Annotated in this window: 49 protein-coding genes, 1 pseudogene and 1 riboswitch (2 of these 51 running past the window's edge); of the genes and pseudogenes, 41 read left to right on the top strand and 9 right to left on the bottom strand. The window is 38.4% G+C overall.

Annotation, left to right across the window (positions count from 1 at the left end; all coding sequences use genetic code 11):
* Nucleotides 1–115, bottom strand: partial view of a bifunctional hydroxymethylpyrimidine kinase/phosphomethylpyrimidine kinase gene (gene thiD, locus ACFQU5_RS07790; protein ID WP_390286416.1) — the start only. Its footprint begins 719 nt before the window's first position; the window shows 115 of its 834 coding nt (coding positions 1–115); it begins with the start codon at nucleotides 113–115; its stop codon lies off the left edge, out of view.
* Between the two features lie 249 nt (nucleotides 116–364).
* Between thiD and ACFQU5_RS07785 the strand changes: the two genes are divergently transcribed.
* The 5 genes from ACFQU5_RS07785 (at nucleotide 365) to ACFQU5_RS07765 (ending at nucleotide 3,696) form a co-directional block, all read left to right on the top strand.
* Nucleotides 365–1,045 carry a uracil-DNA glycosylase gene (locus ACFQU5_RS07785; protein ID WP_390286414.1) on the top strand — a complete coding sequence of 227 codons (681 nt, stop codon included), beginning with the start codon at nucleotides 365–367 and terminating at the stop codon, nucleotides 1,043–1,045.
* A gap of 239 nt (nucleotides 1,046–1,284) precedes the next feature.
* Nucleotides 1,285–1,461 carry a uracil-DNA glycosylase gene (locus ACFQU5_RS07780; RefSeq protein ID WP_301136163.1) on the top strand — a complete coding sequence of 59 codons (177 nt, stop codon included), beginning with the start codon at nucleotides 1,285–1,287 and terminating at the stop codon, nucleotides 1,459–1,461.
* A gap of 3 nt (nucleotides 1,462–1,464) precedes the next feature.
* The gene (locus tag ACFQU5_RS07775; RefSeq protein ID WP_390286412.1) at nucleotides 1,465–1,782 is read left to right on the top strand and encodes a YwdI family protein; all 318 of its coding nucleotides are present in this window, start codon (nucleotides 1,465–1,467) and stop codon (nucleotides 1,780–1,782) included.
* 99 nt (nucleotides 1,783–1,881) lie between these two features.
* A complete protein-coding gene (locus tag ACFQU5_RS07770; RefSeq protein ID WP_390286410.1) occupies nucleotides 1,882–2,265 on the top strand; it encodes a DUF423 domain-containing protein in 384 nt (127 codons plus the stop codon).
* Between the two features lie 246 nt (nucleotides 2,266–2,511).
* On the top strand, nucleotides 2,512–3,696 hold the full coding sequence (locus ACFQU5_RS07765; RefSeq protein ID WP_390286408.1) for a M20 family metallopeptidase: 1,185 nt from the start codon (nucleotides 2,512–2,514) through the stop codon (nucleotides 3,694–3,696).
* Nucleotides 3,697–3,805: 109 nt separating this feature from the next.
* Here ACFQU5_RS07765 and ACFQU5_RS07760 read toward each other — a convergent pair whose 3' ends face one another.
* Entirely contained in the window at nucleotides 3,806–4,318 is a 513-nt protein-coding gene (locus ACFQU5_RS07760) for a spore coat protein GerQ (protein WP_390286406.1), read from the bottom strand.
* A gap of 349 nt (nucleotides 4,319–4,667) precedes the next feature.
* On the opposite strand from ACFQU5_RS07760, the gene ACFQU5_RS07755 reads away from it, so the two are divergent.
* The gene (locus tag ACFQU5_RS07755) at nucleotides 4,668–4,850 is read left to right on the top strand and encodes a hypothetical protein (protein WP_390286405.1); all 183 of its coding nucleotides are present in this window, start codon (nucleotides 4,668–4,670) and stop codon (nucleotides 4,848–4,850) included.
* Nucleotides 4,851–5,030: 180 nt separating this feature from the next.
* Here ACFQU5_RS07755 and hemQ read toward each other — a convergent pair whose 3' ends face one another.
* Entirely contained in the window at nucleotides 5,031–5,783 is a 753-nt protein-coding gene (gene hemQ / locus ACFQU5_RS07750; RefSeq protein WP_390286404.1) for a hydrogen peroxide-dependent heme synthase, read from the bottom strand.
* Nucleotides 5,784–6,060: 277 nt separating this feature from the next.
* On the opposite strand from hemQ, the gene lipL reads away from it, so the two are divergent.
* The gene (lipL, locus tag ACFQU5_RS07745; RefSeq protein ID WP_390286402.1) at nucleotides 6,061–6,894 is read left to right on the top strand and encodes an octanoyl-[GcvH]:protein N-octanoyltransferase; all 834 of its coding nucleotides are present in this window, start codon (nucleotides 6,061–6,063) and stop codon (nucleotides 6,892–6,894) included.
* A 31-nt stretch (nucleotides 6,895–6,925) separates the two neighbouring features.
* Here lipL and ACFQU5_RS07740 read toward each other — a convergent pair whose 3' ends face one another.
* A complete protein-coding gene (locus ACFQU5_RS07740; RefSeq protein WP_390286400.1) occupies nucleotides 6,926–7,588 on the bottom strand; it encodes an RsfA family transcriptional regulator in 663 nt (220 codons plus the stop codon).
* Between the two features lie 314 nt (nucleotides 7,589–7,902).
* Here ACFQU5_RS07740 and ACFQU5_RS07735 point away from each other — a divergent pair, with 314 nt between their 5' ends.
* From ACFQU5_RS07735 to ACFQU5_RS07725, 3 genes are all read left to right on the top strand, one after another.
* Nucleotides 7,903–8,127 carry a YuzB family protein gene (locus ACFQU5_RS07735; RefSeq protein ID WP_390286398.1) on the top strand — a complete coding sequence of 75 codons (225 nt, stop codon included), beginning with the start codon at nucleotides 7,903–7,905 and terminating at the stop codon, nucleotides 8,125–8,127.
* 226 nt (nucleotides 8,128–8,353) lie between these two features.
* Complete coding sequence (locus tag ACFQU5_RS07730) at nucleotides 8,354–9,604, top strand: HD domain-containing protein (RefSeq protein ID WP_390286396.1); 1,251 nt, start codon at nucleotides 8,354–8,356, stop codon at nucleotides 9,602–9,604.
* A 264-nt stretch (nucleotides 9,605–9,868) separates the two neighbouring features.
* Nucleotides 9,869–14,902: a Cna B-type domain-containing protein gene (locus ACFQU5_RS07725; protein ID WP_390286394.1), complete on the top strand. Its 5,034-nt coding sequence runs from the start codon at nucleotides 9,869–9,871 to the stop codon at nucleotides 14,900–14,902.
* Nucleotides 14,903–14,929: 27 nt separating this feature from the next.
* Here ACFQU5_RS07725 and ACFQU5_RS07720 read toward each other — a convergent pair whose 3' ends face one another.
* Both ACFQU5_RS07720 and ACFQU5_RS07715 read right to left on the bottom strand, forming a co-directional pair.
* Nucleotides 14,930–15,580, bottom strand: a complete 651-nt coding sequence (locus ACFQU5_RS07720) for a class A sortase (protein WP_390286392.1) — start codon at nucleotides 15,578–15,580, stop codon at nucleotides 14,930–14,932.
* A gap of 47 nt (nucleotides 15,581–15,627) precedes the next feature.
* Complete coding sequence (locus ACFQU5_RS07715) at nucleotides 15,628–15,813, bottom strand: 2-hydroxymuconate tautomerase (protein WP_390286390.1); 186 nt, start codon at nucleotides 15,811–15,813, stop codon at nucleotides 15,628–15,630.
* 71 nt (nucleotides 15,814–15,884) lie between these two features.
* Here ACFQU5_RS07715 and ACFQU5_RS07710 point away from each other — a divergent pair, with 71 nt between their 5' ends.
* The gene (locus ACFQU5_RS07710; protein ID WP_390286388.1) at nucleotides 15,885–16,406 is read left to right on the top strand and encodes a YwhD family protein; all 522 of its coding nucleotides are present in this window, start codon (nucleotides 15,885–15,887) and stop codon (nucleotides 16,404–16,406) included.
* A 450-nt stretch (nucleotides 16,407–16,856) separates the two neighbouring features.
* On the opposite strand, the gene ACFQU5_RS07705 is transcribed toward ACFQU5_RS07710, so the two are convergent.
* On the bottom strand, nucleotides 16,857–18,914 hold the full coding sequence (locus ACFQU5_RS07705; RefSeq protein WP_390286386.1) for a transglycosylase domain-containing protein: 2,058 nt from the start codon (nucleotides 18,912–18,914) through the stop codon (nucleotides 16,857–16,859).
* A 496-nt stretch (nucleotides 18,915–19,410) separates the two neighbouring features.
* Here ACFQU5_RS07705 and speB point away from each other — a divergent pair, with 496 nt between their 5' ends.
* The 9 genes and pseudogenes from speB to ACFQU5_RS07660 all read left to right on the top strand — a co-directional run bounded on the left by speB (nucleotide 19,411) and on the right by ACFQU5_RS07660 (nucleotide 28,765).
* Nucleotides 19,411–20,283: an agmatinase gene (gene speB, locus ACFQU5_RS07700; RefSeq protein ID WP_390286383.1), complete on the top strand. Its 873-nt coding sequence runs from the start codon at nucleotides 19,411–19,413 to the stop codon at nucleotides 20,281–20,283.
* A gap of 217 nt (nucleotides 20,284–20,500) precedes the next feature.
* Nucleotides 20,501–21,520 (top strand): GTPase, encoded by a 1,020-nt coding sequence (locus ACFQU5_RS07695; protein ID WP_390286381.1) that lies wholly within the window; start codon nucleotides 20,501–20,503, stop codon nucleotides 21,518–21,520.
* Nucleotides 21,521–21,653: 133 nt separating this feature from the next.
* On the top strand, nucleotides 21,654–22,091 hold the full coding sequence (locus ACFQU5_RS07690; RefSeq protein WP_390286379.1) for a YwiB family protein: 438 nt from the start codon (nucleotides 21,654–21,656) through the stop codon (nucleotides 22,089–22,091).
* The gene (gene argS / locus ACFQU5_RS07685) at nucleotides 22,091–23,758 is read left to right on the top strand and encodes an arginine--tRNA ligase (RefSeq protein ID WP_390286377.1); all 1,668 of its coding nucleotides are present in this window, start codon (nucleotides 22,091–22,093) and stop codon (nucleotides 23,756–23,758) included. The genes ACFQU5_RS07690 and argS overlap by 1 nt, the downstream gene beginning before the upstream one ends.
* A 271-nt stretch (nucleotides 23,759–24,029) precedes the next feature.
* Nucleotides 24,030–24,425, top strand: a pseudogene (locus ACFQU5_RS07680) (S-layer homology domain-containing protein); the annotation flags it as partial.
* Nucleotides 24,426–24,431: 6 nt separating this feature from the next.
* On the top strand, nucleotides 24,432–25,043 hold the full coding sequence (locus ACFQU5_RS07675) for a CAP domain-containing protein (protein ID WP_390286558.1): 612 nt from the start codon (nucleotides 24,432–24,434) through the stop codon (nucleotides 25,041–25,043).
* A 281-nt stretch (nucleotides 25,044–25,324) separates the two neighbouring features.
* A riboswitch (cobalamin riboswitch) is annotated at nucleotides 25,325–25,518 on the top strand.
* A gap of 233 nt (nucleotides 25,519–25,751) precedes the next feature.
* Nucleotides 25,752–26,735: a FecCD family ABC transporter permease gene (locus ACFQU5_RS07670; RefSeq protein WP_390286556.1), complete on the top strand. Its 984-nt coding sequence runs from the start codon at nucleotides 25,752–25,754 to the stop codon at nucleotides 26,733–26,735.
* Nucleotides 26,736–26,739: 4 nt separating this feature from the next.
* Nucleotides 26,740–28,203: an adenosylcobinamide amidohydrolase gene (locus ACFQU5_RS07665; protein WP_390286375.1), complete on the top strand. Its 1,464-nt coding sequence runs from the start codon at nucleotides 26,740–26,742 to the stop codon at nucleotides 28,201–28,203.
* A gap of 1 nt (nucleotide 28,204) precedes the next feature.
* The gene (locus tag ACFQU5_RS07660) at nucleotides 28,205–28,765 is read left to right on the top strand and encodes a cob(I)yrinic acid a,c-diamide adenosyltransferase (RefSeq protein ID WP_390286373.1); all 561 of its coding nucleotides are present in this window, start codon (nucleotides 28,205–28,207) and stop codon (nucleotides 28,763–28,765) included.
* Between the two features lie 40 nt (nucleotides 28,766–28,805).
* Here ACFQU5_RS07660 and ACFQU5_RS07655 read toward each other — a convergent pair whose 3' ends face one another.
* Complete coding sequence (locus tag ACFQU5_RS07655; RefSeq protein ID WP_390286371.1) at nucleotides 28,806–29,345, bottom strand: HXXEE domain-containing protein; 540 nt, start codon at nucleotides 29,343–29,345, stop codon at nucleotides 28,806–28,808.
* 285 nt (nucleotides 29,346–29,630) lie between these two features.
* Between ACFQU5_RS07655 and ACFQU5_RS07650 the strand changes: the two genes are divergently transcribed.
* The 9 genes from ACFQU5_RS07650 (at nucleotide 29,631) to pyrG (ending at nucleotide 44,379) form a co-directional block, all read left to right on the top strand.
* A complete protein-coding gene (locus tag ACFQU5_RS07650) occupies nucleotides 29,631–31,775 on the top strand; it encodes a (Fe-S)-binding protein (RefSeq protein ID WP_390286369.1) in 2,145 nt (714 codons plus the stop codon).
* Nucleotides 31,776–32,105: 330 nt separating this feature from the next.
* On the top strand, nucleotides 32,106–33,299 hold the full coding sequence (locus tag ACFQU5_RS07645; RefSeq protein ID WP_390286367.1) for an acetyl-CoA C-acetyltransferase: 1,194 nt from the start codon (nucleotides 32,106–32,108) through the stop codon (nucleotides 33,297–33,299).
* Between the two features lie 71 nt (nucleotides 33,300–33,370).
* Nucleotides 33,371–34,225 carry a 3-hydroxybutyryl-CoA dehydrogenase gene (locus ACFQU5_RS07640; protein WP_390286365.1) on the top strand — a complete coding sequence of 285 codons (855 nt, stop codon included), beginning with the start codon at nucleotides 33,371–33,373 and terminating at the stop codon, nucleotides 34,223–34,225.
* A 15-nt stretch (nucleotides 34,226–34,240) separates the two neighbouring features.
* Nucleotides 34,241–35,371 carry an acyl-CoA dehydrogenase gene (locus ACFQU5_RS07635; RefSeq protein WP_390286363.1) on the top strand — a complete coding sequence of 377 codons (1,131 nt, stop codon included), beginning with the start codon at nucleotides 34,241–34,243 and terminating at the stop codon, nucleotides 35,369–35,371.
* Between the two features lie 63 nt (nucleotides 35,372–35,434).
* A complete protein-coding gene (locus ACFQU5_RS07630) occupies nucleotides 35,435–36,574 on the top strand; it encodes an acyl-CoA dehydrogenase (protein ID WP_390286361.1) in 1,140 nt (379 codons plus the stop codon).
* Nucleotides 36,575–36,577: 3 nt separating this feature from the next.
* Nucleotides 36,578–37,216 (top strand): TetR/AcrR family transcriptional regulator, encoded by a 639-nt coding sequence (locus ACFQU5_RS07625; protein WP_390286359.1) that lies wholly within the window; start codon nucleotides 36,578–36,580, stop codon nucleotides 37,214–37,216.
* A 149-nt stretch (nucleotides 37,217–37,365) separates the two neighbouring features.
* Nucleotides 37,366–40,641: a fused isobutyryl-CoA mutase/GTPase IcmF gene (gene icmF, locus ACFQU5_RS07620; RefSeq protein WP_390286357.1), complete on the top strand. Its 3,276-nt coding sequence runs from the start codon at nucleotides 37,366–37,368 to the stop codon at nucleotides 40,639–40,641.
* 781 nt (nucleotides 40,642–41,422) lie between these two features.
* The gene (rpoE, locus tag ACFQU5_RS07615) at nucleotides 41,423–42,004 is read left to right on the top strand and encodes a DNA-directed RNA polymerase subunit delta (protein WP_390286355.1); all 582 of its coding nucleotides are present in this window, start codon (nucleotides 41,423–41,425) and stop codon (nucleotides 42,002–42,004) included.
* A 776-nt stretch (nucleotides 42,005–42,780) separates the two neighbouring features.
* Nucleotides 42,781–44,379, top strand: a complete 1,599-nt coding sequence (gene pyrG / locus ACFQU5_RS07610) for a CTP synthase (protein WP_390286353.1) — start codon at nucleotides 42,781–42,783, stop codon at nucleotides 44,377–44,379.
* 195 nt (nucleotides 44,380–44,574) lie between these two features.
* Here pyrG and ACFQU5_RS07605 read toward each other — a convergent pair whose 3' ends face one another.
* Complete coding sequence (locus tag ACFQU5_RS07605; protein WP_390286351.1) at nucleotides 44,575–45,108, bottom strand: DUF2529 family protein; 534 nt, start codon at nucleotides 45,106–45,108, stop codon at nucleotides 44,575–44,577.
* Between the two features lie 184 nt (nucleotides 45,109–45,292).
* On the opposite strand from ACFQU5_RS07605, the gene ACFQU5_RS07600 reads away from it, so the two are divergent.
* From ACFQU5_RS07600 to ACFQU5_RS07545, 12 genes are all read left to right on the top strand, one after another.
* On the top strand, nucleotides 45,293–45,661 hold the full coding sequence (locus ACFQU5_RS07600; protein WP_390286349.1) for a response regulator: 369 nt from the start codon (nucleotides 45,293–45,295) through the stop codon (nucleotides 45,659–45,661).
* 589 nt (nucleotides 45,662–46,250) lie between these two features.
* The gene (locus tag ACFQU5_RS07595; RefSeq protein ID WP_390286347.1) at nucleotides 46,251–47,105 is read left to right on the top strand and encodes a class II fructose-bisphosphate aldolase; all 855 of its coding nucleotides are present in this window, start codon (nucleotides 46,251–46,253) and stop codon (nucleotides 47,103–47,105) included.
* Nucleotides 47,106–47,497: 392 nt separating this feature from the next.
* Nucleotides 47,498–48,148 (top strand): fructose-6-phosphate aldolase, encoded by a 651-nt coding sequence (gene fsa / locus ACFQU5_RS07590; protein WP_390286345.1) that lies wholly within the window; start codon nucleotides 47,498–47,500, stop codon nucleotides 48,146–48,148.
* A gap of 454 nt (nucleotides 48,149–48,602) precedes the next feature.
* Nucleotides 48,603–49,883, top strand: a complete 1,281-nt coding sequence (locus ACFQU5_RS07585) for a UDP-N-acetylglucosamine 1-carboxyvinyltransferase (RefSeq protein WP_390286343.1) — start codon at nucleotides 48,603–48,605, stop codon at nucleotides 49,881–49,883.
* 105 nt (nucleotides 49,884–49,988) lie between these two features.
* Nucleotides 49,989–50,951: a class II fructose-bisphosphatase gene (gene glpX, locus ACFQU5_RS07580; protein ID WP_390286341.1), complete on the top strand. Its 963-nt coding sequence runs from the start codon at nucleotides 49,989–49,991 to the stop codon at nucleotides 50,949–50,951.
* 286 nt (nucleotides 50,952–51,237) lie between these two features.
* On the top strand, nucleotides 51,238–52,521 hold the full coding sequence (gene rho / locus ACFQU5_RS07575) for a transcription termination factor Rho (protein ID WP_390286339.1): 1,284 nt from the start codon (nucleotides 51,238–51,240) through the stop codon (nucleotides 52,519–52,521).
* A 187-nt stretch (nucleotides 52,522–52,708) separates the two neighbouring features.
* Complete coding sequence (rpmE, locus tag ACFQU5_RS07570; protein WP_301136205.1) at nucleotides 52,709–52,909, top strand: 50S ribosomal protein L31; 201 nt, start codon at nucleotides 52,709–52,711, stop codon at nucleotides 52,907–52,909.
* A gap of 409 nt (nucleotides 52,910–53,318) precedes the next feature.
* On the top strand, nucleotides 53,319–53,891 hold the full coding sequence (locus tag ACFQU5_RS07565) for a thymidine kinase (RefSeq protein ID WP_390286336.1): 573 nt from the start codon (nucleotides 53,319–53,321) through the stop codon (nucleotides 53,889–53,891).
* Between the two features lie 163 nt (nucleotides 53,892–54,054).
* Nucleotides 54,055–55,131: a peptide chain release factor 1 gene (gene prfA, locus ACFQU5_RS07560; protein WP_390286334.1), complete on the top strand. Its 1,077-nt coding sequence runs from the start codon at nucleotides 54,055–54,057 to the stop codon at nucleotides 55,129–55,131.
* On the top strand, nucleotides 55,121–55,981 hold the full coding sequence (gene prmC, locus ACFQU5_RS07555) for a peptide chain release factor N(5)-glutamine methyltransferase (RefSeq protein ID WP_390286332.1): 861 nt from the start codon (nucleotides 55,121–55,123) through the stop codon (nucleotides 55,979–55,981). Before prfA ends, prmC begins: the two co-directional genes overlap by 11 nt.
* Before the next feature lie 45 nt (nucleotides 55,982–56,026).
* Entirely contained in the window at nucleotides 56,027–56,647 is a 621-nt protein-coding gene (locus tag ACFQU5_RS07550) for a stage II sporulation protein R (RefSeq protein ID WP_390286330.1), read from the top strand.
* Nucleotides 56,648–56,744: 97 nt separating this feature from the next.
* A protein-coding gene (locus ACFQU5_RS07545) for an L-threonylcarbamoyladenylate synthase (RefSeq protein WP_390286328.1) crosses the window boundary here: on the top strand, nucleotides 56,745–57,671 show its 5' portion. It continues 108 nt past the right edge of the window; only the first 927 of its 1,035 coding nucleotides appear in the window; the start codon lies at nucleotides 56,745–56,747; its stop codon lies beyond the right edge, outside the window.

Genomic DNA, 57,671 nt, shown 5'->3' with positions numbered 1-57,671 from the left:
TAACTGCCGCCATACCGTATGTATCATGTTCTTCAAATGCTTTTAAATCTGCTTCCAGTCCTGCGCCGCCTGAAGCGTCAGAACCTGCGATTGTTAATGTTTTTTTCAATGCCATAATTGTTTACTCCTTCAACTGTGTAATGAAATGAATGGTTTAAATTATAGTATAATTCTGACTTTATAAAAATAGCCAGTTTTCATAAAAAATATAATGTCAGTTAACAACTATTACAATATGAATGAGCAAATGAATGAGTTTTCAAATTTATATCACGTTATTTTCACAAATTTGGAGGATTTCGAAAAGATTCTCCTATTGAAACGGGTAACTAGATAAAGTAGTTTTAATGTGAGGTGTGTATTAATGAAAATATTTAAAAATGATTGGGAAGCGATACTAGCTCCGGAATTTGAAAAAACTTATTTTTTAGAGTTGAAAAAGTTTGTTGCAGAACAATATAGCCTATCAACAGTTTATCCACCTAAAGAAGAAGTCATGAGTGCGTTTTACACAGTAGCTTATAAAGATGTAAAAGTTGTTATTTTAGGACAAGATCCATATCACGGACCTGGTCAAGCTCATGGAATGTGTTTTTCTGTAAAAAAAGGTGTGCCACTTCCGCCAAGCTTACGAAATATTTTCAAAGAACTCGAACAGGATGTGGGGTGTCCAACACCAAGTGACGGCTATTTAATGGAATGGGCAAGGCAAGGAGTGTTCCTATTAAATACTGTGTTGACTGTTCGGCAAGGTGAGGCGAATTCACATAAAGGGCAGGGATGGGAACAATTTACGGATGCAGTCATAGAAAAACTGGCCAAGCGCCCTGAACCCATAATCTTTGTGCTATGGGGGAAACCTGCACAAACAAAGCGAACAATTATAGAAAAAAATGGGCAGCATCATTTTATTTTACAAGCACCGCATCCAAGCCCATTAAGTGCCCACAGAGGATTTTTTGGCAGCAAACCATTCTCCAAAATTAATGATAAGTTAATAGAATGGGAGCAAGAACCGATCGATTGGTGTTTGGCTGACAAGTAATAAAAGCGATCTCGAAATGAAGTGAGTCCTTACTACGTAAAAATGAACTCGCTCGTAAATCAGCGAACCTCGCTCGTGAACAGTAGAAAGCCGCTCAAAAGAAAGAGAACTGCTCATAAAGCAGAGAACTCGCTGGTTACAAGATGAAGCAAGGTTTGTAGACTATAAAGCTTTGATTCACATAGCTTTTCACAGAATTTGAAATCTGTTAAATTGAAATAGAAAGTAGGGAAGTCATCTTGAAGGTGAATTGTTTTAAATGCCAATATTTCCGTGTGACATGGGATCAGCGTAATCCTAGGTCTTGCACAGCTTATAATTTTAAAACAAAGCAGCTTCCTTCTGTAGTCGTTAAACAATCTTCAGGTCTGGATTGTATGCAGTTTTTACCTAAACAAACACTGGGGGAGCGGTAGAACATGATTTCTTATCAAGCACTGTTGCTGGAAATTGAACAACTTGTAGCAAGTACTAAAAATCAGACGGATGAACAGCATATGCGAGAGCAATTAAGTGCGATTCGAGCATTATGCAATCTGGCATTATCAAATGGAAAGACCAATGCATTACCACAGGTTCAAAGTACCACGTCCATGATGACTATTCAACCGAATCAAAGTTTTCAATCAAGCACAATAACAGCGGAGTCACATAAGATGATCCGAAATTCAAACTCCATTAATGGTGGAAAACTAGAAGAAAATGATGCGAATGGGGAATCAATTTTTGATTTTTAGGACTCGGCAATCACATCGTTATTAGTAGATTGGTTACGCCTAAACCCCTAAGGAAAGCTAGGCACAGTTAAGAGGATTACATAGAGAAGAGGTATAACAATGAAAGGTTCAATTATTTCTGGCGCAATTCACGGATTTTTGGTCGTTGCTTTAGGTGCATTTGGCGCACACGCACTTGATAACGTATTGGATGAGTATGGGATAGGAATTTGGGAGAAAGCAGTACAGTACCAAATGTTTCATGCGATTGGAATCGTAGCGATCGGTATTTTAATGAGCCCAAAACTATTCGGCTCCATAAAACAGTTGAGAATCGCAGCAATCTGCATGAATTTAGGGATTGTATTCTTTTCAGGAAGTCTTTATATTTTAGCTCTATCAGGTATAGGTATTTTAGGAGCGATTACACCAATAGGTGGAGTACTGTTCTTAATTGGTTGGGTGCTTCTGCTTGTTGCGACACTAAAACATAAAAATTCATAGAGTCGAAAATGAGAATTACAGGAGATACCTTGTAATTCTTTTTTTGTTTTCGACAGGATAGTAATAGGATTTTCAAAGCACTAAATATAGTTGCTGCTAAATTATGTCAAATGAATTTTTGAAATAAACTAATAGATTTTCATATTTAAACATTCAAAAACATGATAAAGTTTTTATATCTATAGTAAATTTAGAGAAAATTCAACATATATTGTTGAAACTACAAGAATAGGAAGGGGAAATTATATGGAACAATTATTCAAAGTATTGGAAAGCCATTATGAAGAAATGGTTTCGATTAGGCGTTACCTGCATGAAAATCCTGAACTATCATTCCAAGAAATCCATACACCACTTTACATAGCGAATTATCATCGGAAGCTAGGTCTTGAAGTGCGTGATGGGGTTGGAGGTCGAGGAGTAGTAGCGACATTAAAAGGCGGGAAGCCAGGCAAAACGGTAGCGTTGCGGGCTGACTTTGATGCTCTCGCTATTCAAGAACAAAATGATATACCATACAAATCAAAAGTGGATGGCGTGATGCACGCATGTGGTCATGATGGCCATACAGCAACCCTTCTAGTTTTAGCAAAAGCATTCGTGGCGATGAAAGATGAACTTCAAGGGAACATTGTATTTATTCATCAATTTGCGGAAGAACTTGCTCCTGGAGGCGCGAAGCCTATGATAGAAGATGGATGCCTAGACGGAGTGGATGTTATCTTTGGTACTCACCTTTGGGCACCAACACCACTTGGAGACGTACTGGTTCGGAATGGTGCGATTATGGCTGCAGCAGATCGCCTGGAAATCACGATCCAAGGCAAAGGAGGCCACGGTGCTGAACCTCATAATTCAATCGACTCAATTGTAGTTGCATCCCAATTCATCACGCAGCTGCAAACCGTCGTATCCAGAAGAATTGATCCTTTGAAATCAGCGGTTGTATCAATTGGACATTTTGAAGCGATTAATCCTTTCAATGTAATCGCAGAAAAGGTTGAATTAAAAGGGACAGTCCGTACTTTTGATGAAGAGGTACGCACGCAGGTTGAACATGAAATAGAGCTGCTGCTTAAGTCGGTATGTGAAGGATTCCATGCTACCTATGAATATGCCTTTACTAGAGGATATCCACCGGTTGTCAATCATAAAAAGGAAACGCAATTTCTTGCGGATGTGGCATGCCAGCTTTCGGAAGTACACAATGTCGTTGAATGTTCGCCATTAATGGTTGGTGAAGATTTTGCCTATTATTTAGAAAAGGTCCCAGGAACGTTTTTTATAACAGGTGCAAAGGATCCGGCTTGGAAGGATGCTTACCCCCATCACCACGCACAATTCAACTTTGATGAAAGAGCGATGTTAATTGCAGCAAAAACGCTTGGATTAGCTACGTTAAAATACTTAAAGCAGAGCAAAAAATTATAATTCTTATTTTAATCAACAACAAAAAATATCCACTTCCAGTAAGAAGTGGATTCGAGAGTGTAGACAAATTCGACTATCGATTTTGCCTACGCTTTTTTATTATTTATCGTTATCTTAGTGGCAATGGAGATCCAGGTAGGTATGTTAATGGTTCAGTAAACTCTGCAAAGTCAAAGTAAATCATAGGGAACAAGTAATAGTGACCTGTATCGGCTTCAGCAATAATCGCATGATCCCGGCCAGCCTCAACAATCGCTCCACGAACAACTCTGGTAGTGCCTCCATTTTGATTTTCGCCAACTTGACCCGAAGGAATAGTAAAATAAAAAGTACCTATTTTTCCACGATTTAATCTTAGAATATTTTCGATATACGATTCTTCACGAAAACCTGCTGCAGTTCCGTTTCTCATAGGATTTATCATACTTTGTGATGTACCTTGACCTGGAGGAGTAGTCATTTGCCCACTTGGAAATTGGCCATAAGTATTTTGACCTGAAGGAAACTGACCCATAGGAAACTGTCCAGATGGAAACTGCCCTGAAGGAAATTGTCCAGGCGAAGATGGATATGATTGTTGTTGACCCATTTGACTCGTTTGACCCCAATTGTGATATGTCAAAAAAAACACCCTTTCTTAATTTTTTAATTTTCAATTTAATAATCCATAGAGCGTATTAACCGTGCAAGAAAGGAAACTTGAGCATCATTGGCTGTTAAAACAGCTATATGACATACCTCCTCATAACACTTTATGCATTTGCTACCATTTAAGAATAAAAAATAATAAAAAATCGCCCATGTTTTTAATGTATGTAAAATGAATGAAAGAGTTCGTATATTTTGTATAAAAATAGCGAATTATTAATAAAATAAAACTAGAGTGGATGTTCGTTCGCTATTTTGTCAGGAGTTCAACAATTTTAAAAGGGGAATCGTTAGTCAAAGAATAGTATATAGGGGTTGATCCTGTGCGATTGGGTATCTGGGTTTCAATAGTCATCAGTGCGATACTTTCCTTTATTATCGCAAGTATTTACGAGCAGCCATTGCATTGGTATTTATTTGTCTTAATAATTTTTATCGGATTTTTTATCAATACAATTCTAATAATAGTAAGAACAAAAGAAGAGAAAGAAAAAAACGAGGCGTAGAAATCGAATATTTTCGATTACGTCTCGCTTTTTTCATTTATATGTTTTTAGAACAGTGTCTAGCTCCAGGCGCCATCAGCTCGGGGTCATAAGTCGATCACTTCGGAAGGCAAAGAACGCCTTCTGTCAGTGATCGACTTATGCTTGTCGTTGATAAGCGGGCGCCTTGCGCTTTTATTATTACTTAACTGTTAAGAAAGTAGCTAATTTATCATTATCCAATAAGTTTCCAACTAGAAACTCACCAAATTCGCCGTATCGAGCAGATACTTCATCAAAGCGCATTTCGTAGACGATTTTTTTGAATTGAAGCATATCCTCAGAGAATAATGTTACGCCCCACTCATGATCATCTAGTCCAACAGAACCAGTAATGATTTGTTTTATTTTACCAGCATAGCTGCGACCAATTAAACCGTGTGAATGCATTAACTTACGTCGCTCTTCCATATCAAGCATATACCAGTTATCGTTACCTTCACGACGTTTGTCCATTGGATAGAAGCATACGTATTTTGTACGTGGCAATTCCGGGTACAGTCTTGCACGGACATGTGGATTTTGGTAAGGATCTTCATCAGAATCTTTTGCTAAGTAGTTCGAAAGCTCAACCACAGAAACATAAGAATATGTTGGCACTGTGAAATCAGCAATCGCTAATTTATTAAATTCTGCTTCTAATTCTTGTAGTTCTTCAGGTGTTTCACGAAGGATCATAAGCATAAAATCAGCTTTTTGCCCGATTATTGAATAAAACGCATGGGAACCTGTTTTGGCAACATGTGCTTCGTTTATTTTTTCTAAATATTGTACGAACTCATCGACTGCATTTGTGCGTTCTTCCTGTGAAACTAATTTCCAAGAAGTCCAGTCGATCGCTCTGAAATCATGTAAACAGTACCAGCCATCTAATGTAATTGCTGCTTCATTCATTTGATAACACTCCTTAATTGATAATCATTCACAAGTATCTTAGCATAAAATCAAAATAATTCCTTGTAAGAAACGGCACATAATGTCGAAATTCACTAATTTGACAAGAGTGTGGCAGTTTTAATCCCGTATAAGTATTTCAATTTTTAAGTCACTTGATTCATTTTCGCTGTAATAAAAAGTGTGACAACAATGAAAGACTAGCAAATTGAATTTGATGGGGTAAATGCTTTTCGTGTATGCTTAACTTAATATTTATTAGAAGGAGTAACAACAGATGCATCCTTTACTGCAGCAAAATACATGGCGTTTTATCGATCAATCAATCACGATGAAAGCTCGAACACCACTTGAATCATTTGCAATGGATGATACACTTTGCCAATTAGTTGGGCAATTGCAATCAAGCAGCACAGTTCGAACTTGGGTTCATGACAATACAGTAGTGCTTGGCATTCAAGATCATCGGCTGCCATACGTTCAAGAGGGAATTCAATACTTGAATTCAAGAGGCTATCAAGCCATTGTCCGAAATTCGGGTGGGCTTGCCGTAGTTTTGGATAGTGGTGTTCTAAATATTTCGATTGTCCTATCAGAACAAATTGGAGCCATCAATATTAATGAGGGCTATGATGTAATGGTAGGCCTAGTTAAGCTGTTATTCCCTGAAGCGGCTGACAAAATAGAAGCCTATGAAATTATTGGATCCTATTGCCCAGGTTCCTATGATTTAAGTATTGGCGGAAAAAAGTTTGCCGGAATATCGCAGCGCCGTCTAAGACAGGGGATTGCTGTTCAAATTTACCTCTGTATTGAAGGCAGCGGCAGTGAACGGGCAAAACTAGTAAAGGATTTTTATACCTTTAGTTTAAAAGACGACGAAACGAAATTTGCCTATCCCAAAATTCAGCCTGAAGTGATGGCGAGTTTAAGTGAATTATTGGAAAAGCCACTTACAGTTCGGGATACTGTTTTTAGATTACAGGCTGTTTTGAACCAATTAAGTAATCAAAATAGTGTTCAATCATTAAATGAGGAAGAATTGGAACTTTATACTTTCTATTTAAATCGCGTCCTAGAGCGTAATGAAAAAATGTTGAATCGGAAATAAGATTCATATGTAAGGAAAAACGTGGGTGTGCTTAATTCGGCACATCCACGTTTTCTTTTTCACTATTTCCAGTGGTATAGTTGGCAACTAGATTACCATTTTTCTCCATTTTGAATACGGGAGCAACTCGGTTGTCATCCTCGTCAAGTGTTACTAATCTACGAGCGCGGTTCATAATCTGTACGAATTGCTCATAATCTTCACGAATTTCTTTATTCTCTTGTTGTAGTCGTCTTAGTTGAAGTTCCAATTCTTTTACTTTCTCTGTCGAGGTATTGGCAATATGGCGCCATTTTGTGGCTTCCATATCGTTGCCGCCTTGATGCTGTAAGCGTAACAAATAGGCAATAATAATGTCTAGATTAAGAGCGGATAAAGGAAGCGATTTTGTTTCTTCTGTTGGTTGAGAATTTGGCAGCAAGTATACACTCTGTGTACGGCGTCTACCATTCATGCCTAATACTCTCATTCTTTCTTTTCTTTCTTTTTTTGCTTCAGCTAATTCTTTTTCATATAAACGGCGTACAACAGCATTCCATCGGAAACCACAAGCAGCAGCTGTTCGATTTAAAGCATCACCAGCTTCTTCAAAGGCATTTAACTGTGTACTACCTTCCTTAACATGTCTGATGACAGCCTCTGCTAATAATTCGTCGTTTTCTTTTAGCCAAGCATCTTGTCTAATTTTGACCATTTTTTAAAACCTCCTGTAAAGTTCATAGTTTTGTTTGTTTGTTCAAAACTTATAGTGTCCAAGAAGTTCCAATTTTATTCAAATATTTTCAATCTATATATTAAATTGGTCTTTTTTTATTCTTTCAAGTGTGAAAGTGAAAAGAGATTTTTATAGAAAAGCAACAGCTATGAGACCTTTGACTAAAGAATGTTGATTTTACTTGATGATGACTGTTTTAATAGGCTAAAATATCTGTTAGATTAAAAATATATCGGTAAAATAGTTTTCGTAATAAAAGTAAAATATCACCAATAGAAAGGGTTGTTGGCAAAATGGCAAACGAATTTAAAGTTTGCGATGAATGTCAGGCCGTTAATTTAAAAACGTTAATTCCTAAATTGAAAGAATTAGATTCAGAAGCAACGATTGAAATTGGCTGTCATTCATATTGTGGTCCTGGACGGAAAAAAACATTTACCTTTGTAAATGGGAGACCAGTAAATGCATTAACTGAAGAAGAGTTAATGGAGAAAGTTGTAGCAAAACTAAAAAAATAAGAACGGAAAGCTATCTTCTAACAAGAGAAGGTGGCTTTTTTATTTAGATAGATGAATATAACGAAAATAGATTGGTGACCTAATATAGAATCTCATTTCTCGAGTTAAAAAATAATAAAAATCCATCAACATGCTTTCTTTTCTAGTATTTTAGTGGGTGTTTGATGTAATTCGTTGAAAACTCCCATATAATAAGAGGTAAGTATTAGAGAGTGAGGTGCGGAGTGTGGAGGATTATGCAAGTGCAAAGTTAGCAGAAGAAAAAGTGTTTAAGGATCCTGTGCACCGCTATGTTCATGTGCGCGATCAAATCATATGGGATTTAATTGGTACCAAGGAGTTCCAGCGATTACGTCGAATTAAACAGCTAGGCACTAGCTATTTAGTATTTCACGGTGCGGAACATAGTCGCTTTAATCATTCGCTCGGTGTTTATGAAATTGTTCGGCGCATTGTAGATGATGTTTTTCGGGGACGCCCACAGTGGGATGAGAGTGAGCGGTTAGTGGTTCTATGTGCGGCTTTACTTCATGATTTAGGTCATGGGCCGTTTTCCCATTCCTTTGAAAATGTTTTTCATACAGACCATGAATACTATACAAGGCTAATATTATTAGGTAACACAGAAGTAAATGCGGTTTTAAGGAAAGTGTCAGAGGATTTTCCTGAGAGAGTCGCGTTGGTGATTGAGAAAAACTATACAAATACATTAGCAGTTAGCCTCATTTCGAGCCAAATTGATGCTGATCGCATGGACTATTTGCAGAGGGATGCCTATTTTACAGGAGTTAGTTATGGCCACTTTGATATGGAAAGAATTTTAAGAGTAATTCGTCCAAGACAAGGCCAAATCGTCTTTAAAGCGTCAGGGATGCATGCAATTGAAGATTACATTATGTCTCGTTACCAAATGTATCTTCAAATCTACTTCCATCCGGTTTCGCGAAGTGCAGAAGCAATCCTTAATCATATATTAAAAAGAGCAAAGAAATTATATGAAGAGGGCCATCAATTCAAATTTGAGCCATCACATTTTCAATCGTTTTTTAAGAATGAAGTAACCCTGGAAGATTATTTAGCACTAGATGAAAATGTACTATTAGCCTATTTTCAGTTTTGGATGAGCGAAGACGATGCCATCTTAAAAGATCTGTGCAGAAGATTTATCAATCGTGATTTATTTGCCCATGTCGATCTGAATCCGGAAGAAGAGCCGGAGCGTTACGCATGGCTTGTTGAACAAGTGCGGTCGATGGGCTTAGATCCAGATTATTATATAAAGCCTGATTCAACATCAGACCTGCCCTATGACTTTTATCGTCCTGGTTTAAAATCAACCAAAAAACCAATCTACTTGGAAATGCCAAGTGGCGAAATTCGGGAACTTTCCGAACTATCTCACATTGTTTCGGCAATGGCCAACAATATTAAAGTAGATTATAAAGTGTATTACCCTAAAGAAATCATGTTTATTTAAGAGAAAGCCTACCATGCCCTTGGTCCTACCAAGAGCTGGTAGGCTTTTTATTTTGTAGTAATATTGATGGGATTTACCGTTTTTGATAGGAAGTTTACTAGATATTTAAGAGTTATTTAAGAGGAGATAAGTAGACTTATTAAGATTAACTCCCTTTTCTTCTAAAATATGTATACTGCTATTTTAAACAAAAAAGGTAGTTCTATAAATTAAGAGAAAAGAGTTGATAGCAATAATAATAAAAGGAGGGAATAATTAATTCCAATGAGAAAACTGAATATAGGAATCATAGTCGTGTTGCTTGTGTTTCAAACGTTGCTGTCGCCTATTGCTGTGTTTGCAAGTGGAGACAATCAAGTAGGCAATGAAGAAAGTAATGCAGTTGGTTCTCTAAGCGATGGTGCGAGTAAAGGAGATAATGCAACTCCAGGAGAACCAGGTACAACTCCGGAGGAACCAGGTACAACTCCAGAAGAACCAGGTACAACTCCAGAAGAACCAGGTACAACTCCGGAGGAACCAGGTACAACTCCAGAAGAACCAGGTACAACTCCGGAGGAACCAGGTACAACTCCGGAGGAACCAGGTACAACTCCGGAAGAACCAGGTACAACTCCGGAAGAACCAGGTGCAACTCCAGAAGAACCAGGTGCAACACCAGGGGAACCGGGTACAACTCCAATAGACCCTGCGGTTTTACAAGTAGAAGAATTAGAAGGTAGCAAATTAAGTGCTGAATTAAATGCTGTAAGGGTCTTGATTAACGAAAATCCAGTTGTTGAAGGACAGCCAATTCCTCAGACATCACGCATCTCAATAAATTTTGACTTTGCTGTCCTTTTAGAAAATCCAAAGAATGGTGATTACTTTACATTTGACCTACCTGAATCACTTGTTGACTGGGATAATAACTTTAATGGTATGCAACCACGAGTTGACAATAGCATTCCTGGGTTTAGATGGGAGACGGATGATAATACCGTAACAGTAACATTAACGGATATCGATACTTCATTTTCAGGTAATGCAAACATTACACTAAACTTTGAATCTGGTTTTGAATTAGACAACGCTGATAATGATTTGGAGCAAGAGATTAATGTTCCAAGCCCGAATGGGGGAACAGAGACAATTACTGTAACGTTCCTGCCATCCACGGCCGAGGATGATGCTGTGCAGAAAAGTGCATTAGCAACTACAGCTGAAATTGAAAACGGTGAACGTTACATTGATTATGCAGTATGGATAAACACAGCAGGCAAATCATTGAATAATGCAACGTTAGAGGATGAAGCTACTGGGGGACATGAGTTAGATGGTAATATTACCGTTACCCAGTATGAAGTTGGTTTACGTGGTGTAATTGATGCTACAGCCACTCCGTTAACAGGTGGTCCCTTTAACTCTTTTAATGCCATTACATTAAACGGGAATTTCGCTTATAAAATTGAGTACCGTACGAAAATAACACTAAGTCCTGAAGAACGAGATGGCAAGAAACCATTCGACAATAAGATTGTTTTGAAAGAGGGAGAAACAGTAATTGATGAAGATTCTGCGGAGCAGGTCACAACAACATACGGTAAATCACTTGCTAAGAAATTAATCGGTGACATCAGTAACTATGAATCTAATTGGGAAATTCACTATAACTATAATCAATTGAAAATTTCGGCAGTAGATGCCTATATTGAAGATAGGATTACTGGTGACCATAAGATCGATGTATCCCAAATTAAAGTCTATAAAATGACTGTTGATGAAAATGGTAATGGGCAAGGTACTGGGGTAGAAGTATCGACTACTGATTATACAGTGAATCCTTCATCTGGATTTGTAGATACTTTTGAACTGGAATTTAAAAAAGATATCACTGAGGCATATCGAATTGTCTATCCCGCAGTATATGATGAGGACTTTAACATTGATGGAACTAAAGTTCAAAACTTTGTAAGTAGTGGTACAGTTTTAACTGAAATTTCAGATGGCGAAAAAACTAAATCGCAAGGAATCCTTACAAAAGACCATACTGTGGATTTAGATACACAAACAATTACATGGACAATTAAAATCAAAGCGGATAATAAAGAGATTAAAAACTTAACTCTTACAGATACTTTTACAAATGGATCAATTAATGGTGTCCATGTGTTAAAGGATGGCCTAGATGGTATTGATATTCAAGGTATTTCAAATGCAAATGAGGATCCAGTAACAAGACAACTACTCTCAATTGATCCGAATAAGGATGATTTATCTGAAGGCTTAATCCTTGGAAATATTGATATTGCAAACGGTGGAACTGCAACCATTACCTATACAACTTCATACCATGTAAAAGATACAGGCGAAGTAGCAAATAGCGGGTATGGAAATACAGCAGATATCCATTGGACAAGTGATAAAGAATATAATTTAGAGTTTTCCGATAAATTTGTGCCAGGAACTACAACAGTCAATAATGGCCGTAAATGGGGAAGTTTTGATTATGAAAAACAACTATTTACATGGAATGTCGTTGTGAATGCAAATAAAAAAGACATTAGGGATGCTGTATTAACGGATACTTTAGGAACGGGACATGAAATTGTAGAAGATTCATTTAATGTATATCATTATACGAGAACTAATGATACATCCGGAACTATTATCTATGATAAGAAACTAGATCCTAATACTGATTATACACTAACCTTCGGGAATTCGGATGAGGATAACAAGAATGATCAGTATACATTAACATTTAATTCTAATTTAGATGATAATCTTAATAATCAATCCTATATCGTGATCTATAATACGAAAGATACGGATAATATATTAGGAAACGAATCATCGAATAACTTAGGAAAAACGTATAAAAACCAAGCAACTTTTAAAGTGAAGGGTGAAACGATTCATAACCTTACACCAACACCTTCTGAAGTTATGGTCGATGTAGCCAATAATTTGGTTGGCAAGTCGGTAAGCGGAAATGAGAGTTCAAATAAAGATGGAATTCTTACGTGGACGCTTGATGTTAACAAATCACATTCGAGTTTAAAAAATGTAATTGTCACAGATACACCGGCTGAAAGTTTGTTGCTCGATCGTAGCTCAATACAGGTTAGACCTTTTAGTGTAACATCAACCGGTATTAAAGAAGAGGGTACATGGCATAATCCTAGTGAATTCGGACTCGAGTTAAGTCTTGATGAAGAGACAGGTGGTTTCACGATTGAATTCGGAGATTTAGAAAGAAAAGGATATCAAATTCAATACAAAACATATACCCTAACAACTGAGGAACCTAATACACCTGAAAATCTTGCGACAATAACATTTGAGGGGTCAGATAACTTGTCTGATAATCAAAAGGATGAAAATAAATACGAAGAAAAATATGCTTTCAGTCGTTCATCTGCAGGATTTTCGTTGATTAAAGGTAACGTGAAATTCCATAAAATTGGACTTAACAGCGTGACTGAAGAAGAAGAAAATCTACCGGGTGTTAAATTTAATCTTTATATACAAGATACAAATATATTAGTAAAAGAAAACATTGAATCGGGTGCTGATGGTACCTTTGAAATTGAAAATATTAACTATGGTAAGTACACACTGAAAGAAATAGATGCACCTGAAGGATACCAAAAAGCAGAATTTGATTTTACTTTAGATGTATCTAATGACAGTAAATTGTCTGAAAATAAAGATAATGCAGAAGCAGTAATCAAACTTGTGAATAAAAAAGCTGAAGTAACAGCAACGAAAGTTTGGGTAGGTGGTCCAATTGAACACCCAACGATTGAATTGCAGTTATACAAAGATGGAGTTGCTGTAGGTGAGCCGAAAAAACTGGTAAGCGGTGAAACAACGGTTACTTGGACAGGTTTGGATATTTGTGATGAATGTAACTACACTGTAGATGAAGTAAATGTTCCAACAAACTATGAGAAATCAATCAGTGAAGATGGTTTAACGATTACGAACACTTATGTCAGCCCTAAAACAGAAATTACAGGGACAAAAGTATGGGTTGATGGACCAGCTGAACATCCAATGATTGAACTTCAGTTATACCAAAATGGAAATGTCTATGGTGAACCAGTAATTCTCGAAAATGGAGAGACTACCTATACCTGGAGAGATCTTGATGAAACAGACATTGACGGGAATGAATATACTTACACAATCGATGAAGTTACAGTACCAGAAAACTATGTCCGAACGTTAAGTGAGGATAAATTGACCGTTACAAACACATTTGTTGTAGGAGTAACCGTAACCAAAAAGTGGGTAGGTGGACCAGAAACTCACCCAGTAATTCAAGTTCAACTTTACCAACAGGTAAGTGAAGATGGTGAAAAGAAAGCATTTGGTGAACCAATCACGCTTGAAAATGGGACAGAAAGCTACACATGGGAAGGTCTCCCTGAAACAGACGGAAATGGACAAAAATTCATCTATACTGTTGACGAACTTAATGTTCCTCAAAATTACAAGAAAACAGTAGTAGGACATACAATTACAAACACTTATGTAATTCCTAAGACAAGTGTAACGGCTACAAAAGAATGGGTTGGAGGACCATCAAATCGTCGTCCAACAATTGAGCTTCAATTGTACAGGAATGGAATAGCTTACGGTGAACCTGTAGTACTTGTAAATGGAACAACAAGCTATACTTGGACTGATTTGGATAAAACTGATTTCCAAGCGAACCCATATACGTATACAGTTGATGAAGTGGAAGTGCCAAGAAATTATGTGAAGACTATTAGTGAAGATGGTTTAACTGTGACAAATAAGTATAAGAGATCATCCGGTGGCGGAGGAGGCTATACACCTCCAACAAAACCTGATGAGGAAGATTCAGACAAACCTGGTGAAACACCAAAAGATCCAGACGGTGAAAAACCAGACCCAGATGGCGAAAAACCAGACTCAGATGAAGATGGCGAAAAACCAACAAATCCAGACGATGAAAACCCGTCAAATACAGACGGAGAAAAGCCAACAGAAGATGGTCAAAACCCACCAAGTCAGGGTGGTGACAAACCAACAAATCCAGATGATGAAAAACCAACAGATTCAAAAGGTGGAAATCCAACGAATCCAAATGATGAAGATGTAGAGTCAGCAAATGACGGCTCTTACAAAGGTGATGCAAATTCATCTAACACGGAAGGCCAGTACACAAATGCTGAGAAGCTTCCACAAACAGATGGCGAGTCTAATTTATTTGTTGTGATACTAGGTCTTTTATTAGTAACTACAAGTATTATCGCTCTTGCACGTCGCCGTAAAATAGCATAAAAATAAACCCCTTATAAGGCCAAAATATCAGCCTTGTAAGGGGTTTTTATCGATATCATATTTTGTTTTGAATTCTGCTTGTACGGCTAAACGTTTTGTGCCTTCCTCAGCGCATGTAATAAGTGTTAGAAGCGTTTGATCCGTTTCATCGATAATATAGACATCCGTAGCCTCAATAACCTTTTTAACAAAAATTTCGTATTCATAGACGTTACTTAAATCTGAAAGATAAATTGTATCACCTAACTCAGCTTCATAAAGAGGACCAAATAAAATATCTTTCCCCTCAAAATAATGGCTAGCTAAGGAATAGTTACCAACACCCATTTGTTGATTCGGTTTCATCGTTCCTGCACCGACTGCAAGTGCTTCTTTACCTACGCCTTTAACAATCGGTAGCTCCAATTCAACAGTAGGTATTGTAATGCTTCCGATTGCGGGTATGTCTTCGCGTGTTGCTTGAGCTTTTAAAATATCGAAAATGGAAAGCGATTGAGTCTCCTCAAAATCAAAGCTTGCTTCCATCTCTGTATTTTTCTGAGCTTCTTCGGCTGTCGTGTCTAATAAGTAGTCACTTGTATCGTTAATGAAGAACTTTTCGATGGGGTTAATAAAAATTAGGCATACGCCCACAAGTAGCACTAAAATAAGACTAATCGTAATCAACTTATTTTTCATGTTCAACCTCGCATCTACCCGTGTACAATAAGAAATTTCTTTCGTAATTACTGGTCGCTAGCACGTACGCCAGCCTTTGCGTAATGGTTCTTAGCCATTTCTTCGATTACGATCGTTACCGCTTCTGGTGGTGCGTTAACTGTTTCTACAACTGCTGCAGTTACTTTTTCTACTAAAGCTTTTTTCTGTTCGTCTGTACGACCTTCTAACATTTTTACAGTTACGATTGGCATTTTACATCCTCCCAAGTGGATAAAATTAGTGTATATTCTTTATAATAGGCTTAGATGGAGGGATTTACAATATGGCAAATGAAGAAAAAGCGAAACAAAAGATGGGCTTTACCATTATAAAAAATGACCCAACCGATGGCCATAAAGGCTTTGGTATTGGTTCACTATCGTTGGAAAATGTATCGCCGGTTTTCATTGATATAGAGGAAAGAAACGCTTTTATTGATATTGGTGCGATGCATGCAAAGAGTGAAGTAGAGCGCCGTATTAAATTTACAACAAATCGTGAGGACTCTGAAGGTGGAAAACCGTACTGGCTTGTATGGGTGACAATTGATTTTAAAGAAGAGGGTCCATATTTTGCTGGGGTAACGGCCTGTGAAATGGTAGTGAACAAAGAAAAACGTCGAGGCTATAAAATCTTGGCTGACCATGTCAACAAAATGGACAAATCCATGAAACGTAAAATAATGGTTGATTATATGGATGATGTCTCAAAAGAAGTACTGACAGACTTCTTAAAATCACACAATCTGGAAATGTGGGAAAGAAGCGATGAGCAGCTTCGGAATGATCTAGCGGTGAATAAATAGTTATATTTGGAAATAACATTAAGTCAACAGTTTTAATTGAAAAAACAATTTTGAATTTGAACAAAATGTGACAATTTAATTTAGGATTTAATCCGCTGTTGAAACTAAGTTTGAAAAAAAGTACACTGAAACTAAGCTTCATTAGTAAGCTAGGACACTTGGCTGAACGAAATGTTTGAGACTTATGCGGCATTTGAAACATCCCAAGCCGGATGCCCCATGAATCTCATCCTTTCGTTTTGCCATAAAAAATGACTTTGAATTCAAAATTATATTTGTATACTAATAGACCATTTTTTACTGAAAACGATAAAAGCTCCTTCTTGATATCGGAAATCATCCCGAACAAGAAAGAGCTTTTTTGTTTATTGAAGGTTCTACAGCTTGTGTGGCTTAAAACGCTCACTAATTTTGTATTATTCTTATAGTCATGATTGGCTAATTTGAATTTTATTCAAAAACCCCTTTAAAGGCTTCAAACGGGAATAGGTCCAAGAAGTCGTTCCAGGAATCCTTATCAAAGAATTCAAAGGATGAACATTTCTCTTTTGGTATATCCTCAGTTTTCACGTAAATCATTCTCTGTTTAGGACAAGCTTCTGTCGCAAGCTTTCCTGTCTCAATATCAATCAAGACACTTTCAACTCCTTTTGGAGCTTCAAAATTTTCGTTTGCTTTTCCTTTGTTGATGGCTTCCATAAAATCAATCCATACTTGTTTGGAAGCAGCCATATCTTGCTGTACGGAAAGGGTTTTCCCTTGGTCATACCCATTCCAGACACCTGCTGTCACACTTGGTGTATACCCGACTAACCACTGATCACTTACGGTTGTGCCCGATTTTGCAGCATATGTGTGCGTCATACGAGGGCGTAGTGATACACCGGTAGCAGGAGAATAATCACTAAACACAGGATCGAAAATACCAGTCATCATATCTGTTAGTAAAAAGGCGTTTTCCTTAGAGATAACTTGCTTACTCTTAGGTTTTTTATACTCGTAGACAACCTCGCCATCCGCATTTTTGATTTCAAGTATAGTAGTCGGTTTTGTTTCTTTCCCACCATTTGCTATCGTGTTGTAAGCTTTTGTTAAATCAAATAAAGAATTCTCTGTTGTCCCGAGAGCAATCGATGGATTGTTTGCCTCTGAAAAGTTTAGGTTAAAACGATCCAAGACATCTCGGTACTGATCATACCCGATTTCCTCTAATGTTTTGACGGCATAGATATTATCCGAAATAGCTACTGCTTGTGCGAGCGACATTTGACCATCTGCAAACTGTCCATTTACATTTTGAGGTTTGTAAGTTGCCCGGCCATTATCATAGGTGAAAATCGTCTCACCGACATCTAAAAATGTAAGTGGTGAAAATCCATTTTCCAAAGCGGCTGCATATAGAAACGGCTTAATGGAAGAGCCGGGTTGTCGAACTGCTTGAGTCACGCGGTTAAAGGAGCTATCTTCATAATCTCTACCGCCAACTAAAGCGGTCACTTGTCCAGTTTCCACATCCATACTAACAAAGCCCACTTGTAATTCACTGTCTGGCATGTTGTCCTTGATGGCCTCATCTACAGCGAGCTGATGTGCTTGGTTTAAAGATGTCTTGATTGACCAGCCACCTTCTCGAATATTGAGATTCTCATTTTCCAGAATCTTTGTTGCTTCTTGCCATGCCACATCTAGAAAGTAGGGAGCGTTGGACTTAGTGGCTATCCATTGTTCATTTTTTAATACAATTTCTTCGGAATTGGCACGATTTTTTTCCTCGGCCGAGATATATTTCTGCTTGTCCATTAACTCTAAAATGAGCGCTTGGCGACCGACTGCTTTTTCATAATCATTAATAGGCGAATAAATACTCGGCCCTTTTGGGATACCTGCTAATAAAGCAGATTCGGCCAGGGTTAATTCATTTGCCGATTTGCCGAAGTAATATCGGCTTGCCGCTTCAATCCCGTACATGCCGTGACCATAGTTAACCGAGTTTAAATAACCCTCTAATATTTCCTCTTTATCGTAAAAAACTTCAAGCCTGTATGCGTACATAGCTTCCTGGATTTTTCTTGTCCATGTTTTATCAAGTGTTAAGTAGAGATTACGAGCTAACTGCATACTGATGGTACTCGCACCTTCTGCCATGCTTTGTGTTTTTAGATCTGTTAAAAGGGCGCTGGCAATCCGGGAATAATCAAAACCATTGTGTTCATAAAAGTCCTTATCTTCAACGGCAACCGTTGCATCTATTAAATAAGGCGAGATTTCATCCAGTTCTACCCAATACCGTCTTTCAGCAGAGAAATAATCACCGATTCGATTTCCATTATTATCAAAAAACACGGATGCTTTTGGCACGGTTAAAGGTGGAGCACCAGCAATCTGAGCATATACACGCAAAGCAATAAACCCGACAACAACTGCAAAAACAGCAGCAACTGCAGTAAAGGTTGTATATTTAACCCATTTTTTTCGCTTTCTTTGTCGTCTATAGTTTTCCCTTTTCATCCGTATTTCACCCCACTCCATTTTTCATACTATCCACAGTATAGACTTGAATAGTAAGCTTTAATCGAATTTATTTGTAAAAAAACTGTTGCAACTTGTCTAAAATTATCTATAATTTTTCCAGTAGCTGTATTGTACAAGTGAGGAAAATCAATTTCCAAGCAATTTGAGGGTTAAAATGGAAATCCATAAAAATGCATTCATATTATCATATACGAATAAAGTCGAAAAAAGTTTCAAAAGACCTAGTTGTTGCAATTTTCATGCATGTAAAAGGATATTTCCTTGGTTTTGCTATGTAATTGGTAAAATGTAATGGACAGACGCTAAATATTTATCCGATCCTAGTTTGAATTGAGCAAATAGTCGACAAAATATGATAAAGTGAGTTCAATTAATCCCTCTGATGTGGTATGCATTAGGCAACTCTCAAGAAAATTTTAAATGAGTAAATAAGGGTTACAAGTTTTGAAAATATGAATTGAAGGTGAAATAAATGAGATTTGATGAAACTTATGCAGGAAATGTATTTATTAAAAGCCATCCCAATTATGAAGAGTCAAAAGCGGTTCTTTATGGAATGCCAATGGACTGGACAGTAAGCTATCGTCCTGGTTCTCGTTTTGGCCCGGCTCGTATTCGAGAGGTGTCAATTGGATTAGAAGAATACAGCTTATATTTAGATCGTGAATTAGATGATGTGAAATTCTTTGATGCGGGGGATATCCCACTTCCATTTGGAAATCCAGAGAAGTCATTGAAAGAAATTAAAGAGTTTGTAAAAAAAGTAGTAGCTGCGGGCAAAGTGCCGGTTGGTATGGGAGGAGAACATTTAGTATCCCTGCCTGTAATGGAAGCCGTATATGAAAAATATAATGATTTAGCAATTATTCATTTTGATGCGCATACAGACTTGCGAACAGATTACGAAGGTGAGCCATATTCTCATGCGACACCTATTCGTAAAATCGCAGATCAAATCGGCCCAAAAAATGTTTATTCATTTGGGATCCGTTCAGGGTTAAAAGAGGAATTCGAATGGGCTAAAGAGAACGGCATGCACATTTCACCATTTGAAGTGTTGGAGCCACTTAAAAAAGTGTTGCCAACGTTAGCTGGTCGCAATGTATATGTAACAATCGATATCGACGTTTTAGACCCAGCCCACGCACCAGGAACTGGCACAGTGGATTGCGGAGGGATCACGTCAAAAGAACTTTTAGCCTCCATCCATGAAATTGCTCGCAGCGGCGTAAATGTAGTAGGGTTCGACCTAGTAGAAGTAGCCCCTATATACGATCATTCCGAAATGACAGTCAACACAGCAGCAAAATTACTTAGAGAGATGATTTTAGGCTGGGTGAAATAACAGTTCATATACAAGTTCCTCTAAGTTCTGCGCCGAAAGCTTGCGACAGGCGCAAACACAGCAGCAAAATTACTAAGAGAAATGATTTTAGGCTGGGTGGAATAACAAAATAGTATAAAAAACATAGAAAATTTCTTTACATTTTCTATGCTTTTTTTTATGTTTAAATCGACAGAAATTTCCTGCAAAAATAATATTTACTATAGAGGTGCACTAGATGAGTTTAGAATTTGAAAAAGAAAATTTCGATCGACTATTCGAAGAAGCCTTTGAACAAAAATCTGAAGAAATAAATGAACAACTCAACAGAAAAATCTTAATATCCATGGTAGGGGATGTGAATTCAGGGAAATCGTCCACTATAAATAAATTAATGGATAAAGACTTGGCTAGTGTTGGTGCTCAACCAGGTGAAACAGTTCAAATCCAAAAATATGCCTATAAAGAAAATATCGTTTTTGTAGATACGCCTGGCCTGGATGATGTAGTAGAAGAAAACTCAGAGGTCACAATTAAATATTATCAACAGTCAGATGTTGTCCTATTCTTTTTAAATGCTGCCGGTACAGTCTTATCTGATAATGAATTAAAAAACTTTAGGAAAATCGAAAAGATTACAAGCGATATTATCATTGTCCTAAACAAAATTGATGCAGCAGATGATGTGCCGAACTTAGTAAAATATATAGAAGAGCATACCAATTACAACCACCCAGTAGTACCTATTTCCTCGAGAACCGGGGAGAACATAGGAATGTTGCAATCAAAATTGTTGGAAGTCCTGGAAAAAAAGTCCAAAGATGTCCTTATGGCACAAAATTTAAAAGATAAAAGTTCAATTGCGAATAAGTGGATTTTGGCTGCTGGTGCCTCTTCAGCGGCTGTTGGGGCATCGCCAATACCAGGCTCGGATTTTATTCCATTAACAGGAATACAAGTAGGATTGATGATTAAACTTTCTACACTTTATGAAAAACCTGTATCAAAAGAAAATGCCAAAGAACTAATCATCGCTACGGTTGTTGGAAATATCGGGAAGACGATTTTCCGCCAAATTGTGAAATTTATCCCCGCTGCCGGTTCGATCGTTGGTGCAAGTGTAGCGGGTGCTACTACAGTCGCATTAGGTTATGCTGTAAAATACATGCATGAGCATAATATAGAATTAAAAGCAGAACAATTAAAATCTATTTATGAGATGTTCCTGAAAAAAGAAAAAGACAATCCAAGTATTTAATTTTCAATCCAAAGGCATAGGTGCTTTTGGATTTTTTTATAATTTCCTCATAGTTATGGTATGATTGAACTTTGATTAGGCTTTAATATATAATATAAAGGTTATAGTAATGAGAGTCTGGAGTGACCACAGTATGAATAATGCTGAAACGAAAGTGAAAATAAAATTGAATTCCACAATTCTTCCGATTGATGGAGATAAAGAAAACTACGAAATGTGGTTAGACGGTTCATTAGTAAAAAAATCCGGTAAAACCTATCTACGTTATGTAGAACAACTTGAGGAAAAAGAAATCCGTACAACAGTCAAAATGGGTAGCGAACAAGCCTTGATATTACGTGGTGGCGGCGTGAAAATGCGCCTGCCATTCAACACAATACAAGAAGAGATAGGGGAATACGATTCACAGTTTGGATCATTGCCAATCGTAACGAAAACCCGACATTTATCCTATGATTATAAAGAAGGCCAAATCCTGAGTGGAAAATTTAACGTCCAGTACGATCTCATTTTAAGCGGTCAAGCTGTTGGAAAATATACATTGGAAATACACTATTCGGAGGTACAATAATGAATGCAGTAGAACAATTGCAACAAGCAATTAAAGACGCCTTGCAAGCGGCAGTTGAAAAATCAGGTTTAGTAGAAGCAGGGACACACCTGAATATCCATTTAGAAACACCTAAGGATAAAGCGAATGGTGACTTTGCGACGAACCTAGCAATGCAGTTAACAAAGTTAGCCAAAAAACCACCACGCGCCATTGCAGAAAGCATTTTAGAAAACATTGAAACAGAGGGCACTGAAATTGAAAAATTAGAAATTGCCGGCCCAGGCTTTATTAACATTACGGTGCGTAAAGCATTCCTTGCCGATGTTGTAAAAGCAGTAAAAGAACAAGGTGAAAACTATGGTCGCTCTACAGCTGGCAATGGCGAAAAAGTCCAAGTCGAGTTTGTATCAGCAAACCCAACAGGTGACCTGCACTTAGGACATGCTCGTGGGGCTGCATTCGGTGATTCATTATGTAACGTATTAGACTTTGCAGGGTTTGACGTATCCCGCGAATATTATATCAACGATGCGGGTAATCAAATTAACAATCTGGCTCATTCATTGGAAGCTCGCTACAAACAGGCTTTAGGAATGGATGCAGCTATGCCGGAAGACGGCTACCATGGTCAAGATATTATTACGATTGCTGGTAAATTAGCTGATGAATTCGGAGGAGCAATCCTTGAAAAGTCAGATGAGGAACGCTTCGAATTCTTCCGTGAGCATGGGTTGAAATTAGAATTGGACAAATTAAAAAATGACCTAGCAAACTTCCGTGTGAATTTTGATGTTTGGTATTCAGAAACATCTTTATACAAGAACGGCAAAATCGAAGTAGCTTTAAACAAACTAAAAGAAAACGGTCATGTGTTTGAAGAAGAGGGAGCAACTTGGTTCCGTTCAACTACATTCGGTGACGATAAAGACCGTGTATTAATTAAATCAGAGGGTTCATTCACTTATTTAACGCCGGACATTGCATACCATGAAGATAAAATTCAACGCGGCTTTGAAAAGCTAATCAATATCTGGGGTGCCGACCACCACGGCTATATTCCACGTATGAAGGCAGCAATTCAAGCACTTGGATACGACCGAGATAAATTAGAAGTAGAAGTTATCCAAATGGTGCAGCTTTATAAAAACGGTGAAAAATACAAAATGAGTAAACGTACCGGGAATGCTGTTACGATGCGTGATTTAGTTGAAGAAGTGGGCTTGGATGCAGTACGTTACTACTTTGTAAAAACTGCTTGTGATTCACATATGGACTTCGACTTAGACTTGGCAGTATCACAATCAAATGAAAACCCTGTTTACTATGCACAATATGCTCATGCACGTATTTGCTCAATTATCCGTTCTGCAGATGAGCAAGGATTCAAGACTTCATTAGATCATCTAGATTTATTAACGGCAGAAAAAGAAGAGGACGTACTGAAAAAAGTAGGTGCATTCCCTCAAGTAGTAGCAGAGGCGGCAAAACACCGTACACCACACCGTGTTGCCAACTACATTCAAGACTTGGCAGCTGCATTCCACAGCTTCTACAACGCTGAAAAAGTGCTTAACCCTGATAACAAAGAGTTAACTGAAGCACGTCTGGCATTAATCAACGCCGTTCGTGTGACACTAGCAAACGCATTACGTTTAATCGGAGTAGCAGCTCCTGAAAAAATGTAATAATATGTGATTTCAATTAAACCAGTCCCTTAGAAAATAGGGGGCTGGTTTTTTCTTGAGAGTATTTAAAGAGGGGGCTAAACAGTGAGTTAGTAAGAGTAACGCGTAGCTTTTCAATTCTTAGGTTGATGAATGCCGCTCCATTAAATCTAGTACGTTTCTATACGCACAAATGTGGATATATAGAAACTGACTATCTTTCAACCTATTTCCGAGGGACCTAGTTTCATAGGAAAAGGTATGATAAGGTTTGCATAGACTGCTAAAGGAGATGAACCTTATGAATAAAAAGTATACTGCGTACTTAGCTACCATTGCTGCAGCGGCAGTCATATCGGTTCCGGCAGCCGATGCAAAATCATTGGATTTTTCGGATTTATCGCCAACAAACTCGCATTTTGAAGCCATTCAAGCATTATATAATCGAGGGGTGCTCAATGGTTTTCCTGATGGGACTTTTAAACCGAATCAATTATTAACAAGAGAACAAGCAGCAATTATATTAACAAAAGCTTTAAACATTGATGCTTCCTCTTATACAAAACAGATTTTTGCCGACGTGGATTCAACTTCACCATCTTTTAAGGAAATTAATGCTTTATATGAACGAGGAGTAATTAGAGGTTATCAGGATCATACCTTTAAACCGGGAAAATCATTAACAAGAGCCGAAATGGCAATCATCCTTGTAAATGCGTTTGAAATCCGGCTTCCTTCTACTATCACATATCCTTTTAAAGATGTTAGTTCATCGTCCGGGTTCCGTCATTATATACAAGCGTTATATAATGCTCGCGTTACAACAGGAACAAGCACGACAACATTTTCGCCCAATGAACCCGTGAAAAGAGCTGAAATGGCCTCTTTTGTTGTACGAGCCGAATCGTATGACCAAGCACCGGATGTTGAAAATGGTTTCGCCCAACAAGTTGTAGAATATACGAATAAAGAAAGGGCGAAATACGGATTGCAACCATTGGAAATCTATCAACCAATAATGAATTCAGCGCAAATTAAATCGGATGATATGTCCAAAAATAATTATTTTAGTCACAATAGTCCTACCTATGGCACGCCATTTGAATTAATGACATCTCTTGGTATTTCATACAGAGCTGCCGGTGAAAATATTGCGAAGGGGCAACGGACAGCACAGGAAGTTGTAGAAGCCTGGATGAATTCCGAGGGCCATCGAGCCAATATATTAAACTCCAACTTTACTCATATCGGGGTAGGATACGCGCAGAACGGGAATTATTGGACGCAACAATTTATTCGTCCATAGGCTAAGATTTCTATATTTATATTTCATTGAAGAGAGCTATTATTGCTCTCTTTTTTTTGAACGCTCGCATGTATCGAGCTGCTTGTATTCGAGTTCGATGTTTTCACATGAACACATAGATATTATGAAGAAATTGGTTTGCTTCGTCCCCGTATAGATGGTATTAAAAAAGTAATGCGCCATAATATAGTTGGTTTAATAGAAAATTGGTAAATAACGGAATCGTTCATGCTAAAGTTTTATACATCCTTTTCCAAAAATAAAGTATAATAGAAAGAAAGAAATTCAAAAGTAGTAAAGGTCTTTTTGCAAGATTTGCAAAAAGAGTAAAAGGGAAGTTGGTGCAAATCCAACGCTGTCCCGCAACTGTAAATGGGAGTGGCCCTAAAATCCACTGTTGCAAGAGACTTGTAATGGGAAGGAAGGGAACACAATGACCATAAGCCAGGAGACCTGCCTTTATGAAAAAGAGATTCAAACCTTACGAGGATAAGGGGAGTACAAAACGTGTAATTTTTTTCAATTACTAAACCGTCTCCCTTTATGTCTAGGGAGACTTTTTATTTTGCTTCATAATGTGGCTGAATGATGCAAAAAATATACTTGGTAACACATAGGTGAAACAATGAACTACAAAATGGATACAACTTCTACTAAAAAATATAATAATGTAAAGAATAGTCTTGAGGTAACTTTGTGAAAAAAAGAATGCTGTTTGCTTATAGTTCATCGATCGTTATTTTATTGGCAAGCATTTGGCTCGGCGTTTCAATTGGTTCAGCAGATATCCCACTTTCAACCTTATGGGATAAGGAAACGAATCCAAGTGCTTACAGTATATTATGGGGCATTCGAATGCCCCGTGTAGTTTTGGCAGGTCTTGTTGGGGCTTCACTGGCAATTGCTGGGGCTGCGTTTCAGGGATTGCTTAAAAACCCTTTAGCTGATCCATATACACTTGGTATTTCTTCTGGTGCCTCTGTTGGAGCCGTTGCGACGATTTTCTTTGGTCTTTCGATACCTATCATAGGCGTATACACTCTGCCGTTGATTGGTATGGTGGGGGCATTCATTACGATGATTCTTGTATTATCCTTTGCAAGAATAATCGATCGCTCCATGAAAATGGAAACACTTATTTTGACAGGTGTTATTTTTAGTTCCTTTTTAGGGTCTTGTATTTCGTTAATGATTGCACTTACTGGACAACAGTTGCGTGAAATTACAAGTTGGCTTCTTGGGAGTGTATCCATGCGAGGATGGCCATATGTCCAAATGATTTTGCCGTTTGTCGTGATTGGAGTCATCCTTTTATGGCTCAATCGCCGCGAATTAAATGCCATGATGTATGGTGATGAACGGGCACAAGCTTTAGGAGTAAACGTAAAAAAGCGAAAGTATGCAATTCTTGCTGGAGGTTCGATGCTTACTGGAGCGGCAGTGGCGGTTTCGGGTACTATTGGGTTTGTTGGATTAGTTGTCCCACATATGACGCGCATGCTTTGGGGAACGGATCACCGCCATTTATTGACGTTATCATTCTTAAATGGTGCGAGTCTTTTGATACTTTGTGATCTCGTTTCAAGGACAATCATCACGCCCTCAGAATTACCGATTGGTGTCATTACATCCTTTATCGGGGCACCTGTCTTTTCGTATATCTTCTTTAAACAGCGAAGAAGTAGGGGGTGAAAATATGCTAAAGGTTCACAATATTTCAGGTGGTTATGGTGCAACACCAATCCTATCAGATATTTCATTTGAAGTGGAGAAAGGCAGGATGGTTGGGATATTAGGGCCGAACGGATGCGGAAAATCCACATTACTAAAGGTAATCAGTGGCATCATGAGTCCCACTTTTGGAACCGTCATTATAGATGGCGTGGATATAAATGATTATTCAACCCGCGAGTTAGCTAGAAAAATGACCATACTCCCGCAATTACATGCAACAGCGTTTTCAAGTACTGTTCGTGACACTGTATCGATTGGACGGTATCCACATCAATCGGGCTTTTTCTCAAGTTGGAGAGCTGAAGATGAACGTGCAGTAAAAAAAGCTATGCAGTTGACGGATATTGAAAAATATGAAAACCATTATTTGGAGTTTTTATCAGGTGGCGAACAGCAAAGAGTTTTCATCGCACAAGCTTTGGCACAGGCCTCAAGTTTACTGTTGCTTGATGAACCGACCAATCATCTCGATATTGCACATCAAAAGCAAATTTTAGATATGATACAGAGAGAAGTCACTGAAAATAAACTAACCGTAGTTTCCGTTTTCCACGATATTAACTTGGCGTCACTCTATTGTGATGAAATACTTTTAATGGAAAATGGAAAAGTGAAAGCTTTCGGTGCTCCACATGAGGTATTACTCGAAGAGCAAATTAAGGATGTTTATAATACCCGGATTTCGATACAAGCACATCCAGAGCAACCAAAGCCACAAATGACCATTTTACCGGAATTGCAGAATCAGTCTGAAGAGAAAGTGGTAAAATTGGATCAAATAAAAATTAAACAGGAATATGTTGAATTTAAATCCCATTATCCTTTAAGAGTGCTATCTTCAGCGGTACATAACGCAGGGATGGGATGGTATGCGAACTTCATGAACCGGACAGTACAACCCGATTATGATATTGAACATGTTAAAGAAGAATATCTCCAGTACTTAGTCAGTAAAGGCTTTTCACCAACAAATACGGTCGGCATGATGACTGCTGTTGATACGAAAAAGGCTGTTATAAAGAAATATGAGATGCCCTTTGGCGAAGTATTCGTTGTAGTAACGGCGGGGGTCGGGAATGCAATCGATGTTTCCCAAAGCTATAAACGCAACAACTTCTTTCAAGTAGGAACGATTAATACATGGGTAATCATTAATGGCAAATTATCCGATGAAGCCTTTGTGCAAGCAATGATGACAGCAACAGAAAGCAAGTCGAAGGCATTGCACCATGAAGAGGTGTATGATTATATTTCGAACACACTTGCGACCGGTACGCCAACAGATAGTCTACTCATTGCTGCAACGCAACAAGGGGAGTTCATGCAATACGGTGGTCCCATTACAGAGGTAGGTCAAGTAATTGGGAGAGGTGTTTTTGAGGCGACCGTAGAAGCAATTCAAATTTATCGAAAAGGGGACAGATAATATGAAACTTTACACAAAAACAGGGGATAAAGGCAAAACAAGCTTAATGGGTGGGCGCGTTAGTAAGGATGATTTGCGAGTAGAGGCATACGGCACAATTGATGAACTAAATTCTTTTATCGGCAAGGCTGTAACCGAATTAGATCCAGCAGTGTTCAAGGATCTACTAGAAGACCTTGAAACTATTCAGCATGAGCTATTCGATTGCGGTGGCGATTTAGCGAATGTCATGAAGGAAAGAAAATATACATTGCAAGAATCGTCTATTGACGCATTGGAAAAAAGAATCGATTCCCTGTCAGATGAAGCCCCGCCATTAAAGAGATTTATATTGCCGGGTGGTACGCCTGCAGCTGCAACGCTTCATATTGCTCGGACTGTAACACGGAGAGCTGAACGACGGACTGTTACATTAATGAACGAAGTTGAAGATGTTCCAGCCATTGTACAAAAATATTTAAATCGCTTATCTGATTATTTCTTCGCTGCCGCTCGTGTCATAAACTTCCGTTCGAACGTTAAGGATATCGAGTACATTCGTGGCGGGGATGTATTTAAATAAAAATGAGAAAACAATCCTAAGAAACAGGATTGTTTTTTTATTACCTAATAATCTTTTTTCCGATTGAATGAGCGATCAATAATACAGGAACCAGCAACAAAATAAATGGCAAGCAAATAAAAATTAACTTCCAAGTAATGATGTCATATTTTAGTAATGTCCCATACAAAAGTAGACTGTATGGAATGAGCAGGATTACTGAAGTAAAGGAACCGGGAGTATAGGTTCTCAAAAAAATAGATTGACCGATGTGCATAAAAGCGTGAAGGAAAAAGGTTAATGTTACTACAGCAAAAAATGCGATACTTCCAAAAGGTTTTTCATGTAAATATTGATTTGCCATGATTGTTGAACTACTTACAAATAAGAAAATAATCAGGACAGCGACAGAAAATTGCGCAGTTGACATAGAAAGCTGATTGATAATGCCAGCTGCAACTTTTTTCGGTAATTTTTTATAAAGCAGGGAAGAATTTTTTTGAATCCATTTTTCTGCGAAGATAATCTCCTCAAAATCATGAAACATAAAGATAATAGGAAAAAGCCAAATTAACGTTTGTACCTCAAACCAGCCACCCATATTTACACTCCTAATTATAAAATTAAACAGTTGTATTTCCATTTCGTATTGTTTGTTTTACTTATATGAAGAGAGGATGCGCATTGTAGCGAAAAAATACATTATTAACAAACTATCAACATTTTATTAGAAATATTCAAACAATACGTTGACTGAATGCTCATTCATATTTACAATAGACATAAAACCGAGGGTTCTTGAATTTACTAATATTATAGAATATTTTAAGACTTCTCAAAAATCATTTCAAACAAAGGGGAAAATAAGGCAAAAGGGGGAGAAGAAATGAATGGATTGCTTATAGCGAATTGGGTGTTATTTGGAGCAGTTGTCTTATACGCATTAGGATTATTCTTTTATTTAGTGAAAACACGTTATGAATTTATTCAACTTGGCAGAAAAGAAGAGTTTGAGTTAAAGCTGAAAGAACGTCTTGGAGATTTAGCAGAAAAAGTTTTTGGACAATCCAAGCTATTAAAAGATAAAAAGATGGGCTTAGTACATGTCGCCTTTTTCTACGGATTTTTGTTAGTTCAATTAGGGGCGATAGATTTAATTTGGAAGGGACTAGCCCCGGATTCACATTTGCCGCTTGGTGGATTATATCCTGTATTTACTTTCTTCCAGGAAATTGTCGTATTAGTTATATTAGTAGCTGTGGCGGTCGCGTTTTACCGCCGTTATATGGAAAAGCTTGTTCGACTTAAACGAGGTTTTAAAAATGGTTTAGTCTATTTGTTTTTAGGTGTTTTAATGTTTGCTACTTTAATAGGCAACGGAATGGCGCTTATATGGCATGGACATGCTTTCACGCTAGCTGAACCAGTTGCATCGAGTATTGCTTGGGCTTTCCAATGGATGTCGCCAACAGCAGCAGCGGTCGTATTTTTTGTCATGTGGTGGGCACATTTGGCAGCATTGTTAGCATTCCTTGTTTATATTCCACAAGGAAAGCACTTCCACTTAATAACGGGTACGATCAATGCCGTTGTAAACAGGCAAGATCGTATTGGAACACTTCGTCCCATCGACTTTGCTGCATTAGAAGAAGCTGAGGATGAAGCCGATATGCCAGCTCTTGGTGTCGGTAAAATTACTGACTTCACTCAAAAGCAAATGCTCGATTTATATGCTTGTGTGGAATGTGGGCGCTGTACGAATATGTGTCCAGCAACAGGAACAGGGAAAATGCTTTCTCCTATGGACTTGATCGTTAAGCTGCGAGACCACTTAACATTTACAGGGGCGGTCACTACAAAGCAGAAGCCTTGGGTACCTGCTTTTGCATTTAGTAATACACAGGGCAATCAACTAGCGATGGCGGCTGGGGCAGAAGGTGCTGTTATTGAAGATATCTATAGTCCTTCGTTAATCGGGGATGTCATCACAGAAGAAGAGATCTGGGCATGTACAACTTGCCGTAATTGTGAAGACCAATGTCCAGTAATGAATGAGCATGTTGACAAAATTATAGACCTGCGTCGCTATTTAACAATGACTGAAGGGAAAGTTAATTCCGACGCACAGCGCGCCATGAATAATATTGAACGTCAAGGAAATCCTTGGGGCCTTAACCGTAAAGAAAAAGAAAACTGGCGTGAAATGGAGTCATCTATTTCGATTCCTACGGTGAAGGAAGCGAAGAAATCTGGTGAAGGTTTTGAGTATCTATTCTGGGTTGGTTCAATGGGGTCATTTGATAGCCGGTCCCAAAAAATCGCTCTATCCTTTGCCCGTTTAATGAATGAAGCAGGTGTGAAATTTGCGATTTTAGGAAATAAAGAGAAAAACTCTGGCGATACACCTCGCCGATTAGGAAATGAGTTTTTGTTCCAAGAGCTTGCTACAGCAAACATTGAGGAGTTCGTGAAAAATGACGTGACGAAAATTGTGACGATCGACCCTCATGCATACAACATCTTTAAAAATGAGTACAAGGATTTTGGATGGGAAGGGGAAGTGTACCATCATACCGAGTTACTATACGATTTGGTAAATGAAGGGAAGTTAACCTTGAATTATCGAGTAGAAGAAACAATTGTCTTCCATGATTCATGTTACTTAGGCCGCTACAATGATGTATATGATGCACCACGTGAAATACTGAAAGCCATTCCAGGAGTGAACCTCGTTGAGATGGAACGTAACCGTGAAAAAGCAATGTGCTGTGGAGCCGGTGGTGGCTTAATGTGGATGGAAGAACATGTAGGAAACCGCATCAATGTGGCACGAACAGAACAAGCATTAGCAACAAATGCATCCGTAATCTCTTCCGGCTGTCCGTACTGCTTAACAATGCTATCTGATGGAACAAAAGCAAAAGAAGTAGAAGAATCTGTTGGAACATATGACATCGCCGAACTATTGGAACGTTCTGTATTCGGTGAAAAAGTGGTTGAAGTGGTTGAGGAAGACGTAGTAGAAGTTTAAGTGTGAAATTGACTTTATTCGACAAGAAATGTGCATTTAATATGATATTAGCTCTTAAGACAGAAAAAATATTAATATCAGAAAAGTTGAAATTGATTATCAGTTCAATATTCTATAAAATATAGATAGATGTAAAAAGGGAGTTCTAAGTGGCTCCCCTTTTTATTAAATATAAACTGAGCGAGCGTTCAGTCGATACAATGTTGTCGATTATGTTGGAGCGCGATTGTAGTAGGAAGAAAGGAATTAGTTACAATCAACAACATTAGCGCCTTAAAAGGGAAGTTTAATACACTGTAAGAAAAACTCGAAAACAAAGGGGATGTAGATTTGAGTAGAACAGTTATTTTAGAAGGAGCAAGAACACCGTTTGGCAAGTTTGGGGGAACACTTTCGGCATTGACTGCAAGTGACTTGGGAGGAAATGCCATTAAAGCCGCATTAGAGAGAGCAAATGTTACAGCGGAAGAAGTGAATGAGGTCATCATGGGGACAGTGCTTCAAGCTGGGCAGGGACAAATTCCTTCACGGCAAGCTGCACAAAAAGCAGGAGTTCCTTATTCTGTAAAAACAGAGACCATTAATAAAGTATGTGCTTCTGGCTTGCGCAGTGTCACTTTAGCCGATCAGCTTATACGATTGGGAGATGAACAAGTGATTGTTGCAGGTGGCATGGAATCAATGTCCAATGCACCTTACTATTTACCAAATGGACGCTGGGGTCTTAGAATGGGCGATGCAAAATTAATAGATGGCATGGTGTATGATGGGTTATCCTGTGCATTCCATCCAAATAATGTGCACATGGGGACCTACGGAAATGAAACGGCCAATGCATTTGAACTTGCCAGAGAAACGCAGGATGAGTGGGCAGTAAGAAGTCATCAATTAGCAATCAAAGCGATGGAAGATGGGAAATTTGCAGAAGAAATTGCACCTATTGAAATTAAAGGAAGAAAAGGTGATGTTACGACAGTAGTGGAGGATGAAGCACCACGTAAAAACTCATCTTTGGAAGCGTTATCAAAACTAAAGCCTGCATTTGATAAAGATGGAACGATTACAGCCGGGAATGCACCAGGGATCAATGATGGAGCTTGTGCTCTTGTATTAATGAGTGAGGAAAGAGTAACCCTGGAAGGTCGCAAACCACTAGCTTATGTATTGGGGCATGCGGAAGTTGGCGTGGAACCTAAGGACTTTCCTCAGACACCAGGACTTGTGATTAACGAGTTGTTAAAGAAAACGAATAAATCCATTGAGGAAATCGACCTAATCGAAATCAATGAAGCCTTCGCTGCTGTGGCTCTTGTAAGCAATCAAATTGCAGGGATCGATTCTGAGAAAGTAAACGTAAATGGTGGCGCAGTTGCCCTCGGTCATCCAATTGGAGCATCAGGCGCGAGAATCATTTTAACATTAGCCTACGAGTTAAGACGCCGAGGTGGTGGCGTTGGTATAGCGGCAATTTGTTCAGGCGGTGGCCAAGGGGATGCCATACTGATTGAAGTACCGAAACCATAATTTCATAGTTTATTACGTTTCTAAAATCAAGTTCAAACATGTTCAAACAAAAGACAGGGGATGAGTGAGTAGTGACGATTCAAAAAATTATGGTTGTCGGTGCTGGACAAATGGGGTCAGGAATTGCTCAAGTCTGTGCACAAGCAGGCTTCGATGTAAAACTGAATGACATGAAGCAGGAGTTTTTCGATCGCGGGCTAGGGGTTATTACAAAAAATCTTGCTAGAGACGTAGAAAAAGGAAGAAAGACAGAAGAAGACAAAGAAGCGATATTGGGACGAATTACAATGTCACTTAGTTTGAAGGATGCATATGATGCAGATTTAGTCATTGAAGCGGCAACAGAAAATATGGATATTAAACAGTCGATCTTTAAAGAACTTGATGGCATCGCGCCAGAACATGCAATCTTAGCAACGAATACCTCATCTTTACCCATTACAGAAATCGCTGCTGTAACAAAACGTCCGGAACAAGTCATCGGCATGCATTTTATGAATCCTGTTCCAGTAATGAAGCTGGTTGAAATCATTCGTGGTCTTGCAACAAAGGATGAGGTTTACCAAGCTGTAGAAGAAATGACATTGAAATTATCAAAAACACCGGTAGAAGTGAATGATTTTCCTGGCTTTATCTCAAACCGTATTTTACTTCCAATGATTAATGAAGCGATTTATGCATTATATGAAGGGGTGGCGTCAAAAGAAGCCATTGATGATGTTATGAAGCTAGGAATGAATCATCCGATGGGGCCGTTGACGCTAGCTGATTTCATCGGCTTAGATACATGTCTTTCAATAATGGAAATCCTGCATGAAGGATTAGGTGATAGCAAATACCGGCCATGTCCGCTGCTTCGTAAATATGTGGCGGCTGGTTGGCTGGGAAGAAAAACGGGTCGTGGATTCTATGTGTACGAAGATTAACTAAGGGGGATTTCTATGCATCTAGTATTTACAGAAGAGCAAAACATGATGCGTGAGATGGTGCGTCAATTTGCCGAAAGTGAAATTACTCCATTTATAGACAACATGGAGCAGGGAGAGTTCCCGCATAAAGTCCTGAAAAAGATGGGAGAGCTTGGCCTGATGGGCATTACTGTTCCAGAAGAGTATGGTGGGGCTGGAATGGACTTTACTTCCTATATTCTAGCAATCAATGAACTTTCAAAAGTCAGTGCGGTAGTGGGAGTTATTCTTTCGGTCCATACTTCAGTTGGAACGAATCCAATTTTATATTTTGGGACAGAGGAACAAAAAAAGAGGTATGTACCAAAATTAGCGAGTGGCGAGTATCTAGGTGCGTTTTGCTTAACTGAGCCTGAAGCAGGGTCTGATGCAGGGGCATTAAAAACAAAGGCTGTCAAACAGGATGACCATTATATCCTAAACGGGTCGAAGGTGTTTATTACAAATGGTGGAGAAGCAGATGTTTATATTGTGTTTGCTTCAACAAATCCTGCTAGAGGATCCCGAGGAATCTCCGCGTTCATAGTAGAAAAGGATACACCAGGGTTTATTGTCGGCAAAGACGAGAAGAAAATGGGGCTTCATGGATCCAAAACGGTACAACTAACCTTTGAAAATATGAAAGTACCGGCAGAGAATTTATTGGGTACCGAAAATCAAGGATTTAAAATTGCCATGGCCAACTTAAATATAGGCAGAATTGGCATTTCCGCACAAAGCTTAGGGATTGCAGAAGCTGCATTAGAGGCGGCGACAAGCTATGCCAAAGAGCGGATTCAGTTTGGAAAGCCGATTGCTGTCAATCAAGGGGTAGGATTTAAATTAGGGGATATGGCGACAGCGGTAGAAGCAGCAAGGTTGCTGGTATATAGAGCAGCAAATCATCAATCTCTTGGCATACCATGCGGCAAGGAAGCATCGATGGCGAAATTGTTCGCTTCAAAAACTGCTGTTCAGGTTGCTACTGAAGCCATCCAAGTATATGGAGGATACGGGTATACAGAGGATTATCCAGTAGAACGGTATTTCCGGGACGCCAAAGTAACCGAAATTTACGAAGGCACAAGCGAAATACAAAAAATCGTAATAAGCAAAAACATCTAAGCAATTTAGTGCCAGGCACACAAACGACGTGCACATACAACGAAATAACGGGGGAATGGGAAAATGAATTTTCAGTTGTCTGAGGAGCATCAACAATTACGCGAGATGATTCGCGATTTTGCATTAAATGAGGTAGCACCCACGGCAGCAGAGCGGGATGAGGAAGAGCGCTTTGATCGTGACATCTGGGAAAAAATGGCCGAGTTAGGCTTGACGGGTATTCCGTGGCCAGAAGAGTATGGTGGAGCTGGTTTTGATTATTTAGCTTATGCAATTGCAGTAGAGGAGCTGTCTCGTGTATGTGCTTCAACAGGCGTAACGCTTTCTGCACATACCTCTTTAGCGGGTTGGCCAATTTACAAGTTTGGCAATGAAGAACAAAAGCAAAAATACCTTCGTCCAATGGCAGAAGGGAAAAAAATCGGTGCTTACGGCTTAACAGAACCCGGTTCTGGAAGTGATGCAGGTGGGATGAAAACGACTGCAAAACTAGATGGCGACGAGTATGTACTTAATGGCTCGAAAATTTTCATCACTAATGGGGGTATTGCTGATACTTATGTAGTGTTTGCTGTAACAGATCCGGACTCAAAGCATAAAGGCACGAGTGCATTTATCGTTGAATCAGGCTTCCCAGGGTTTGGTGTGGGGAAAAAAGAAAAGAAAATGGGGATTCGTTCCTCACCAACGACGGAAATCATCTTTGATAACTGCCGTGTTCCTAAAGAAAATCTTCTAGGAAGTGAAGGAGAGGGCTTTATCATCGCCATGAAAACATTGGATGGAGGAAGAAATGGCATTGCTGCTCAAGCAGTGGGAATTGCTCAAGGTGCATTAGATGCAGCGACAGAATATGCAAAAGAGCGTGTTCAATTTGGTAAACCAATTGTTGCAAACCAAGGAGTTTCCTTTAAGCTGGCAGATATGGCAACAGCAATCGAAGCTTCTAGATTATTAACTTACAATGCGGCCTGGCTAGAATCGAATAATCTTCCATATGGGAAAGAATCGGCAATGGCAAAACTAATGGCAGGTGACACTGCAATGTCTGTCACAACTGAGGCAGTTCAAGTATTTGGCGGCTATGGCTATACAAAAGAATATCCTGTAGAGCGCTATATGCGTGATGCAAAAATTACCCAAATCTACGAAGGGACACAAGAGATTCAGCGACTAGTAATCTCTCGTATGATCACAAAGTAATCAATGACAGAGAGAAATGAGAAAATTCTCGTCAAATCATCTATAAAAGATGAAGGTCTCATTGAAATTCGAAGAAGGCAAATTGTTGATGGAGCGATGAAACTTTTCAAAGAAAAAGGCTTTCATCGTGCCACAACAAGAGAAATAGCCAAAGCTGCCGGATTTAGCATCGGGACTTTGTATGAATATATTCGTACAAAGGAAGATGTCCTCTATTTAGTTTGCGACAATATTTACCACCAAGTGATACAGCGACTATCTCATATTTCTACAAGCTCTGGAACCATTGAAGAGCTCAAGGAAGCCATTAAACAATACTTTTTACTGATTGATAGTATGGTAGATGAGTTCACCATCATGTATCAGGAAACAAAAACTTTGCCAAAAGATGCGCAAAGCTACGTATTAACCAAAGAATTAGAGATGGTCGCCCTTTTCGAAAAAATATTAAAAGCATGCGTTCAATCAGGGAGTTTAAAGGTTACGGACAAGGAGGTTTTTCTGGCTGCAAACCATATCGTTGTTCAAGGGCAAGCTTGGGCGTTCCGGAGATGGGCGCTACATAAGCATTTCACTATAAAAGACTACACAGTTGCCCAAACAAAGATGTGCTTGTCCGGAATCCTGCATTTTAAAGAGTAATACAGTCTGCACCGCCAAAAGCATACGTTAGTACGTTGCATGAAGCGGTGTTTTAGTTAGCGTCAAGGGTTAGAGTTATATCAAATGGGGATGGAAACTTATTATCCGGACGTTACTTAAACAAACACGTTCTTGAAAGGGGTACTAGTATGGTTAATATCAAGCAAGCTGACGATACCACAAAAAAGGGGGTATATCGTCCAAAGCACCATGTGCGTTTTGTAACCGCATCGAGTTTATTTGACGGGCATGATGTTTCGGTGAATATTATGCGCCGAATTCTACAGGCGAGTGGTGTAGAGGTTATTCACCTTGGCCATAATCGCTCAGTAGAAGAAGTAGTCAACGCAGCCATACAAGAAGATGCACAAGCGGTAGCCATTTCCTCCTATCAAGGTGGACACATGGAGTACTTTAAATACATGTATGACCTTTTATCTGAAAAGGGTGCACCCCATATTAGAATCTACGGTGGCGGTGGCGGAGTTATTCTGCCGAGAGAAATCAAAGAGCTTCATGATTATGGCATTGCTGGTATTTTCTCACCTGAGGACGGGATGCAGCTTGGTTTACAAGGCATGATTAATAAACAAATCGAGGAATCCGACTTCTCAACGTTGAAAGGGAATTATATTGAACTGCTCGAAAAGCTCTCTCCTGATCGGCCTGAAATACTGGCGAACTTAATTACTGCTGCTGAGCTCGGTGGGGACGGTCAAACGGTTCATCTAATCGAAGAAGCGAAGAAAAGAACGAAAAATACGCCAGTATTAGGGATTACGGGTACGGGGGGCGCAGGGAAATCTTCTTTAACCGATGAATTAATTCGCCGATTTTTACGTGAATTTCCGGACAAAAAAATGGCTATCGTGTCGGTGGATCCAACGAAGCAAAAAACTGGTGGCGCTTTGTTGGGAGATCGAATTCGCATGAATGCCATTTTTGATCAGCGTGTCTTTATGCGGAGTTTAGCGACACGCGGTTCAAGAACAGAGCTATCCGCGTCAATTGGTGATGTACTGGATATTGTGAAGGCAGCCGGTTTTGATCTCATCATCGTAGAAACAAGCGGTATCGGGCAAGGGGATGCCGAAATCACAAAATATACAGACCTTTCGATGTACGTGATGACGAGTGAGTTTGGTGCGCCAACTCAGCTTGAAAAAATCGACATGATTGATTACGCCGATTTAATTGTCATCAATAAATTTGAACGCAAAGGCTCCGAGGATGCACTTCGTCAAGTCCAGAAGCAATATCAACGTTCACATGAGTTGTGGTCTGTGAATTTGGATAAAATGCCGGTCTACGGCACGATTGCCAGCCAATTCAATGATAAAGGAACGAATTCCTTGTTTGCTGCACTGGTTTCTAAAATTAACGAAAAGTTTAGCTTTGAATGGAAAACTTCCTATGATTTATTTGTGAAAACGCAAAAACAAGATGTTATTATCCCAAATAATCGTCGGTACTATTTACGAGAAATTGCGGATACGGTTCGGAATTATCACAAAAACGCTTCGCAACAGGTGGAATTAGCACGAAAGCTTTACCAACTCGAAGGAACAATCCAGCAAATACTTGAAAAAACACCTGAGGATGTTTTAGTAAAATCACTGGAATCCCTGGCAGATGCTGTTAAGGGGGAGTTATCAGCTGAATCAAAACGAATCCTTCAGAACTGGGAAAAAATCAAAGAATCCTATGCGAGTGATGAATTTGTAACGAAAGTAAGAGATAAAGAAATTCGAACAATATTAAAAACGACATCCTTATCGGGAACAAAAATTCCAAAAGTAGCACTGCCAAAGTACAAGGACTATGGTGAAATATTACGATGGGTTTATGCGGAGAATGTTCCAGGAGAATTCCCTTATACAGCAGGTGTATTTCCATTTAAGAGAGAAGGGGAAGACCCGAAACGACAATTTGCCGGAGAGGGAACACCGGAAAGAACCAATAAACGATTCCATTATTTATCAAAAGATGATGATGCCAAGCGGCTATCCACAGCCTTTGACTCGGTTACTTTATATGGCGAGGACCCAGATTATCGTCCAGATATTTACGGGAAGGTCGGGGAATCCGGCGTAAGCATATGTACTTTAGATGATATGAAAAAGTTATATGCTGGCTTTGATTTATGTGCACCTTCTACATCGGTTTCGATGACGATTAACGGCCCTGCACCGATTATTTTGGCGATGTTTATGAATACCGCGATTGATCAACAGGTTCGAAAAAGAGAAGATGAACTAGGTCGGAAGCTTACATTAGAAGAGTTTACTGAAGTACGGGAAAAAACACTGCAAGTTGTGCGCGGAACTGTACAGGCAGATATTTTAAAAGAAGATCAAGGTCAAAATACTTGTATTTTCTCAACAGAATTTGCTCTTCGTATGATGGGGGACATCCAGGCATACTTTATCGACCACAAAGTACGCAACTATTACTCGGTATCCATTTCGGGCTATCATATCGCGGAGGCAGGGGCAAACCCGATATCGCAACTAGCCTTTACATTAGCGAATGGCTTTACGTATGTTGAGTATTATTTAAGCAGAGGCATGAATATTGATGATTTTGCACCGAATCTTTCATTCTTCTTCTCTAACGGACTAGACCCTGAATATACAGTCATTGGACGGGTAGCCCGCAGAATTTGGTCTACTGTCATGCGAGATAAATACAAAGCAAATGATCGATCTCAAAAGCTAAAGTATCATGTTCAAACATCAGGTCGTTCATTGCACGCACAAGAAATTGATTTTAATGATATTCGTACTACTTTACAGGCATTGATGGCTTTGCAGGATAACTGTAATTCACTTCATACTAATGCTTATGACGAGGCAATTACAACACCAACGGAAGAGTCGGTAAGACGTGCGATGGCGATTCAAATGATCATTACAAAAGAGCATGGCTTATCAAAAAATGAAAATCCGCTGCAAGGTTCATTCATTGTGGAAGAACTGACAGATTTAGTTGAAAACGCAGTACTTGAAGAATTTGAGCGAATGAATGATCGCGGTGGAGTACTTGGGGCTATGGAAACCCAGTATCAACGTGGGAAAATCCAGGAAGAATCGATGTATTATGAACATCTCAAGCATTCCGGCGAGCTGCCAATCATTGGGGTCAATACGTATTTAAATCCGAATCCGCCCTCAGCTGAAAGCATTAATAGTATGGAAATAGCCCGTGCTTCAAAAGAGGAAAAAGAATTGCAAATTCATAATCTGCAAGCTTTCCAAACACGCCACCAAACAGAGTGTGAAGCTTCCCTAAATAAGCTTAAAGAAGTAGCCCTTACGGGTGGAAATATATTTGAACAGCTAATGGAAACAGTTCAAGTAGCAAGTCTTGGCCAAATTACAAGAGCCCTTTATGAGGTCGGAGGACAATACAGAAGAAATATGTAAGCACAATGCGCTTGCTTTTGTTGTCAAAAGCGGGCGTTTTTTTATGGGACTTCTCAATGTGTAGAAAGGGCAATTTAAATTAGAAGACGAAGGGAAACTACGTAGCTTCAAAGTTTCTCCAAAGGGTTCAAAGATTTAAAATTATGGTACAAAAATTTCACTTGCTGTGTGGGTGGTTTTTGAATAAAATGGCGAAAGAAATGGTATCATTTAGGAGGTATCCATTCCTTAAGTATGAGATAATTTGCTAAATAGTTATTTTATAAAAAATAGTTCCAATTGTGGATATAAAAACTAGTACTATTTTTCCGAATTTAGCTATAATAGATGGGACAGAAGGGAAGGATTTCAATTGCTGAAACAATACTTACATTACATAATCATACTGGCGTGTCTGATTGTCACCTTCTTTTTGTATGATAAGCAATTAGGTTCTGTTCCACTACTGATATTATCGGCTTTTTTATTTTATTTAGGAATAAAGGAAATATATAAAATAAAAAAGAGTAAATGAAACTAGCATAGTGTATAGCACTTTGTATATAATGGATATTATGTTTAAGATATGTATTATCTTTGTTTACAGATAAGTTGGGAAACCATTCTTATCTGCATAGGTGCAGCTAGAGCTTTTTCGAGGGGCTTTACTGTAAGCAAATTTTTCTATTGTAGTTTACTACAACAATAGAAATAGTGATAGAGAAAGATGTATCACATAGTGCAAATGTTTTTGAACAAAAATAATGCTACTTATTGTACTGATAGAAAGGACGTGCACGAGTTGGAAATTCGTGAAATGACAAAAGAACAATTAGCAGAAGAATCGTTAATTGACTTAGCCTACGCAATTTTAGAAGAAAAAAAATCACCTATTGGGTTCCAAGACTTGTTAAAAGAAATTCAAAATTTAAATGGTTTATCAGATGCTGAAATCCAAGACAGACTGGTACAATTTTATACAGATATGAATATCGATGGACGCTTCCTTTTAAACCATGAAAATGGATGGGGACTTCGTGAGTGGTATAAAGTTGAAACGATTGAAGAAGAAACAGCGCCAACAGTTAAAGCGCGCAAACGTAAATCAAAAGCAGCAGCAGATGATGAAGAAGATTTAATTGTCGATGAAGACGATCTTGTATTTGAAGAAGACTTCGATGAATTTGTGGATGAAGAAATAGACGACGAAGAAGAAGAAGAAGATTTGGACTTTGTTGAAGAAGAAATCGACAGCATCGATGAAGTTGACGCGGACATTGACGATGATCTTATCGAAGAAGAAGATGGATTCATCATTGATGACGAAGAATCAGAAGATGAAGAAGAAGACGACGAAGATTTAGATGAAGAGCTAGAAAAATAAGTCTATGTTTTATGACGTGTAGGTAGGGGCAAAATTGACCCTATCTACACTTTTTTAGTTTTATGTGAAGGCGCTGCGAGTTGATGCCAAGCGGATTTGTCGCATTGAAACGTTAGGGAGACAAACCAATCATTTAGCTAAATGGATTAGTCACAATTGTAACGTTAATGGGACATACCGATTACGCAGTCAAAAAATTTGTCACTATCAGAGCGATAAGGGGACATACCAACCACGTAGCCAATCCGATATGTCGCAATTCAAATTTAACTCTGTCCCAAAAAGCCAGTCATTTGATAATGTTATCAATAATCACATTGCAAATTATTATTTAATCCTTCTACACTGGCAACCAAACCTCGCCTCGCAAAAAAATGCGACCTCCATGGAACGAATATTCATTTCGCTTAAATTAGCGAAATTATGCTATTCTCTATTAAAGGACTTGACTTCTTTTGACGTTCAATATAATCTTTTACTTGGGCTCCATTAGAGATGGAGAATGACCGTGAACCAATCACGCTCCCCCTGCAACCAATGCAGGAGGAGCGTTTTTTTGTTTTTCTAAGGTCTATAGTAAATACGAAAAACTCTCCAGATTTAGTTTGAAAACTTTAAGCAATCTATGCACAAATCATATTAATTCCATTCAAATTTTCATTTTTAAAGACTTGAAACTACTGAATTGGGAATGAATGATTTTGTACAGACTAATTAAAAGTTCTCAAGCTTTCTTATTTATAAATAGCAATGTAGGTATGAGGAGGAATTTGCAAATGACAAAGTATATTTTTGTAACTGGTGGGGTAGTTTCTTCACTTGGTAAAGGGATTGTCGCATCATCACTAGGACGACTATTAAAAAATCGTGGGTTACAAGTAACAATCCAAAAATTTGACCCATATTTAAATATTGATCCAGGTACAATGAGTCCGTATCAGCATGGTGAAGTGTTTGTTACTGATGATGGTGCTGAGGCTGATTTAGACTTAGGGCACTATGAACGATTCATTGATATTAACTTAGGTAAACATTCTACAGTAACTTCTGGCCGCGTCTACCAATCTGTTCTTGCGAAAGAACGCCGTGGCGACTATAACGGTAAAACTGTGCAAGTAATTCCTCATGTAACGAATGAAATAAAAGATCGCATCCAACGTGCCGGTCGCGAAACTAATGCGGATATTGTTATTACTGAAGTAGGTGGAACAGTAGGAGATATTGAATCTCTTCCATTCCTTGAAGCGATTCGCCAAATGAAAACGGACCTTGGCCACCACAATGTCATGTATGTTCACTGTACGTTAATTCCCTACATCGCCGCAGCTGGCGAGTTAAAAACAAAACCAACTCAGCACTCTGTAAAAGAATTACGTTCATTAGGCATTCAACCAAATATTATTGTCGTTCGTACAGAACAGCCTGTATCGGAAGAAATGAAAGATAAATTAGCTTTATTCTGTGACGTTAAACCACGTGATATTATTGAGTCTCGTGATGCAGAAACTCTATATGATATTCCTTTAAATTTACACGCTCAAGATTTCGATGACATTGTCCTTGAACATTTTAAAATCGAAGCACCAGAAGCGGATATGGCGGACTGGAAAGAGCTTGTAACGAAAGTGAAAAATCTTTCTCAAAAAACACGTATTGCTTTAGTTGGCAAATACGTTGAGTTGCAAGATGCTTACATCTCAGTTGTAGAAGCATTAAAACATGCTGGGTATGTATATGATTCGGATATCGAAGTGGATTGGATTAATGCAGAACATGTAAATCCAGAAAACGTTGATGAATTATTAAAAGATGCAGATGGAATTTTAGTACCGGGTGGTTTTGGTGATCGTGGTATTGAAGGGAAAATCTCTGCTATTAAATATGCGCGTGAAAATGATATTCCGTTCTTAGGAATTTGCTTAGGTATGCAACTAGCAACTATTGAATTTGCTCGTCACGTTCTTGGCCTTGAAGGTGCGCATTCTACTGAATTAAATAAAGAAACTCCTTATCCAATTATCGACTTCTTACCAGATCAAAATGATGAAGTTGATTTAGGCGGAACATTGCGTTTAGGTTTATATCCATGTAAGTTAGTTGAAGGTTCTCGTGCAGCTCAAGCTTATAATGATGAGTTAGTTTATGAGCGCCATCGTCATCGCTATGAATTCAACAATGAGTTCCGTGAAGCAATGGAAGCGGAAGGCCTTGTGTTCTCAGGGACAAGCCCTGATAATAAATTGGTTGAAATTATTGAGTTGCCAGAGAAACAATTCTTTGTGGCATGTCAATTCCATCCAGAACTAATCTCTCGTCCTCAACGTCCTCAACCATTATTCCGTGAATTCGTGGGTGCAGCATTCAATAACCGTTAATATTACAAGACTTTTTCCTATGTTGTGATGGGAAAAAGTCTTTTTCTATCAGGGAAACCAATATATTCCTGGAAAACTAAAAATTTACTATGTAAGGAAAAAGTTACAATCTATCAATTGCTATCTAAGTGAAGTATGATAATATTGGAAGATAATAAAACCTCTTTTCAAAGTAGAAAAGAGGTTAAGTATGAATTACAGCTCGTCGTCTTCAGAAACCATTTCGTCATAATATAATTTAATTGCTTCATATATAAATAATCCTGCCATTAGATAGGGCACTACGACACGCTCGCCTAATTTTGTTGGGTGAGGTAGGATTCCACCGCGAATTTTCATGGAGACATAAGTGTAGGCTAATTCACTCAATTCATTTGTATCACTTTTTGGTTCACTTGAAACAACAGAAAAAGGTATAAAGTTATCGTATAATTTTTTTGCTAGATTTAGAACTTCTGGGTTATCGCTTTTTGTTGTAAAAATACAAACTCGATCTGCTTCCGTAAGTTGAGTTGTTGGTGACCAACTTTTAAGGTTGATAAAGGGTTCTGCCCCGTGTAATGCATTTTCTTCCAGTGCCTGTAATTCATCATAGCAAGCAAAATAGATATTTCCCTGGCCGATACTAGCCTGAGCTAATAGTCGTGAAGTTTCTTCGATTGCTTCTTCTTCACTTTGTATAATTCTTTGAAATAATCCACTCATTTGAGTAGAAAGTATTTTAGACATAATTTCACCTCTCCATGTATTATAATTTTTTATTTAGTAAAAAGTAAATGTGAAGTTTTTGTAAAGAATTGAAAGGAATTATACAATTTTAATCGAAAAGTATGTTTAAAGAGATAGATATCGGGTATAGAACGGTTGGAAGAAAATAACATTTTAAAAAATAGCACGTTAAGGGGAAGTTTTTGTGAAAAAAATATTAATCGTGGATGATCAGAAAGGAATACGCCTTTTGTTAAATGAAGTCTTCTCTAGAGAAGGCTATCAAGTGCACCAAGCTGCAAATGGAGTGGAAGCGCTTAAGCTTATTGAGCGTGAGGCAATTGATTGTGTCATGTTAGATATGAAGATACCCGGAATGGATGGAATTGAAATCTTAAAAAGAATCCGTGAAAAGGATCTCCAGATGCCTGTGTTTATGATGACCGCATTTGAAGGAGACGATATTCTTGTGGAAGCGAATCAATTAGGTATTGCTAAGTACTTTAGAAAACCCTTTAATATACTCGAAGTGAGAGACGAAGTGAACACAGTATTAAACGGTTTACTCAGTTAATGGGTTTCCGTGTGTGAGGATTTTTTAATTTTAGAATAATGAATGATAACTGTAAAATATTAAATGCCTGCATCTGCCGCTAAGGCTTTCGATGCATTTTAGTCATGAAAAAATGTTTGCTGGCTGTTTAAGTGTTTTCAAATTAACAAATTACTTTTCCTGAAAATTTCATGTCTCTCAAGCTTTCGGTGCAGAAAACGATGTAGTCTCTTAGAACTTGAGTGACAAATTAGAAATAAACTTATTTATTGTAAATCAGTTTAATAAAGGATTTTGCGCTTGTCGCAAGCTTTCGGTGCAGAAAACGATGTAGTCTCACTTGAGAGACAAATTAGAAATAAACTTATTTATTGTAAATCAGTTTAATAAAGGATTTTGCGCCTGTCGCAAGCTTTCGGCGCAGAAAAGCATGCCGGCCAATACTTTATATCCATGAAAATTAGGTTAAATAAGAAATTTGCACCTGTCGCAAGCTTTCGGTGCAGAAAACGATGTAGTCTCACTTGAGAGACTACATCGTTTTTGCTATGATTAGTCTGGAATATTTATCTTATTAATTTTATTTGCTGTCCGAGGAGGATTTTCGTATATGCCATTAGTATCGATGAAAGAAATGTTAATTAAAGCGAAAAATGAGGGGTATGCTGTAGGGCAATTTAATATTAATAACCTTGAATTTACCCAAGCGATTTTACTTGCTGCTGAAGAAGAGAAGTCACCGGTAATCCTGGGTGTTTCTGAAGGTGCAGGAAAATATATGGGCGGTTTTATTGCAGTGGTTCAAATGGTAAAAGGGTTAATGGAAAGCTATAAAATTACTGTGCCTGTTGCGATTCATTTAGATCACGGTTCAAGTTTTGATAAATGTAAAGAGGCGGTAGATGCAGGGTTTACATCTGTTATGATTGATGCTTCTCATCATCCGTTCGAAGAAAATATAAAAATTACAAATGAAGTTGTTGAATACGCTCATTCCAAAGGTGTTTCTGTTGAGGCAGAGTTAGGTACTGTTGGTGGAGAAGAAGACGGTGTCATTGGCGGTATTATGTATGCAGATCCAGCAGAGTGTAAAGCTCTTGTAGACGCAACAAATATTGATTGTCTCGCACCTGCATTAGGCTCTGTACATGGTCCTTATAAAGGCGAGCCGAAATTAGGATTCGATGAAATGAAGCAAATTGGCGAAGAAACAGGAATGCCTCTAGTACTTCATGGTGGTACAGGTATTCCAGACGAGCAAATCAAGCGTGCCGTTTCTTTAGGTACTGCTAAAATCAACGTGAATACTGAAAATCAAATTTCTGCAACGAATGCGATTCGTGAAATTTTGGACTCTAATAAAACAGTTTACGATCCACGTAAATATTTAGGGCCTGCTCGTGATGCCATTAAAGAAACAGTTATTGAAAAAATGCGCGTTTTCGGAAGCTCCCAAAAAGCCTAAACTAGTATAAATACTAAATATAAATAAAATGGAAGCAGAATGGTTTATTTTACTTAGAGAAAATGATGACTATAATGTAACTAATAAGATGAACTGCTTTTCTATTTTATCTTCGTTATAACAATGGTAGATGATTAAGGGGTAACCATTTAACTTTACCACTGGAAGATAAAGTCTTGGCGTGTTGATGGAGTAGAGGTGAAAAGTACCGAAGTTATCCTAAAAGCGTTACATCCAGGGTAACTGCAGCACATACTAAAATTCCCAACGCAATTTTTGCCAAGACGTAAATGATATAATAATGATTTGCAGGAGAAGTGTTTGATTGTTTTCAATCGGCCTTCTCTTAGTTTGTTAATGGACACAACTTTAAAACATTGGAGGAAATTATAATGAAATTTTTTATCGATACAGCTAATTTTGAGGAAATTAAAGAAGCACATTCTTGGGGGATTTTATCTGGTGTTACAACAAACCCGTCATTAGTAGCAAAAGAGGAAAATGTTTCTTTTCATGACCGTTTACGTGAAATCTCGGAGTTGGTAAATGGATCTGTAAGTGGAGAAGTAATTTCACTGGATGCTGAAGGGATGATTAAAGAAGGTTTAGAACTAGCAGCGATTGCCCCAAATATTACAGTTAAACTACCAATGACTCCTGAAGGGCTAAAAGCTTGTAAATTCTTCTCGGAAAAAGGGATTAAAACAAATGTAACGCTTATTTTCAGTGCCAATCAAGCTTTAATAGCAGCTCGTGCTGGTGCAACATACGTATCACCATTTGTAGGGCGTTTAGATGATATTGGACAAAGCGGTGTCGAATTAATTGCAACGATTTCTGATCTTTTTGCTATCCACGGAATTGAAAGTGAAATAATTGCTGCATCTATCCGTCATCCTCAACATATTACAGATGTAGCTTTAGCAGGAGCTGACATTGCTACAACACCATTTAAAGTGTTGAAACAACTATTCCATCATCCATTAACAGACAAAGGGATTGAAGGTTTCTTAGCTGACTGGGAAAATCGTAAAAGCAAATAAACAATAGCTTCGTTACATTTTTCAGTTAAAAACTAAAGTAAGCCCAAGTATTCCCATTCAACATAATGAAGAATTGAAATACTATAGTAAGAAAAGAAAAAATTTTGAATTGTTTATAAATTCGGGCTTTAAATTGTGAAAATGGTAAATAATAAACATTAATACAAATAGAATTCATGCAGCCAAGTTGCCTGTATATGCAAAATGCAGCAAGAAAACTACTCGAGATTTAGTCTGCATCGTTCGAAGTGTAGACCTCTCGAGTTTCCACTACGTTAGCAACTAAAGTCTCTAGTCTTAATTGGGTTTCAACAAATTTATCTTGATTAAATGATAATTTCCTTGAGTATTTTATGGATAAGCAAAAGTTGTGTGTATTTGATAGAAAGTGAACGATCAGCAAACGAGTTAGACCATCATAAGTGAAACTTTCCAATCATAAGGGAGAACGGATATGGATGTTTATAAAATTAATGGCGGAAATCGTCTAAGAGGAACAGTAAAAGTCAGTGGAGCAAAAAATAGCGCGGTTGCATTAATCCCTGCATCTATCTTAGCTAATTCTTCGGTCACTATTGGAGGGATACCAGAAATTTCGGATGCTTGGACGCTAAAAGCATTATTGGAAGAACTTGGTGGCGAAGTTAATTTTAAAGATGGACAGATGATGATTGACCCGACGCAAATGCAAGCAATTCCGTTACCAAACGGAAATGTAAAGAAACTTCGTGCATCTTATTATTTAATGGGTGCAATGCTGGGACGTTTCAAAAAAGCGGTAATTGGATTGCCAGGTGGATGCTTCTTAGGTCCGCGCCCGATTGACCAACACATAAAAGGCTTTGAGGCACTTGGAGCAAAAGTAACAAATGAGCATGGTGCGATTTATCTTCGTGCTGAAGAATTAATTGGTGCCAAAATCTATTTGGATGTGGCAAGTGTTGGGGCAACGATTAACATTATGCTGGCAGCAGTAATGGCAAAGGGCCGTACTATTATTGAAAATGCTGCAAAGGAACCTGAAATTATTGATGTCGCGACACTATTAACGAATATGGGGGCGAACATCAAAGGAGCAGGTACGAGTGTAATTCGTATTGATGGTGTCGAAGAATTACAGGGTACAAAACATACGATTATTCCAGATCGAATTGAAGCTGCAACCTTTATGATTATGGCCGCAGCAATCGGTGATGGAGTAACTGTAGATAATGTGATTCCATTCCATCTCGAGGCTGTTACGGCGAAATTGCGAGAAATGGGTGTAAAGATAGAAGAAGGCGAAGAAAGCATGTACATTCATCGTTCAGATATTCTTCAATCCGTTGATTTAAAAACCCTTGTCTATCCTGGATTTCCCACTGACGTCCAACAACCACTATCGGTGTTAATGACCCAGGCAGTGGGTGCGTCAAAGGTTACGGATACAATCTATTCAGCTCGTTTTAAGCATATCGATGAACTTCGTCGAATGAATGCAAATGCAAGGGTAGAGGGGAATTCGGCAATCATTCAAGGACCTTCCAAATTACACGGTTCTACAGTGACTGCTACAGACTTGCGTGCAGGTGCTGCTCTTGTTCTAGCAGGGTTAATTGCCGAAGGAGAGACAGAAATACAGGATATTCATCATATCGAACGCGGATACAGTTCCCTGATAGAAAAACTTTGTGCCATTGGTGCTGATATCCGTCGTGAATCAATTACAACAAGTGCGATTAAAAGAGCGAAATAATATAAATAGAATTCATCCGTAACGGTTAACAAAATATGTTACAATAGATGGACATATAGTTCGGCAAAGAGTAGACTAATGCCGATATCGGGAGGCAAATGAAGAATGGAACGTAGTTTAACGATGGAAGTTGTACGCGTAACTGAAGCAGCAGCAATCGCTTCTGCTAAATGGATGGGACGCGGTTTAAAAGAGGAAGCAGATGATGCAGCAACAACAGCAATGCGAGCGTTATTTGATACAATTCCAATGTATGGTACTGTTGTCATTGGTGAAGGAGAAATGGATGAAGCACCGATGCTTTATATTGGTGAAGAACTTGGCCTTCGTAACGGTGGTCCACAAGTAGACATTGCAGTTGACCCTCTTGAAGGAACAAACATCGTAGCAAAAGGTACAAATGGAGCTATGACGGTACTAGCAATTGCAGATCGCGGAAATTTATTAAATGCTCCCGACATGTATATGGAAAAACTAGCAGTTGGTCCAGAAGCGGCAGGGAAAGTGAATATTACGGCTTCCGTTACAGAAAACCTGCACGCAGTAGCCAAAGCAAAAAACAAAGAGATTTCAGACGTAGTGGCCGTATTATTAGATCGTCCTCGTCACCAACATATTGTGGATGAAATCCGAGCAGCAGGTGCGCGCATTAAATTCATCCAGGATGGAGATGTTAGTGCAGCCATCAATACTGCTTTTGATGAGACTGGTATTGATATTATGTTTGGTACTGGTGGAGCTCCAGAGGGAGTAATATCAGCTGTTGCATTAAAATGCCTAGGCGGCGATTTCCAGGCAAGACTAATTCCAGAAGATGAAGGCCAAATTTTACGTTGCGAAAAAATGGGTATTGATGTAACGAAAGTGTTATACTTAGATGATCTCGTGAAAGGTGACGATGCGATATTTGCAGCAACAGCCGTTACTGATAGCGAACTTATGAAGGGCGTTCAATATAAAGGCGCATACTGTTTAACAAACTCCTTAGTAATGCGTGCGAAAACAGGAACTGTACGCTTCGTTGAAGGACGTCACAACATCGATAAAAAACCTGAATATGTAAAATAAAATAAATTACTTCAAACAAATGATGCCTGATAAACAATTCGGATGTACTTATGGATAACCACATACTATCCACATTTAATCTCCACTTCCAAAAATCAGGCATCTTCCTACTATTCTTTCTTACTTACTTAAACCCAACGGCAATACAACTTCAAATGATAGGAAAATGCGATAATGGCTGCATGTGCGCTATATCGGTGTTTTTCTGATGCTAATATTTAAATAACTATACTTTCAATTCAGTATAAAAATAGATGTAAAATATAAAAATGACTGGAGATATGCTATGTCGGCTTTAACTATATCGCAATTAGAAAATATGACGTTGAAAGAGTTATATTCTCTTGCACGTGATTACAAGATTTCTTACTATAGTAAATTAACAAAAAAAGAATTAATCTTTGCCATTTTAAAATCTCGCTCTGAACAAGAAGGATTCTTCTTCATGGAAGGTGTTCTTGAAATTGTAAATCAAGAAGGCTTTGGATTCTTGCGTCCTATCAACTATTCTCCTTCAAAAGAGGATATCTATATTTCAGCTTCACAAATTCGTCGTTTCGATCTTCGAAATGGGGACAAGGTATCAGGTAAGGTTCGACCTCCAAAGGAAAATGAACGTTATTATGGATTACTGCAAGTTGATGCAGTCAATGGGGAAGACCCTGAAGTTGCAAAAGAGCGTGTTCACTTCCCGGCATTAACACCACTGTATCCTGATCGTCATATTAAATTGGAAACAGAGACTAATAAAATGTCTACTCGTATCATGGACTTAGTAGCACCGGTTGGATTTGGACAGCGTGGATTGATTGTCGCTCCGCCAAAAGCAGGGAAAACTTCGCTTCTAAAAGAAGTGGCCAATTCGATTACAACGAATTATCCCGAGGCGGAGTTAATTGTCCTATTAATCGATGAACGTCCAGAAGAAGTGACGGATATTGAACGTTCTGTCAAAGCCGATGTTGTCAGCTCAACATTTGATGAAGTGCCGGAAAACCACGTAAAAGTAGCTGAACTTGTTTTAGAACGTGCTCGTCGTCTAGTAGAACACAAACGTGATGTGATTATCCTAATGGACTCTATCACACGTTTAGCTCGTGCTTACAATCTAGTAATTCCTCCAAGTGGACGAACTTTATCAGGTGGTATTGATCCAGCTGCCTTCCACAGACCTAAGCGCTTCTTTGGTTCTGCCCGAAATATTGAAGAGGGCGGTAGTTTAACAATTTTAGCAACAGCCCTAGTGGATACAGGTTCCCGTATGGATGAAGTAATCTATGAAGAATTCAAAGGAACAGGAAATTTAGAACTTCACTTGGATCGCCACTTAGCGGAACGCCGAATCTTCCCAGCACTTGATATTCGTCGCTCCGGAACACGTAAAGAAGAACTGCTTATTCCTTCTGAACAATTAGAGAAATTATGGGCAATTCGTAAAACGTTTTCAGATGCACCTGACTTTGCTGAGCGTTTCTTAAGAAAACTGCGTACGTCTAAATCGAACGAGGAATTTTTCGAAAAACTTAACAGTGATATGAAAAAAGCGACAAAAGGCAAAGGGTTAATCTAATTTTATTTTATTAATTTATTCATTAAAATTTACCATTAATCTTTTTTGTTGCGTTCGGATTTATTTCTTGCTATAATCTTTTAAGTATGAAACGTGTGCATATGTAACTGGCATATTCGGGTTACGTAAGGCACAGTTCGAATAACAACTCTGTTCCAGATGGTTCAGGGCGAGAGGAGAAACGAATATGAAACAAGGAATTCATCCAGATTACAAAACTGCAACAGTAACATGCTCTTGCGGTAACACATTCGAAACAGGATCAGTAAGAGAAAAAATTACTGTAGAGTTCTGTAACGAATGCCACCCATTCTATACTGGTCGCCAGAAGTTTGCTTCTGCTGACGGACGTGTGGATCGTTTCAACAAAAAATACGGAATCAAGTAAGACCGATAAAATGCCTGCCCAGTATCACACTGGCAGGCATTTTTTGTGTAATGAAATTTTAAGTACAATATGAAGTAAGTTTAAAGAAAATGACCTTCAAAAGAACGTTAAGCAGTGCAATACATCCGGAAAGTTTAGAATGGCAAACTATTGTGGCCTTAGCACGGGCACAAAAATACCACCTTTATTAGAATTTTTATTATAACTAAACTCTTTTAAAGTATTAATGAACTCAAATTGTAGACTTTCAAGGAATAATTGTAGAAACTGTGTAAAATGCGATATACTATGTACATAGAGGATATTTCAAATAAGTATGCCTTGAGTAAATCATCTCAAGGCACTTTTTCATGTGTTAGATATTGTTAACTAAGGAAAATGAGCACAACTTAGAAAGAGGTTAGTTGGAATGGCGCAATTATTTTTTAAACATGGGGCAATGAACAGCGGAAAATCTATTGAAATTCTAAAAGTTGCACATAACTATGAAGAACAAGATAAGCCAGTATTAATCTTTACTTCAGGCATCGATACAAGAGATGAAGTAGGATATGTATCAAGCCGTATTGGACTTAAGCGCCAGGCGATACCAGTATTCGATGATACGGATTTATTCCAATATGTAAAAAACTATCCACAACAGCTTTACTGCGTTTTGGTAGATGAAGTGCAATTTTTATCCAAAGAACATGTATTGCAATTAGCCAAAATAGTCGATCATTTAAAAATTCCGGTGATGGGCTTTGGTTTAAAAAATGACTTCCAAAATGAACTATTTGAAGGCAGCCGTTATATGCTCATTTATGCAGATAAAATTGAAGAGATGAAAACCATCTGTTGGTTCTGCCATAAAAAAGCAACGATGAATTTGCGTGTAGATGAGAATAAGAAGCCTGTTTACACAGGGGAGCAAATACACATCGGCGGGAATGATGCATATTATCCTGTGTGCCGCCAATGTCATGAAAATCCACCACTTTAAAGAATAACAATTAGGTAAAGACTTGGTTTTTAATCATTTGACATATATAATTTATGGAAATCACTTTCATAAATACGGAAGAATTAAAGGTAAAGTAGATTGCATGTTCCTTTGAAGAGGAATACGATATAAATAATGATACTAATAAATTAGAGGTGAACCCATGTTCGATCGATTACAAGCGGTTGAAGACCGTTATGAAAGATTAAATGAACTCCTAAGCGATCCAGATATCGTGAGCGATAGTAAAAAGCTTCGCGAATATTCAAAAGAGCAATCGGATATTCAAGCGATGGTAGAGGTATATCGCGAATATAAAGAGGTAAAGCAGCAGCTAGCAGATACGAAAGAAATGCTGGATATTGAAAAAGATCCCGAAATGCATGAAATGGTGAAAGAAGAATTCAATGAATTAAATAGCCGCATACCTGATTTAGAAGAGCGTCTTAGAATTCTACTTATACCGAAAGACCCGAACGACGATAAAAACGTTATTATGGAGATTCGCGGGGCAGCTGGTGGAGACGAAGCAAATATTTTTGCCGGCGACCTGTTCCGTATGTATACACGCTATGCAGAAACGCAAAGCTGGAAAATCGATATTATGGAAGCCACACCAAATGCAATGGGTGGCTATAAAGAAGTCATTTTCATGATCAACGGTCAAGGCGCTTATTCGAAATTCAAATACGAAAACGGTGCCCACCGAGTTCAACGTGTACCAGCAACAGAGTCACAAGGGCGTATCCATACTTCTACTGCAACGGTTGCATGTTTACCGGAAGTTGAAGAAGTAGATGTTGAAATACATGAAAAAGATATTCGTGTAGATACATTTGCATCGTCTGGTGCAGGTGGGCAATCCGTAAATACAACGATGTCTGCTGTTCGTATGACCCATCTTCCGACAGGTGTTGTCGTTTCGATGCAAGATGAGCGTTCTCAAATTAAAAACCGTGAAAAAGCGATGAAGATCTTACGTGCTCGTGTTGCAGATAAGTATATGCAAGAAGCACAAAAAGAAATCGATGCAACTCGTAAATCTGCTGTTGGATCAGGAGATCGTTCAGAACGTATTCGCACATATAACTATCCACAAAATCGTGTCACTGACCACCGTATCGGCTTAACCCTTCAAAAACTTGATATTATCATGGAAGGTAAGCTTGATGAAATCATTGATGCTTTAATGCTGGAAGAGCAAGCTTCAAAACTTGCTAATTTAAACGATGAAGCATAATACAATTTTTGAGGCCCTGAATTGGGCTTCTTCTTTTTTAGTTGAAAAAGGTCGTGACGAAAATGCTGCTAGATTGCTTATGCAGCACCTTTATGAAACGAATTACTCGGGCTTGATGATGCGAATGCACGATGAAATAGATGAAGAAAAATGGACTCAATTTCAAAAGGATGTACAGGAACATGCGACCGGCCGCCCAGTACAATATATAACAGGTATTGAAGAGTTCTATGGAAGGACTTTTCAAGTCGATGAATCCGTGTTAATTCCGCGTCCAGAAACAGAGGAGTTAATTGTAGGGACATTGGAACGAATGAAGAAGCTTTTCGGTGATCAAACTGAACTGAAGCTTGCTGATATTGGAACGGGTAGTGGCGCCATTGCAATTACCATGAAAAAAGAATGGCCAACTGCAAAAGTGGTAGCTACTGATATTTCGGAGGCGGCACTTGAAACGGCAAAAATCAATGGGCAAAATCTGGAGGCAGACATTGAATTCTGTCTGGGGGATTTAACGGAACCTATTGAAAATGAAAAGTGGGATGTTATTTTATCAAATCCGCCTTATATTGCATTTGATGAAGCTAAGGAAATGTCCGAGGTCGTTTTAGAGCATGAACCCCATTCCGCACTTTTTGCAGAAGAAGATGGGTTAATCCTCTACAGAAAACTGGCAGAACAATTACCGAATCTAGTAAAAAAGCGCGCTTTAATCGGTGTTGAAATAGGTTATACACAGGGTGAAGCTGTAGCGAATTTCTTCAAATCTAGTTTTCCACAAGGTAGAATTGAAATCGTAAAAGATATAAATCAAAAAAATCGAATTGTTTTTTGTGAAATCGATGTATAAAGATCTCTCTTCCTGACCATTATGATGTCAGGGAGGGATTTTAATATGTTAAACGATTACGAGATTACAAGAGTTGAGAATACAAATAACGTTCATCCAATAGTAAGTCTATTAAAATTAGTAGCTTTTGCAGTGGCTATAGTTTGCTCTATTATTTTGGTACCGAATGTAATTGAAGAAGTCTATGAAACTAGAAGTAACTTGGTTGATGATAGTTTGAAAATTCGTGTTGTGGCAAATAGTAATACTGATGCAGATCAACAACTAAAAACAGAAATGGTGGAAAACTTAACACCTTTCTTCACACAAATCCAAAAAAATGAACAAGCCAATTCTGAAAATGATGAAGTTTATGCACAACTTACAAATTATGTGGAAAAAAATTATGCAGCTGAAGAAGTAAAAATCAATATGGGGGAAAACCTAATACCACCAAAATTAGAGGCAAACATGTTTTATCCACAATATCATTATAACTCGCTTGTTCTTACTATTGGCGAAGGTCGAGGGGATAACTGGTGGTGCAGTATCTTTGCAAATGTTTGTGAACGCTCGGCTGATAAGGATAAAGACGAAGAAGAAGCAAAAAAAGCAGATGAAGAAGAAGAGGAAAAATCAAAAGTCACGTTTATTGTTTGGGAATGGGTAAAAAAACTTTTTGCGTAAGTTATCAACAATATTCAGAAAGTTATGCACTTTTAACAGGTTTATCCACATAATCTTCTAAGATTGCCTAGGAATTATTAAAAAAGGTGGGGAGTCCATGGAAACAATACGTATGCGTGTGGATAATAATTTGAATAGTGAGAAAAGTTATGCACAAGCTGTGGATTTATTAAATAATGGGGAAGTTGTGGCGTTCCCAACTGAAACGGTTTATGGTCTGGGAGCAGTTGCAACAAATGAGAGGGGCGTAAAAAAGATTTTTGAAGCAAAGGGCCGTCCTTCAGATAACCCATTAATTGTACATATTGGAACAATAGAAGAAGTTTCGAATTATATAGAGGAAATTCCTGAAAATGCCTTGAAGTTGATGGATACATTTTGGCCGGGCCCATTGACTGTGATTATGAAAGCTAAAGAAGGAGTGCTGGCACCAAGTGTTACAGCAGGACTTAGTACAGTTGGAATGCGGATGCCAAACCACGAGGTAGCATTAGAATTATTAAGAAAGCTTAAAAAGCCCGTTGCAGCACCGAGTGCAAATCGAAGTGGGAAACCAAGCCCAACGAAAGCCTCTCATGTGGAAGAAGACCTGCAAGGAAGGGTTCCTCTAATTTTGGATGGAGGCAAAACAGGTATTGGAATCGAATCAACCGTACTTGATGTGACCGTAAATCCACCAGTAATCCTGCGTCCAGGTGGAGTGACAAAAGAAATGCTGGAAGAGGTTATCGGGGAAGTAATCCAACCGACAAAAACACAAGAAAAGCTGGATTCAACGCCTAAAGCTCCTGGTATGAAATACACACATTACGCTCCGAATGCACCTGTCTATTTAATTGAAAGTGATCAGTCAATTGTTGGCAATGCAATTTCGAAGCTGAAAAATGAAGGAGAAAAGGTTGCACTTCTTGCTCCGCAATCCTTTGATAATGTAGGTGCACATTATTTCTTTCCTTATGGAGTTGAGGGTGACAAAGAAATGATGAGCTCGAAATTATACGACGATCTTAGGGCGTGCGATAAA

Source organism: Ureibacillus sp. GCM10028918 (assembly GCF_042666115.1).
In the GTDB taxonomy this organism is placed as follows: Bacteria; Bacillota; Bacilli; order Bacillales_A; family Planococcaceae; genus Ureibacillus.
Note: the sequence above shows the minus strand (reverse complement) of the source record. Positions and strands in the feature narration are given on the sequence as shown.

Coding starts and splice junctions, on each gene's coding strand:
- ACFQU5_RS07785 (WP_390286414.1), top strand. CDS start 365: ATGAAAATATTTAAAAATGATTGGGAAGCGATACTAGCTCCGGAATTT.
- ACFQU5_RS07775 (WP_390286412.1), top strand. CDS start 1,465: ATGATTTCTTATCAAGCACTGTTGCTGGAAATTGAACAACTTGTAGCA.
- ACFQU5_RS07770 (WP_390286410.1), top strand. CDS start 1,882: ATGAAAGGTTCAATTATTTCTGGCGCAATTCACGGATTTTTGGTCGTT.
- ACFQU5_RS07765 (WP_390286408.1), top strand. CDS start 2,512: ATGGAACAATTATTCAAAGTATTGGAAAGCCATTATGAAGAAATGGTT.
- hemQ (WP_390286404.1), bottom strand. CDS start 5,783: ATGAATGAAGCAGCAATTACATTAGATGGCTGGTACTGTTTACATGAT.
- lipL (WP_390286402.1), top strand. CDS start 6,061: ATGCATCCTTTACTGCAGCAAAATACATGGCGTTTTATCGATCAATCA.
- ACFQU5_RS07740 (WP_390286400.1), bottom strand. CDS start 7,588: ATGGTCAAAATTAGACAAGATGCTTGGCTAAAAGAAAACGACGAATTA.
- ACFQU5_RS07735 (WP_390286398.1), top strand. CDS start 7,903: ATGGCAAACGAATTTAAAGTTTGCGATGAATGTCAGGCCGTTAATTTA.
- ACFQU5_RS07725 (WP_390286394.1), top strand. CDS start 9,869: ATGAGAAAACTGAATATAGGAATCATAGTCGTGTTGCTTGTGTTTCAA.
- ACFQU5_RS07720 (WP_390286392.1), bottom strand. CDS start 15,580: ATGAAAAATAAGTTGATTACGATTAGTCTTATTTTAGTGCTACTTGTG.
- ACFQU5_RS07715 (WP_390286390.1), bottom strand. CDS start 15,813: ATGCCAATCGTAACTGTAAAAATGTTAGAAGGTCGTACAGACGAACAG.
- ACFQU5_RS07710 (WP_390286388.1), top strand. CDS start 15,885: ATGGCAAATGAAGAAAAAGCGAAACAAAAGATGGGCTTTACCATTATA.
- ACFQU5_RS07705 (WP_390286386.1), bottom strand. CDS start 18,914: ATGAAAAGGGAAAACTATAGACGACAAAGAAAGCGAAAAAAATGGGTT.
- speB (WP_390286383.1), top strand. CDS start 19,411: ATGAGATTTGATGAAACTTATGCAGGAAATGTATTTATTAAAAGCCAT.
- ACFQU5_RS07695 (WP_390286381.1), top strand. CDS start 20,501: ATGAGTTTAGAATTTGAAAAAGAAAATTTCGATCGACTATTCGAAGAA.
- ACFQU5_RS07690 (WP_390286379.1), top strand. CDS start 21,654: ATGAATAATGCTGAAACGAAAGTGAAAATAAAATTGAATTCCACAATT.
- argS (WP_390286377.1), top strand. CDS start 22,091: ATGAATGCAGTAGAACAATTGCAACAAGCAATTAAAGACGCCTTGCAA.
- ACFQU5_RS07675 (WP_390286558.1), top strand. CDS start 24,432: ATGGCAATCATCCTTGTAAATGCGTTTGAAATCCGGCTTCCTTCTACT.
- ACFQU5_RS07670 (WP_390286556.1), top strand. CDS start 25,752: ATGCTGTTTGCTTATAGTTCATCGATCGTTATTTTATTGGCAAGCATT.
- ACFQU5_RS07665 (WP_390286375.1), top strand. CDS start 26,740: ATGCTAAAGGTTCACAATATTTCAGGTGGTTATGGTGCAACACCAATC.
- ACFQU5_RS07660 (WP_390286373.1), top strand. CDS start 28,205: ATGAAACTTTACACAAAAACAGGGGATAAAGGCAAAACAAGCTTAATG.
- ACFQU5_RS07655 (WP_390286371.1), bottom strand. CDS start 29,345: ATGGGTGGCTGGTTTGAGGTACAAACGTTAATTTGGCTTTTTCCTATT.
- ACFQU5_RS07650 (WP_390286369.1), top strand. CDS start 29,631: ATGAATGGATTGCTTATAGCGAATTGGGTGTTATTTGGAGCAGTTGTC.
- ACFQU5_RS07635 (WP_390286363.1), top strand. CDS start 34,241: ATGCATCTAGTATTTACAGAAGAGCAAAACATGATGCGTGAGATGGTG.
- ACFQU5_RS07630 (WP_390286361.1), top strand. CDS start 35,435: ATGAATTTTCAGTTGTCTGAGGAGCATCAACAATTACGCGAGATGATT.
- ACFQU5_RS07625 (WP_390286359.1), top strand. CDS start 36,578: ATGACAGAGAGAAATGAGAAAATTCTCGTCAAATCATCTATAAAAGAT.
- icmF (WP_390286357.1), top strand. CDS start 37,366: ATGGTTAATATCAAGCAAGCTGACGATACCACAAAAAAGGGGGTATAT.
- pyrG (WP_390286353.1), top strand. CDS start 42,781: ATGACAAAGTATATTTTTGTAACTGGTGGGGTAGTTTCTTCACTTGGT.
- ACFQU5_RS07605 (WP_390286351.1), bottom strand. CDS start 45,108: ATGTCTAAAATACTTTCTACTCAAATGAGTGGATTATTTCAAAGAATT.
- ACFQU5_RS07595 (WP_390286347.1), top strand. CDS start 46,251: ATGCCATTAGTATCGATGAAAGAAATGTTAATTAAAGCGAAAAATGAG.
- fsa (WP_390286345.1), top strand. CDS start 47,498: ATGAAATTTTTTATCGATACAGCTAATTTTGAGGAAATTAAAGAAGCA.
- ACFQU5_RS07585 (WP_390286343.1), top strand. CDS start 48,603: ATGGATGTTTATAAAATTAATGGCGGAAATCGTCTAAGAGGAACAGTA.
- glpX (WP_390286341.1), top strand. CDS start 49,989: ATGGAACGTAGTTTAACGATGGAAGTTGTACGCGTAACTGAAGCAGCA.
- rho (WP_390286339.1), top strand. CDS start 51,238: ATGTCGGCTTTAACTATATCGCAATTAGAAAATATGACGTTGAAAGAG.
- rpmE (WP_301136205.1), top strand. CDS start 52,709: ATGAAACAAGGAATTCATCCAGATTACAAAACTGCAACAGTAACATGC.
- ACFQU5_RS07565 (WP_390286336.1), top strand. CDS start 53,319: ATGGCGCAATTATTTTTTAAACATGGGGCAATGAACAGCGGAAAATCT.
- prfA (WP_390286334.1), top strand. CDS start 54,055: ATGTTCGATCGATTACAAGCGGTTGAAGACCGTTATGAAAGATTAAAT.
- prmC (WP_390286332.1), top strand. CDS start 55,121: ATGAAGCATAATACAATTTTTGAGGCCCTGAATTGGGCTTCTTCTTTT.
- ACFQU5_RS07550 (WP_390286330.1), top strand. CDS start 56,027: ATGTTAAACGATTACGAGATTACAAGAGTTGAGAATACAAATAACGTT.